Source organism: Streptomyces sp. NPDC059355, from assembly GCF_042752335.1.
Taxonomy (GTDB): domain Bacteria; phylum Actinomycetota; class Actinomycetes; order Streptomycetales; family Streptomycetaceae; genus Streptomyces.
The window spans coordinates 170,554-224,667 of sequence record NZ_JBHYXN010000004.1 but is presented as its reverse complement, the minus strand read 5'-3'; the positions used below and the strand labels follow the sequence as shown (position 1 = coordinate 224,667).

Annotated in this window: 58 protein-coding genes (1 of these 58 only partly in view); 27 read left to right on the top strand and 31 right to left on the bottom strand. The window is 72.7% G+C overall.

Going from position 1 to position 54,114, the window contains the following annotated elements; genetic code table 11:
- Window positions 1-767 carry the 5' portion of a hypothetical protein gene (locus ACFXGI_RS06155; protein WP_384703969.1) on the bottom strand. It extends 16 nt beyond the left edge of the window, so the window shows 767 of its 783 coding nt (coding positions 1-767); its start codon is at window positions 765-767; its stop codon lies beyond the left edge, outside the window.
- On the opposite strand from ACFXGI_RS06155, the gene ACFXGI_RS06150 reads away from it, so the two are divergent.
- Both ACFXGI_RS06150 and ACFXGI_RS06145 read left to right on the top strand, forming a co-directional pair.
- Window positions 766-906 carry a hypothetical protein gene (locus tag ACFXGI_RS06150; protein ID WP_384703967.1) on the top strand — a complete coding sequence of 47 codons (141 nt, stop codon included), beginning with the start codon at window positions 766-768 and terminating at the stop codon, window positions 904-906. The genes ACFXGI_RS06155 and ACFXGI_RS06150 overlap by 2 nt on opposite strands.
- A gap of 54 nt (window positions 907-960) precedes the next feature.
- Complete coding sequence (locus ACFXGI_RS06145; RefSeq protein ID WP_384703965.1) at window positions 961-1,314, top strand: hypothetical protein; 354 nt, start codon at window positions 961-963, stop codon at window positions 1,312-1,314.
- Between the two features lie 10 nt (window positions 1,315-1,324).
- Here ACFXGI_RS06145 and ACFXGI_RS06140 read toward each other — a convergent pair whose 3' ends face one another.
- Genes ACFXGI_RS06140 through ACFXGI_RS06130 form a run of 3 tightly spaced genes read right to left on the bottom strand, consistent with a single transcriptional unit; the run spans window position 1,325 to window position 2,963 of the window.
- A complete protein-coding gene (locus ACFXGI_RS06140) occupies window positions 1,325-2,296 on the bottom strand; it encodes an NAD(P)-dependent alcohol dehydrogenase (RefSeq protein WP_384703963.1) in 972 nt (323 codons plus the stop codon).
- On the bottom strand, window positions 2,296-2,664 hold the full coding sequence (locus ACFXGI_RS06135) for a helix-turn-helix transcriptional regulator (RefSeq protein ID WP_384704104.1): 369 nt from the start codon (window positions 2,662-2,664) through the stop codon (window positions 2,296-2,298). Before ACFXGI_RS06135 ends, ACFXGI_RS06140 begins: the two co-directional genes overlap by 1 nt.
- Window positions 2,565-2,963, bottom strand: coding sequence for a hypothetical protein (locus ACFXGI_RS06130; RefSeq protein ID WP_384703961.1), 399 nt, complete (start codon window positions 2,961-2,963; stop codon window positions 2,565-2,567). The genes ACFXGI_RS06135 and ACFXGI_RS06130 overlap by 100 nt, the downstream gene beginning before the upstream one ends.
- Before the next feature lie 208 nt (window positions 2,964-3,171).
- On the opposite strand from ACFXGI_RS06130, the gene ACFXGI_RS06125 reads away from it, so the two are divergent.
- A complete protein-coding gene (locus ACFXGI_RS06125) occupies window positions 3,172-3,618 on the top strand; it encodes a hypothetical protein (RefSeq protein ID WP_384703959.1) in 447 nt (148 codons plus the stop codon).
- Between the two features lie 24 nt (window positions 3,619-3,642).
- On the opposite strand, the gene ACFXGI_RS06120 is transcribed toward ACFXGI_RS06125, so the two are convergent.
- The 5 genes from ACFXGI_RS06120 to ACFXGI_RS06100 form a co-directional block, all read right to left on the bottom strand.
- A complete protein-coding gene (locus ACFXGI_RS06120) occupies window positions 3,643-5,067 on the bottom strand; it encodes an extracellular solute-binding protein (RefSeq protein ID WP_384703957.1) in 1,425 nt (474 codons plus the stop codon).
- On the bottom strand, window positions 5,064-7,721 hold the full coding sequence (locus ACFXGI_RS06115; protein WP_384703955.1) for a caspase family protein: 2,658 nt from the start codon (window positions 7,719-7,721) through the stop codon (window positions 5,064-5,066). The genes ACFXGI_RS06120 and ACFXGI_RS06115 overlap by 4 nt, the downstream gene beginning before the upstream one ends.
- A 4-nt stretch (window positions 7,722-7,725) precedes the next feature.
- Entirely contained in the window at window positions 7,726-8,070 is a 345-nt protein-coding gene (locus ACFXGI_RS06110; protein WP_384703953.1) for a hypothetical protein, read from the bottom strand.
- Between the two features lie 64 nt (window positions 8,071-8,134).
- Window positions 8,135-9,538 carry an amidohydrolase family protein gene (locus ACFXGI_RS06105; RefSeq protein ID WP_384703951.1) on the bottom strand — a complete coding sequence of 468 codons (1,404 nt, stop codon included), beginning with the start codon at window positions 9,536-9,538 and terminating at the stop codon, window positions 8,135-8,137.
- 108 nt (window positions 9,539-9,646) lie between these two features.
- Window positions 9,647-10,183 carry a hypothetical protein gene (locus ACFXGI_RS06100; protein WP_384703949.1) on the bottom strand — a complete coding sequence of 179 codons (537 nt, stop codon included), beginning with the start codon at window positions 10,181-10,183 and terminating at the stop codon, window positions 9,647-9,649.
- A gap of 235 nt (window positions 10,184-10,418) precedes the next feature.
- On the opposite strand from ACFXGI_RS06100, the gene ACFXGI_RS06095 reads away from it, so the two are divergent.
- Entirely contained in the window at window positions 10,419-11,357 is a 939-nt protein-coding gene (locus ACFXGI_RS06095) for a GDSL-type esterase/lipase family protein (protein WP_384703947.1), read from the top strand.
- Between the two features lie 46 nt (window positions 11,358-11,403).
- Complete coding sequence (locus ACFXGI_RS06090; RefSeq protein WP_384703945.1) at window positions 11,404-12,585, top strand: MAB_1171c family putative transporter; 1,182 nt, start codon at window positions 11,404-11,406, stop codon at window positions 12,583-12,585.
- 6 nt (window positions 12,586-12,591) lie between these two features.
- On the opposite strand, the gene ACFXGI_RS06085 is transcribed toward ACFXGI_RS06090, so the two are convergent.
- Window positions 12,592-13,686 (bottom strand): winged helix DNA-binding domain-containing protein, encoded by a 1,095-nt coding sequence (locus ACFXGI_RS06085; RefSeq protein ID WP_384703943.1) that lies wholly within the window; start codon window positions 13,684-13,686, stop codon window positions 12,592-12,594.
- An 88-nt stretch (window positions 13,687-13,774) separates the two neighbouring features.
- On the opposite strand from ACFXGI_RS06085, the gene ACFXGI_RS06080 reads away from it, so the two are divergent.
- On the top strand, window positions 13,775-14,818 hold the full coding sequence (locus tag ACFXGI_RS06080) for a helix-turn-helix transcriptional regulator (RefSeq protein WP_384703941.1): 1,044 nt from the start codon (window positions 13,775-13,777) through the stop codon (window positions 14,816-14,818).
- Here the strand turns inward: ACFXGI_RS06080 and ACFXGI_RS06075 are convergent.
- A complete protein-coding gene (locus ACFXGI_RS06075; RefSeq protein ID WP_384703939.1) occupies window positions 14,776-15,198 on the bottom strand; it encodes a Fur family transcriptional regulator in 423 nt (140 codons plus the stop codon). The genes ACFXGI_RS06080 and ACFXGI_RS06075 overlap by 43 nt on opposite strands.
- A gap of 217 nt (window positions 15,199-15,415) precedes the next feature.
- Between ACFXGI_RS06075 and katG the strand changes: the two genes are divergently transcribed.
- From katG to ACFXGI_RS06045, 6 genes are all read left to right on the top strand, one after another.
- Complete coding sequence (gene katG, locus ACFXGI_RS06070) at window positions 15,416-17,647, top strand: catalase/peroxidase HPI (RefSeq protein WP_384703937.1); 2,232 nt, start codon at window positions 15,416-15,418, stop codon at window positions 17,645-17,647.
- A gap of 212 nt (window positions 17,648-17,859) precedes the next feature.
- Window positions 17,860-18,801, top strand: a complete 942-nt coding sequence (locus ACFXGI_RS06065; protein ID WP_384703935.1) for a DUF5996 family protein — start codon at window positions 17,860-17,862, stop codon at window positions 18,799-18,801.
- A 130-nt stretch (window positions 18,802-18,931) separates the two neighbouring features.
- Window positions 18,932-19,633 (top strand): hypothetical protein, encoded by a 702-nt coding sequence (locus tag ACFXGI_RS06060; RefSeq protein ID WP_384703933.1) that lies wholly within the window; start codon window positions 18,932-18,934, stop codon window positions 19,631-19,633.
- Between the two features lie 267 nt (window positions 19,634-19,900).
- The gene (locus tag ACFXGI_RS06055; RefSeq protein WP_384703931.1) at window positions 19,901-21,547 is read left to right on the top strand and encodes a hypothetical protein; all 1,647 of its coding nucleotides are present in this window, start codon (window positions 19,901-19,903) and stop codon (window positions 21,545-21,547) included.
- 245 nt (window positions 21,548-21,792) lie between these two features.
- A complete protein-coding gene (locus ACFXGI_RS06050; protein ID WP_384703929.1) occupies window positions 21,793-23,301 on the top strand; it encodes an APC family permease in 1,509 nt (502 codons plus the stop codon).
- Window positions 23,302-23,385: 84 nt separating this feature from the next.
- Window positions 23,386-23,814 carry a universal stress protein gene (locus tag ACFXGI_RS06045; RefSeq protein WP_384704102.1) on the top strand — a complete coding sequence of 143 codons (429 nt, stop codon included), beginning with the start codon at window positions 23,386-23,388 and terminating at the stop codon, window positions 23,812-23,814.
- Window positions 23,815-23,911: 97 nt separating this feature from the next.
- Here ACFXGI_RS06045 and ACFXGI_RS06040 read toward each other — a convergent pair whose 3' ends face one another.
- The 4 genes from ACFXGI_RS06040 to ACFXGI_RS06025 all read right to left on the bottom strand — a co-directional run bounded on the left by ACFXGI_RS06040 (window position 23,912) and on the right by ACFXGI_RS06025 (window position 25,700).
- The gene (locus ACFXGI_RS06040) at window positions 23,912-24,205 is read right to left on the bottom strand and encodes a YciI family protein (protein ID WP_384703927.1); all 294 of its coding nucleotides are present in this window, start codon (window positions 24,203-24,205) and stop codon (window positions 23,912-23,914) included.
- Between the two features lie 62 nt (window positions 24,206-24,267).
- On the bottom strand, window positions 24,268-24,534 hold the full coding sequence (locus tag ACFXGI_RS06035) for a PqqD family protein (RefSeq protein ID WP_134068915.1): 267 nt from the start codon (window positions 24,532-24,534) through the stop codon (window positions 24,268-24,270).
- Between the two features lie 144 nt (window positions 24,535-24,678).
- Window positions 24,679-25,059 carry a VOC family protein gene (locus ACFXGI_RS06030; protein ID WP_384703925.1) on the bottom strand — a complete coding sequence of 127 codons (381 nt, stop codon included), beginning with the start codon at window positions 25,057-25,059 and terminating at the stop codon, window positions 24,679-24,681.
- 155 nt (window positions 25,060-25,214) lie between these two features.
- The gene (locus tag ACFXGI_RS06025; RefSeq protein WP_384703923.1) at window positions 25,215-25,700 is read right to left on the bottom strand and encodes a Rieske (2Fe-2S) protein; all 486 of its coding nucleotides are present in this window, start codon (window positions 25,698-25,700) and stop codon (window positions 25,215-25,217) included.
- A 150-nt stretch (window positions 25,701-25,850) separates the two neighbouring features.
- Between ACFXGI_RS06025 and ACFXGI_RS06020 the strand changes: the two genes are divergently transcribed.
- Complete coding sequence (locus ACFXGI_RS06020) at window positions 25,851-26,390, top strand: DoxX family protein (RefSeq protein WP_384703922.1); 540 nt, start codon at window positions 25,851-25,853, stop codon at window positions 26,388-26,390.
- A 7-nt stretch (window positions 26,391-26,397) separates the two neighbouring features.
- Here the strand turns inward: ACFXGI_RS06020 and ACFXGI_RS06015 are convergent, their stop codons facing one another.
- Both ACFXGI_RS06015 and ACFXGI_RS06010 read right to left on the bottom strand, forming a co-directional pair.
- Window positions 26,398-26,883, bottom strand: a complete 486-nt coding sequence (locus tag ACFXGI_RS06015; RefSeq protein ID WP_384703920.1) for a hypothetical protein — start codon at window positions 26,881-26,883, stop codon at window positions 26,398-26,400.
- A 265-nt stretch (window positions 26,884-27,148) separates the two neighbouring features.
- Window positions 27,149-27,409 (bottom strand): hypothetical protein, encoded by a 261-nt coding sequence (locus ACFXGI_RS06010; protein WP_384703918.1) that lies wholly within the window; start codon window positions 27,407-27,409, stop codon window positions 27,149-27,151.
- 25 nt (window positions 27,410-27,434) lie between these two features.
- Between ACFXGI_RS06010 and ACFXGI_RS06005 the strand changes: the two genes are divergently transcribed.
- On the top strand, window positions 27,435-27,737 hold the full coding sequence (locus ACFXGI_RS06005; RefSeq protein WP_384703916.1) for a hypothetical protein: 303 nt from the start codon (window positions 27,435-27,437) through the stop codon (window positions 27,735-27,737).
- A gap of 42 nt (window positions 27,738-27,779) precedes the next feature.
- Here ACFXGI_RS06005 and ACFXGI_RS06000 read toward each other — a convergent pair whose 3' ends face one another.
- Together ACFXGI_RS06000 and ACFXGI_RS05995 are read right to left on the bottom strand one after the other, a co-directional pair.
- Window positions 27,780-28,829 (bottom strand): glycosyl hydrolase family 18 protein, encoded by a 1,050-nt coding sequence (locus tag ACFXGI_RS06000; RefSeq protein WP_384703914.1) that lies wholly within the window; start codon window positions 28,827-28,829, stop codon window positions 27,780-27,782.
- Window positions 28,830-28,927: 98 nt separating this feature from the next.
- Window positions 28,928-29,500 carry a DM13 domain-containing protein gene (locus ACFXGI_RS05995; protein ID WP_384703912.1) on the bottom strand — a complete coding sequence of 191 codons (573 nt, stop codon included), beginning with the start codon at window positions 29,498-29,500 and terminating at the stop codon, window positions 28,928-28,930.
- 272 nt (window positions 29,501-29,772) lie between these two features.
- Here ACFXGI_RS05995 and ACFXGI_RS05990 point away from each other — a divergent pair, with 272 nt between their 5' ends.
- Entirely contained in the window at window positions 29,773-31,263 is a 1,491-nt protein-coding gene (locus ACFXGI_RS05990; protein ID WP_384703910.1) for a cellulose binding domain-containing protein, read from the top strand.
- Between the two features lie 7 nt (window positions 31,264-31,270).
- On the opposite strand, the gene ACFXGI_RS05985 is transcribed toward ACFXGI_RS05990, so the two are convergent.
- Window positions 31,271-32,017, bottom strand: a complete 747-nt coding sequence (locus ACFXGI_RS05985; protein ID WP_384703908.1) for a VOC family protein — start codon at window positions 32,015-32,017, stop codon at window positions 31,271-31,273.
- Between the two features lie 276 nt (window positions 32,018-32,293).
- Between ACFXGI_RS05985 and ACFXGI_RS05980 the strand changes: the two genes are divergently transcribed.
- On the top strand, window positions 32,294-33,505 hold the full coding sequence (locus ACFXGI_RS05980; RefSeq protein WP_384703906.1) for an aromatic acid exporter family protein: 1,212 nt from the start codon (window positions 32,294-32,296) through the stop codon (window positions 33,503-33,505).
- A gap of 36 nt (window positions 33,506-33,541) precedes the next feature.
- On the opposite strand, the gene ACFXGI_RS05975 is transcribed toward ACFXGI_RS05980, so the two are convergent.
- The 4 genes from ACFXGI_RS05975 to ACFXGI_RS05960 all read right to left on the bottom strand — a co-directional run bounded on the left by ACFXGI_RS05975 (window position 33,542) and on the right by ACFXGI_RS05960 (window position 36,298).
- A complete protein-coding gene (locus tag ACFXGI_RS05975; protein ID WP_384703904.1) occupies window positions 33,542-33,946 on the bottom strand; it encodes an SH3 domain-containing protein in 405 nt (134 codons plus the stop codon).
- Window positions 33,947-34,091: 145 nt separating this feature from the next.
- Window positions 34,092-34,472 (bottom strand): hypothetical protein, encoded by a 381-nt coding sequence (locus ACFXGI_RS05970; protein ID WP_384703902.1) that lies wholly within the window; start codon window positions 34,470-34,472, stop codon window positions 34,092-34,094.
- Between the two features lie 70 nt (window positions 34,473-34,542).
- Entirely contained in the window at window positions 34,543-35,388 is an 846-nt protein-coding gene (locus ACFXGI_RS05965) for a hypothetical protein (protein ID WP_384703900.1), read from the bottom strand.
- Window positions 35,389-35,761: 373 nt separating this feature from the next.
- A complete protein-coding gene (locus tag ACFXGI_RS05960) occupies window positions 35,762-36,298 on the bottom strand; it encodes an ATP-binding protein (RefSeq protein WP_384703899.1) in 537 nt (178 codons plus the stop codon).
- Between the two features lie 182 nt (window positions 36,299-36,480).
- Between ACFXGI_RS05960 and ACFXGI_RS05955 the strand changes: the two genes are divergently transcribed.
- Entirely contained in the window at window positions 36,481-37,062 is a 582-nt protein-coding gene (locus ACFXGI_RS05955) for a TetR/AcrR family transcriptional regulator (protein WP_384703897.1), read from the top strand.
- Window positions 37,063-37,128: 66 nt separating this feature from the next.
- On the opposite strand, the gene ACFXGI_RS05950 is transcribed toward ACFXGI_RS05955, so the two are convergent.
- A complete protein-coding gene (locus ACFXGI_RS05950) occupies window positions 37,129-38,550 on the bottom strand; it encodes an NADP-dependent succinic semialdehyde dehydrogenase (RefSeq protein WP_384703895.1) in 1,422 nt (473 codons plus the stop codon).
- Between the two features lie 179 nt (window positions 38,551-38,729).
- Here ACFXGI_RS05950 and ACFXGI_RS05945 point away from each other — a divergent pair, with 179 nt between their 5' ends.
- Both ACFXGI_RS05945 and ACFXGI_RS05940 read left to right on the top strand, forming a co-directional pair.
- Window positions 38,730-39,089, top strand: coding sequence for an ArsR/SmtB family transcription factor (locus tag ACFXGI_RS05945; protein WP_384703893.1), 360 nt, complete (start codon window positions 38,730-38,732; stop codon window positions 39,087-39,089).
- Complete coding sequence (locus ACFXGI_RS05940) at window positions 39,086-39,724, top strand: SRPBCC family protein (protein WP_384703892.1); 639 nt, start codon at window positions 39,086-39,088, stop codon at window positions 39,722-39,724. The genes ACFXGI_RS05945 and ACFXGI_RS05940 overlap by 4 nt, the downstream gene beginning before the upstream one ends.
- Window positions 39,725-39,773: 49 nt before the next feature.
- On the opposite strand, the gene ACFXGI_RS05935 is transcribed toward ACFXGI_RS05940, so the two are convergent.
- From ACFXGI_RS05935 to ACFXGI_RS05925, 3 genes are all read right to left on the bottom strand, one after another.
- On the bottom strand, window positions 39,774-40,301 hold the full coding sequence (locus ACFXGI_RS05935; protein ID WP_384703890.1) for a hypothetical protein: 528 nt from the start codon (window positions 40,299-40,301) through the stop codon (window positions 39,774-39,776).
- A gap of 132 nt (window positions 40,302-40,433) precedes the next feature.
- Window positions 40,434-40,808 carry an Ig domain-containing protein gene (locus ACFXGI_RS05930; RefSeq protein WP_384703888.1) on the bottom strand — a complete coding sequence of 125 codons (375 nt, stop codon included), beginning with the start codon at window positions 40,806-40,808 and terminating at the stop codon, window positions 40,434-40,436.
- A 120-nt stretch (window positions 40,809-40,928) separates the two neighbouring features.
- Window positions 40,929-42,086, bottom strand: coding sequence for an aminotransferase class V-fold PLP-dependent enzyme (locus ACFXGI_RS05925; protein WP_384703887.1), 1,158 nt, complete (start codon window positions 42,084-42,086; stop codon window positions 40,929-40,931).
- Between the two features lie 263 nt (window positions 42,087-42,349).
- Between ACFXGI_RS05925 and ACFXGI_RS05920 the strand changes: the two genes are divergently transcribed.
- From ACFXGI_RS05920 to ACFXGI_RS05910, 3 genes are all read left to right on the top strand, one after another.
- Complete coding sequence (locus ACFXGI_RS05920; RefSeq protein WP_384703885.1) at window positions 42,350-43,051, top strand: class I SAM-dependent methyltransferase; 702 nt, start codon at window positions 42,350-42,352, stop codon at window positions 43,049-43,051.
- Window positions 43,052-43,068: 17 nt separating this feature from the next.
- Complete coding sequence (locus tag ACFXGI_RS05915; protein WP_384703883.1) at window positions 43,069-45,849, top strand: exo-beta-D-glucosaminidase; 2,781 nt, start codon at window positions 43,069-43,071, stop codon at window positions 45,847-45,849.
- 191 nt (window positions 45,850-46,040) lie between these two features.
- Complete coding sequence (locus ACFXGI_RS05910) at window positions 46,041-47,144, top strand: mechanosensitive ion channel family protein (RefSeq protein WP_384703881.1); 1,104 nt, start codon at window positions 46,041-46,043, stop codon at window positions 47,142-47,144.
- A gap of 9 nt (window positions 47,145-47,153) precedes the next feature.
- Here ACFXGI_RS05910 and ACFXGI_RS05905 read toward each other — a convergent pair whose 3' ends face one another.
- Entirely contained in the window at window positions 47,154-47,729 is a 576-nt protein-coding gene (locus tag ACFXGI_RS05905) for a MepB family protein (protein WP_384703879.1), read from the bottom strand.
- 96 nt (window positions 47,730-47,825) lie between these two features.
- Here ACFXGI_RS05905 and ACFXGI_RS05900 point away from each other — a divergent pair, with 96 nt between their 5' ends.
- Window positions 47,826-48,818: an NAD-dependent epimerase/dehydratase family protein gene (locus tag ACFXGI_RS05900; protein ID WP_384703877.1), complete on the top strand. Its 993-nt coding sequence runs from the start codon at window positions 47,826-47,828 to the stop codon at window positions 48,816-48,818.
- Between the two features lie 91 nt (window positions 48,819-48,909).
- Entirely contained in the window at window positions 48,910-49,665 is a 756-nt protein-coding gene (locus ACFXGI_RS05895) for a hypothetical protein (RefSeq protein WP_384703876.1), read from the top strand.
- Window positions 49,666-49,879: 214 nt separating this feature from the next.
- On the opposite strand, the gene ACFXGI_RS05890 is transcribed toward ACFXGI_RS05895, so the two are convergent.
- Window positions 49,880-50,995, bottom strand: coding sequence for a sensor histidine kinase (locus tag ACFXGI_RS05890; RefSeq protein WP_384703874.1), 1,116 nt, complete (start codon window positions 50,993-50,995; stop codon window positions 49,880-49,882).
- Window positions 50,988-51,755, bottom strand: a complete 768-nt coding sequence (locus tag ACFXGI_RS05885) for a response regulator transcription factor (RefSeq protein ID WP_384704100.1) — start codon at window positions 51,753-51,755, stop codon at window positions 50,988-50,990. The genes ACFXGI_RS05890 and ACFXGI_RS05885 overlap by 8 nt, the downstream gene beginning before the upstream one ends.
- A 189-nt stretch (window positions 51,756-51,944) precedes the next feature.
- Here ACFXGI_RS05885 and ACFXGI_RS05880 point away from each other — a divergent pair, with 189 nt between their 5' ends.
- Genes ACFXGI_RS05880 through ACFXGI_RS05870 form a run of 3 tightly spaced genes read left to right on the top strand, consistent with a single transcriptional unit; the run spans window position 51,945 to window position 54,000 of the window.
- Window positions 51,945-52,661, top strand: a complete 717-nt coding sequence (locus tag ACFXGI_RS05880; RefSeq protein ID WP_384703872.1) for a glycosyltransferase family 2 protein — start codon at window positions 51,945-51,947, stop codon at window positions 52,659-52,661.
- A complete protein-coding gene (locus ACFXGI_RS05875; protein WP_384703870.1) occupies window positions 52,658-53,320 on the top strand; it encodes a DUF2064 domain-containing protein in 663 nt (220 codons plus the stop codon). The genes ACFXGI_RS05880 and ACFXGI_RS05875 overlap by 4 nt, the downstream gene beginning before the upstream one ends.
- Window positions 53,321-53,328: 8 nt before the next feature.
- Complete coding sequence (locus ACFXGI_RS05870; RefSeq protein ID WP_384703868.1) at window positions 53,329-54,000, top strand: class I SAM-dependent methyltransferase; 672 nt, start codon at window positions 53,329-53,331, stop codon at window positions 53,998-54,000.
- Window positions 54,001-54,114: the final 114 nt, after the last annotated feature.

The following is a 54,114-nucleotide window of genomic DNA, read 5'->3' as shown; positions in this document are numbered from 1 at the left end:
GCGCCGGTGCTGGAGTCACTCAGATAGAACGTCTGATCCGAGGAACGGTAGACACCGATCGTGTCCTTGCCGTCCCCGTTCCAGTCACCCGTCATCGGGGTGTCCCCCTCGACACCCATGGTCAGCGTGTAGGCGACGTTCCGGTTGTCGTCGGTCAGGTAGAACGTCTGATCCGAGGGCCGGTACACGCCGATGGTGTCCGTACCGTCACCGTTCCAGTCACCGGCCAACGGAACATCTCCCGGATTGCCGAACGTGCTCAGCATGGAGACGGAAGAGTTGTCATTGGTGGCGTAGAAGGTCTGGTCCGAGGGGCGGTAGACACCGAAGGTGTCCTTGCCATCGCCGTTCCAGTCACCCGTCAGCGGCAGGTCACCCGCCACACCGAACCCCGAGTACCCGGCAAGACCCCCGTCCGCGCCGGACACGTAGAACACCGACTCACCGGGACGGTACACACCCGCACGCGAAGGGCCCGCCGAGTCGGCGATCTTCTTGTACCGCAGCGCCGAATAACTGCTCATGGGGTGCGAGGACAGGGAGCCCGCGTTCAGGTCTCCGTCCGTGTTGTAGTTGGTCGGCTTCCTGCGGCTGCTCTCCTGGTAGTAGTTGAACGTCCCCGCCGACTTGTCGCGCCAGTCGGCGAACAGGACGACGTGCTCACTGCTGTTGAGGATGTCGCCCGGCTGCAGGTCCCACTTGCTCATCTCGTTCGAGTAGCTCGGGAGTCCGTACGTCGTGGGGCTCGAGCCGAGCTGCCAGGCCATGGAGACGAAGCCGGAGCAGTCCTGGCGGTACCGGCCGCCGGTCTGGCCGTCGGCCTACCAGCTGTACGGGGCCTCCAGGCCGTTCGAGCTGTACGGCACGGACTGGTTGACCCAGGCCTGCGCTCTGTTCAGCACCTGACCGCGGGTCACCGTGCCACCCGGTGCGGCGTTGCCGCCGAGCGATCCGGTGGAGGTGACCGATGCGGAGTTCGCCTGGATGCTGTCGGCGTGGGCGGTACCGGACGCCAGGGCCACGGCGATGGCGGCGGCGCGACGGCGCCCCGCCGAGGCCGCCCGCCGCGCCCGGCGAGGACCCCGCGCTCACCGAGGCCCGCTGGTTGCGCGCCGCCGTACGGGAGCGGGGGCGCGGCCTGCCGTCGCCCGGCCTGCCTCGGTGCTCGACGGCCTGGCCGGCGGCCGCACGCCTCGCGAGGAGGTCGCCTGGCTGCTGCGGATCGCCGCCCACTACCGCACGCTGACCGCCGATGCGTGCCCCGCGGACTCCGACTCCGGTGCGGGCGCCCCCGCGGCCGCGGGCCCGGCCTGACCGGCGGGACCTAGACCCGGATCGCGATCTTGCCGCGTACGAGGCCTTCCCGTAGGCGGCGTATCGCGTCGGGGACCTCCGCCAGCGGGTACGTGCGGTCCACCGCCGGGGTGAGCGCGCCGGACTCGATGAGCTCCCCGAGGGCGCGCAGGTCCTCGGCGCGCGGGGTGGCGGCGAGTCCCCGCAGGCGGTGACGGGTGAACGGCGACAGCAGCAGCGCGCGCAACTGCCGGTCGTGGCCGCCGATCCAGCGGCCGTCGGTCTCGCCTCCGACGATGATCAGGGTCCCGCGCGGGGTCAGGGCCCGGCGCAGCCCGCGCAGGGGGCGGTTGCCGCCGATGTCGAGGACGAGGTCGTACGGGTGGGCCGCTGCGGTGGGGTCCTCGCGCGTGTAGTCCACGATCTCGTCGGCGCCGAGGGAGCGCACCAGCTCCGCTTTGGGGGTGCTGCAGACTCCGGTGACGTGTCCTGCCCCGAGTGCCTTGGCCAGTTGGACGGCGTACGTCCCCACCCCGCCGCCGGCGCCGATCACCAGGACCCGCTGACCGGGCTTCAGCCGCCCCGCGCGCAGGGCTTGGAGGGCCGTGCTCGCCGAGATCGGGACGACGGCCGCCTCTTCGGGGGTGAGCCGGGCCGGCCGCGGAGCCAGCCTGCCCTCCTTGGCGCACGCGAACTCCGCGAAGGAGCCGGTGCAGGTGCCGTACACCTCGTCGCCGGGCCGAAGGCGGGTGACACCCGGTCCGACGGACTCGACGCGGCCCGCGACGTCCATGCCCCGGACCCGCTGCCTGGGTGCGCGCAGGCCGAAGCCCGCCGCGCGCAGGGCGTAGGGCGTGCCCGTCATGAGGTGCCAGACCCCCTGGTCCAGGCCGGCCGCGTGCACGCGCAGGAGCACCTCGCCGGGCCCGGGAACGGGCCGGTCGATCTCTTCGAGACGCAGGACGTCGGGCGGTCCGTACACGTCCTGGACGATGGCTCTCATCACTTGTCTCCTCCGTCGTCGTCCGTGCCACCTGGTGTGCACGTGCCGTTCCCGCCGCCACTCGCCGAATACTGGAAGACGCCGTCGAGAGGCACCCCGAACACCTGGGCGATCTGGAAGGCCATCTCCAGCGAGGGCGAGTAGCGGCCCTGTTCGATGGCGATGACCGTCTGGCGGCTCACGCCGATGCGGCGGGCGAGCTCGGCCTGGGTCATCTCGTCGTGCGCGAAGCGCTGGGCGCGGATGGTGTTGGTGACCCTCGTCGGCTTCACCACGGGTGGAAACCGAACCGGTACGAGATGACCTTGACCACGGAGCTGAGCACCGACGACAGGATGAAGGCCAGGTAGATCGCGTTGGCGATCCAGAACGGAGCGGCCTCGGCCATCGCGAGCAGCATGCCGGAGACGGCGCCGATGACGACGAACGACTGCCCCACGTAATCGCCGAAGCGGTGGATCTCGCGGTCGCGCTGGTCCCTGATGTTCGCGTCCTTCGGCGAGGACGCGGCGATCGCGATGTGGGCGGCGATCGACACGACGATCGACAGGCCGACCGTCCACAGCAGGGCTCCCGCGTAGGGCGCACGGGTCAGCGCCACTCCGGCGGGGCGCTCCAGTACGAACCACAGGTACGTCGCGTACGACCCGATCGCGATCACCAACATGCTCCAGGCACGTTTTTCCTCGACCGCCATTGCCCCTCCCGATGTAAAGAAAACCAGACACTCGGAGTGTCAAGCACCCGCGACACGATGTCAAGAATTCTTAACCTCGGAGTGCCGTCGGAGTGCCCCCGTGCCACGCTGAGATGGAGATCGCGACGCTCCGGCACGCTCGGCTGACCGGACGGCCGCGCCAAGCAAGGAGGCTGACATGGCCAGTGACTCCACCCGAACCGGAGCGGTCGGCGCCGATCCGAGCCCGTGGCACGGGCCCACTTCCGGAAGCACCGTCCTCGCGGCAGCACTGATGATCTTCGGCGGCGCCATGGCCCTCTTCGAGGGAATCGCGGCCGTGGCCAAGGACGACCTGTTCCTCTCGACGCGGCACTACGTGTTCGAGTTCAGCCTGGCGGGCTGGGGCTGGGTCCACCTCATCCTGGGGATCATCGTCATCCTGGCGGGCATCGCCGTCCTCACCGGGGCCCTGTGGGCACGCTTCCTCGGCGTGTTCGTCGCGGGTCTGGGCGCGATCGCCAACTTCCTGTGGATCCCGTACTACCCGATCTGGGCCACGGTGCTGGTCGCCGTCAACCTCTTCATCGTCTGGGCGCTGTGCCACGGCATGCACCAGGAGGCCGACCACGGCCGGGTGGCGTGACTCGCCGCGTGGCGTGACCCGGAGTCAGCGTGAGGGCAGGGCTCGTCTCAGCTCCGCGTCCAGGTCGTCGGCGAGTTCGGCGTCGGAGGGTGGCGTGTCGCTCTGGAGCCGGGCCAGTTGAGCGGTGAACGTCTGGCTGAAGGCTCCGTAGAGCGGGGTGCGCGGGCGCTGGACGGCGTTCTCCAGGGCGGGCAGCAGGGTGCCGCGCGCGTAGGCCGGGCGTCCGTAGGGGTCCCGGGGCATCCGGTCGGTGCGCTCGCCCGCCGGGGCGGGCGTGGCCTGGCCGGCCGGCTTCGCGGCGTTGCAGGTCAGGCCGTTGTCCTCGTACGCGGAGCGCCTGGTGGCCGCGAACCCCGCGTCGAGCAGGCAGCGTTCGCTCTCCTTGCCGGTGAGGAACTCGACGAGCTGCCGGGCCGTGGCGCTGCGCTGCGAGCCCCTGGCCACGGCGAGGTTCTGGCCGCCCAGCACCGCCTTGCCGGGCAGTGGGGCCACGCCGAGCTGCTGGTCGGACAGGGACTGGTGGAGCGTGCGGTACGCGTAAGGCCAGTGGCGGAGGAAGCCCGTGCGGCCGTTCGCGAAATCGGTGAGCGTGTCCGCCTCGTCCGAGTGGACGGCGTCCGGCAGGGTGTACGCGGCCTGGGTGCGGTTGCGCAGCTCGTCCAGCCCCGCCCGAAGATCGGCCGCGGAGCCGGCGTAGCGGCCGTCCTTGTCGGTGAGCGCGAAACCGTCGGCGGCGGAGGCGAAGGCTTCGATGCCGTTGACGGTGAGGCCCTCGTACGACGCGTCGAGCTGCGAGGTCCAGCCCTTGGCGTAGGGCCCGGGCAGCTTCTTGCCGGCCGTGTCGAGCGCGCCGATCAGCTGCCGGAGGACGGGCCAGCCGGTGTCCTTGCCCAGGTCGGTCTTGGTGACGCCCGCGCTCGCCAGGTAGTCACGGCGGTAGAACAGCAGCCCGACGTCGCTGTTGAACGGGACGGCGTACAGCCTGTCCTTCCAGCGGGCCGTGTCGGCGACCGACTTGATGACATCGGAGTCGACCAGCCGGTCGGGAAGCTGCTGGACGAGGCCCGCCGCCGCGAACTCCGGCACCCAGGTGACGTCGAGGTTCACGACGTCGTACTCGGCGCTGCCGGACTGCAGCGCACCGAGCAGCTGGCTGCGCTGCTGGTCGGCCGAGCCCGGCAGCTCGACCAGGCGGGCCCGGTAGGTGGAGCCCTTGGCCTCCTGCTGCCGGTTCCACTCCGCGATGAGCTGCTGGCGGATGCCGCCCTTGCCGGTCACGTCCCGGCCGCTGGCCAGCACGATCTCGCCCGGGACCTCGGCGGTGCCGGCGGCGGTCGGCCGGCCGTCGCCGGGGCCGTCGGAACCGCCCGCGTCGCATCCCGCGGCGAGGAGCAGGACGAGGAGCGCGGCCGACGCACGCCGCCCTGAGCGTCCGGGGCCGTGCCTCATCCCTCATCCCCCGTTCCGGTCCTGGCCACTTCGTCGCGCAGCCGCGCGACGAGATCGCCCTTGGTGTCCAGGCAGCGGCCGCCGCTCGCCTCGGAGACGGCCGCGTCCGGTCTGCCCTTGTCGCACCCGCCGCTGTCCAGGGAGGCCATGACCACCGCCGTCCTCCTCGCACGCGCGGCTGTGAGGAGGTCGTTCAGCCGACCGCCCTCGGTCAGCCGGTTGTTGTCCTCGTCGTCCGTGATGTAGACGATCAGCTGCGGACGGTGGTCGTCGGTGCCGCGCTGCGCCATGTACTCCAGGGCTGCGACCAGCGCCTGGTAGGGGTCGGCTTCCAGGTCCTTGACCTGCGCCGAAGCGGGGATCGCACGCTGGGCCTCCTCGCGCTTGTGCTTGCCGAAGGCCAGCACCTCGCCGTACGGGCGGGGGCTGCCCGGCTCGCCGGCCACGCCCCAGACGCCGTATTCGTCCTGGCCGCCGAGCCCGGCCAGGGACTGGGCGATGATGCCGGGCGCGCCGCCGGGGCCCTCCCACAGGCCGCCCATGGAGCCGGACGAGTCGAGCAGGAAGAGCACCCGGCCCGGCCCGTTGGCCTCCCGGTAGCGCTTGAGCGCCTCGGTCATCGATTGCGGGAGGGCGGGGCCGGGGAGCAGGCCGGGGTCGGTCAGGGCACCGAAGTCGCCGCCGCCGAGGGGGCGGTGGCCGCCCGAGCCGCTGCGGAAGCCGTCCTGCCCGAACACGGCGAGCCCGCCGGAGGGCGCGGACGCGGCCGCCGCCTTGCCTTCCTTGCCGGTCAGCCACGTACGGAAGCCCTCGACGGCGTGGTCCCGCGCGTCCTTGTCCCGGTCGGCGCCCCGCCAGCGCACCCGTACGAACGTCGGGCTCAGGCCCGGGACGTCAACGGGGTACTCGGCCATCCGCCCGGTCCGCGTCGCACTGTCGCAGCCCACACCGGTCTTGAGCAGGAACTCCGGGACCAGGGCGGTGGTGCGGTCGTCGACCGCACCGTCGTCGGGCAGGGTGCACAGCAGCTCCGCGCCGGTGCGCGAGGGCGGTCCCGTCTGGGCCACGCCGCGCTCGGCGGAGGCCGGGTCCTGGCCTCCCGTACCGCCGCCGTACAAGCCGATGGTCGCGAGGAGCCCGGCGTCGGTGTTCTCCGGGTCCGTGCGCCGCACTTCGGCCCGCGCCTCGCGCTTCCTGATCGCCTCCGTCAAGGCCGTGAGGCTGCCCACCCGGTCGGCGGCCGGCTCCGCCGCAAGCTCCTGGGGTACGGCGAGCACCACCGGCGAATACGCGAACGGCTCGGGATCGGCCTCCAGGGAGACGTAGGTCCGCTCGGGGGACGTGAGGCGGGCCCGGTCCGCGCTCGCGAACGAGGCCGGGATCCAGATGTCCGGCTGGGGTCCGATGTCGCGCTGCGGGTTGTTGTCGTCGCCCGTGGGCCGCTGCCACGGGTCGGACTGCCGGCTGAACGCGGCGACGGTGGCGGCGGCTCCGGCGCTGTAGACGGTGATGCCGCTGCGCCTGCAGCCGTCTCCCGTCCTGTTCGCGTTCGAGGTGAGGTACACCTCCGCCGCCTTGCGGAGGGTGGGTTCGAGATCGGGGTCGGTGAGCAGCCGGAGTTCGAGCGGCGGTGTGCAGGTCGCCCCGTCCCCGCTGTCGAAGACGGCCAGGCCGGTGGCGACGAGCCCGGCGATCACCACGGGCACGCCGATGGCGGCCGCGAGCCCGCGGCGGCCGGTGAGCGGGATGAGCCTGCGGCGGCCACCGGGTCTTCGGGCGAGGGCCCGTAAGCCGCCGCGCGCACGCGCCGACCGCGGCGGAGGCCGCCGGCCGCCGGCCCCGTACGGCTCGGAGAGGAGGACCGGCGGGAGCTGTGCCGGGCGCCTGCCCGGCGGTCGGACGGCAGGGGCGGCGAGCAGTACGTCGGCTCCGGAGGTGGCCGACCGGCTCTGCGGCTCCCAGGGCTCGGGGGGCTCGCGCAGCGTCGTGTGGTGCGCGGACATGTGGGCCCTGAGCCGGTCGGCGAGGTCGTCGAAGCCGGCTTCGCCGTCCCGCAGGAGGTGTACGAGCCGTGCGGTGAACGGGGTGGGGCCGTCGCCGTCTCCCGCGTCGATGCGGTTGTTGGCCTGGACGCTCATCAGCAGTGAGGTGCGCTGCCGCTGGGCGGTGCCGAGCGCGTCCCATGCCGCCGAGGCGTTGCCCGCGTAGCAGCAGTCGAGGATGACGACCACCCGCTCCGCCCTCGCGCGGGACAGCACGGTGAGGACGCTCTTCCAGGGCACGGCGCCGCGGAACACGGACTCGGTGCCGGGGACGATCGTCGCCCGCCGCATCAGCAGCCACAGCTCGTCGCCGGTGCTGGGCACGGCTCCGTGGCCGGAGAAGTACAGCAGGAGCAGCCCCTCGGCCGCGTCAACCGCGGCGTCCAGGTGCTGGTCGAACTCGTCCACGGTGCGCGGCCGGCTGACGGTGATCGCGTCCTCGGCGAAGACCCCGCCGGCGCGCAGGGCCCGTTCGAGTCCGGTGAGGTTGTGTTCGACCGCCCGGAGGTCACCCGACACGCCGAAGGGGTGCTCGGGCCGCGTGAAGTCGTAGTCGGGGACTCCGACGAGCAGCGCCCGGTTCGCCTTCCCGCGCGGGTCGAAGCGCGCCACGGGGCTATCTCCCGTCGCCGCCCGGTGCGACGTCGACCTCCGGTGGTTCGCCCCGTTCCACGGAACGGCGGTTCTCGCGCCACGCGCGGACCCCGCTCTTGACTTGTTCGAAAACTTCGTCGAACAGTCGGGGGGCGCCCGCACCGATCAGCACCAGCATGATGTCCATGCCTGCGCCCATCGGGCTGTGGGGTCCGTCCTCCGTCCCCGCCCGTTCCTGGATCTCCAGCCTGCCGCTGTCGCGGAGCGCTTCGAGCTTCTGCTCCCGCTCGAGCCACGCCTTCAGCGCCCCGACATCGCTCTCGCTCGCACCCTGTGTGAGGCGCACGCGGATCGCGGTATTCGCCATAGCTTCCCCCTCAGCCACAACTCGACATGATGGCATGCGGGTTGGAGTCGACGGCAGCACTTGGTCACAAACGGTGCCCCGGTGCGGGGGTGTTCAGTACGTGGTCGCGCGAGGCATGGACCTCACGGCGCAGCGCCGGCAGGTCGACGTCCAGGACCTGCCCGTTCCACTTGCGGGGTTCGCCGTTGATCAGGACGGTGCTGATGTTGCGCGCGTCGCAGCCGAGGACGACGGTGCCGATCGGGTCGTTGAGCGGCATGTTGTTGAGGTCCTCGGCCTGGATGACGAGCAGGTCGGCCTTCTTGCCCGGGGTGAGTGAGCCGGTGACGCCGGCGAGCCCGTTAGTGCGGGCCCCCTGGAGGGTGGCGAAGTCCAGGACGTCGTGCGTGGTGATGCGGGAGGGCTGCCGGTCGGTCCCGTAGGCGGCGTTGACGGCTCGCATCCGCTGGATGGCGTGCAGGGTTCGCATCTGCGTGAACATGTCTCCGGCCAGGGCGACTTCGACGTCGATGCTGAGGCCCGGGCGGATGCCGGCGGACAGGGCTTCGTCGACGGCGGGAATCGCGGTCTCCAGGCCGATCTGGGCGTCGGAGGTGGGGGCGAGCGCCACGGTGGTGCCGCTCTCCCCCATCGCCTTCCAGGCCTCGGGGGTCAGCCCGGTGGCGTGGATGAGGGTGACGTCGGGGCCGAGGATGCCTTGCTCTGCCCAGTGCAGCACCGCCTCGGAGGATGCCGTGCCGAAGACGGCGTCGACGCTCACCCCGATGCCCAGGTCCTGGGCGATGCGGGCGAGTTCGGGGCCGTACGCGAGCGCGGGACCGGCGATCTCGTCGGTGGCCAGGGCCGCCAGGCGCAGGGTCAGGAGCTGGTCGTCGCTGGCGAAGTACGTCTCCTTGAGGCGCGTCAGGTCTCCCGGCCACTGCCGGTCCCAGGTGCCGAAGTGCGGTCCCATGGAGGCGTGCACGCCGCGGATTCCGGTGTCGAGGAGGGCCTGGACCGCGGCGTCGGAGTGTTCGCGGGTACGGGAGTTGTGGGAGAAGTCGAGCATCGTGGTGATGCCGCTGTCGATCGCGGAGAGGGCGGCCAGCCGGGTGCCGGCGTACATGTCCTGCGGCCGGTAGGCGGTGGCGTGGCCGGCCAGGGTCGCCATGACGTAGCCGCCCAGGTCGTCGACGTCGGGCATGATCCGGCGCAGCGGGGCCTGCCAGGCGTGCCGGTGGGTGTCGACGAAGCCGGGGGTGAGAAGCGCTCCGGCGCAGTCGATGACGACGGCGTCGTCCACGCCGAGGCCGTGCCCGACGGCGGTGATCGTATCTCCCTCGACGAGGAGTTCGCCGCGGTCGACGACGCCGAGCGCCGGGTCCATGGTGACGAGGGTCGCGCCGGTGAACAGGATGCGCCGGCGGTCGGCGGGCAGACGGCTGATCTGCGCGAGGGCGGCCTGGCCGGTGCTGTCGTGGATGGTCACGGGGTGGACGGTCAAGGGAGGTCTTCTTTCCGTTCGCCGGAGAGGCGGGTCGTCGCTGTTGCGGAGCCACCAGCCTCGTCGCGGGAGGCGAACCGAACCAGGCCGCCGTCAACCTGGGTGCGGCGCACCCACCCACGGTCCGCCGGCCTCAGCCGCGGGAACGGAGTTCCGCGAGGGCGGCCGAGGTGGCGCTGCCCGGCTCGGCCTGGTGGACGACCAGCTGCTGGTGGGCCGTGACCACAGCTCGGCGAAGTCCCCGCTCTTCGCGCGGAGCGTCTCGACGACCTCGGTGAACCGCCGGGAGTCGGGGTCGTGTCCGTAGGCGGAGCGCATCTCGGGCACGCAGGAGTGCGCGGCCCGCGCCCGGTCCTGGTGGAACGCGCGCCCGGCCGGGTCGAGGAAGACCATGCGGGCCGGATTGTCGAAGCGCCGGAATCCGCCGTGCAGTGCCGCGGCGAGGGCGTTGTGCGCAAGGACGTCGAAAGCCGGCCCCAGCACGAAGGCGGGGGTTGCGCGCCAGCTGTCGAGCAGCCGCCGCAGCCCCGGCACCCGCCGTCGGCCGTGCGCGGGCAGCCCCGCGTCACACGGCTTGAGCCCTTCGCGCCGCGCCCTCAGACACTCTCCCAGCGGAGTCCTGCCGCTCATGCCCCCAACGTGGTGGAGCCCGAAGACGACCGGACGCATGCCGGTCCTCGCTCCGGGGGGTTCGGCGGACGTCGCCGTCATCACCCGTCCACCGGCGTCGAATTGGCCCGATCGCAGTGGTGAGAACCGGACAGGGCGGCCACCTCCCGAAAACGCCGGGGTCCCGTTCAGAGGGCCGTCGTCGGCCGTTAGGGTGAGTTGATCAATCGTTTCAAGAAAGGCCACGCGGCTCCCAGTGTCCGAATCACGCCCCCATACCCTGTTCTCCTTCGGCACGTTGAGGGACGAGCAGGTACAGACCGCTCTCTTCGGGCGAACCGTGCCCACGTCCGCGGCGTCGCTGGCCGGTTACACCACCCGGCCCCTCCCGATCACCGACCCGGCCGTGATCGCCGCCAGCGGCCTCGACGTGCACCTGATCCTGGAGCGCGAGCTGGGCTCCGCGGTCGGGGGAGCCGTCCTCCACCTCACCGACCAGGACCTCGCCGCGGCCGATGCGTACGAAGTCGACGACTACGCCCGCCGACGGGTGGTCCTCACCTCCGGGGAGAGCGCCTGGGCCTACCTGGACGCGGACCCGCTGCGCTCGGCCCAGCGGATCGTCATCGTGGGCGACAGCATCGCCTACGGACGCTGCGACCCGCGGGGCGGTTGGACGGGCCGGCTCGCGGCCGCCCACATCGCGCGGAACGAGACCGCACACCGCGTCTTCAACCTGGCCGTACCGGGCAGCTTCCTCACCGAAGTCAGCGCCCAGACGCCCGCACTGCTGGCCCCCCGCCTCCCCGACACGCTCATCGTCGCCGCGGGCATCAACGACTGCGCCGTGCGGCTCGCCTCCCCGGACGCCCCGTACGACGGGCCCGCGCACCTCGCGGACCACCTCGGCTCGCTGGCCGCCACGGCCCTGGACCACAACGCGCGACTCGTCGTCGTGGGACCGGCGTGGATCGACGAAGCACGCACCGGCGACTACGAGGGCCTGCGTTTCACGCACGCGCGCGTACGGGCGCTGCGCGACTCCATGCCGGCCTGGTGCGACGCGCACCACGTCGACTTCCTCGACCTGTGGGAGCCCCTGCGCGGGAGGACCGAACTGCTCGTCGACGGCGTGCACCCCAGCGTCGAAGGGCACGACGCGCTGTACCGGCATCTCGACACCCGCGGCCGCTGAGCCGGACCATGCACCAAGAACACCAGCACCAACAGCGGGGCACGGCGTGAACGACTCGAACGGACTGGGCTTCTACCTGCCCGGAGCCCTGCTGCTCGCGGCAGCTGGCCTCAAGCTGCCCGCCCTCTGGCGCAACCCCCGCGACGAACTCCTTCGGTCCGTCCTGGTCCTCCTCGTACTGGCCACCGCCGTGTTCGGCTTCACCGCGATTCCCACCCTCGTGGCGGTCAACAGGTTCACGGGAGTCCCGAACGCCGCGGCACCGCTCGTGTTCTCGCTGCTCACGGCCTTTTCGGGGGCCAACATCGTGCTCATCTTCCGCTGGAGCAGCGGCCCCCAGGACATGGAGCGGACACGCCGGTGGTCCCGCTGGTGCAACATCGCGACCCTCACGGTGATCGCCGCGATCAACGTGCTCTTCGCGCTCGGCGAGACTCCGGTCGAGCGCCTGCGCGATCTGGACACGTACTACGCGCGCACGCCGTACATCCGGGAGATGATCCTCCTCTACCTCGCGGCGCACACCACGGCGGCGGTCACCATGACGCTCCTGTGCCGGCGATGGGCTCGCGAGGTCCGCGGCGCGCTGCGCACCGGGCTGGGGCTGATCGCCTTCGGGTACGTACTGAACCTCCTCTACGACGTCGCGAAGTTCAGCGCCATCGGGGCCCGCTGGGCGGACGCCGACTGGGACGTCCTCAGCACGGAGGTCGCGCCGGCCCTCGCCTCCGTGTCGGCGCTGCTGATCGCGACCGGGTTCGTGCTGCCGCTCGTCTCCCAGCACGTCATGAGCCAGTGGGACATGTGGCACCGGTACGCACAGCTGCGCCCGTTGTCCCGGGAACTGCAAGGGGCGACGCGGCGCAGCATCGCGCTGGGCGGCGGTCCGTGGACGCCCATCGAGATCCGGTTGACGCAGCGCGAGTCGGACATCCACGACGGGATCCTCACGGTCAGCCCGTACCTGCGGGCAGGGGTGCGGGAGAGGGCGCTGCGGGAGGAACTGGAGGCGGGGCGTCCGGCCGAGGAGGCGGCGGCCGTGGCCGATGCGGTCGCCCTGGCGACGGCCGTCGCCCTGTGGGGCCGCGCGCAGAGCGCACCGCAAGACCCCGGGGCGGAGGCAGCGGACCCGGTCCTGGTCTCGCCGAACAGTCCGTCGGGGCTGGTACGGATGTCCCGGGCCCTGGCCAGGTCGGCCACCGTCCGCTCCTTCCGCCAGAACGCCTGACGGACGTCAGGTACGGACGATGCGTACGCGGCCGCTCTCGTCGCCGGAGAGGAACGAGGCCAGCACCCGCCCCTCTTCGGCGGCGGACGCGCGGTCCGCGGCGGAGAGGCTGCGCAGCGGGGTGACCGTCACGGTGTCTTCCCGGACGTTCCAGGTCGCGGCGACCCGGCCGTCGATCAGCACGACCCGCTCGCCGGCCACCGACAGGCCGCGGTGGGCGTCGTCGATGATCCGGGTGCGGTCGTCGTAGCCGAGGATCGCGTTGTCGAACGCGGGCAGGAACCGCACGGGGGCGGGTGTGCCGGGGTCTGGGCGCGGCGCGTCGGGGAGGTCGAGCAGTTCGCGGCCCCGCTCGTCCCGGAAGGAGACCAGCTCCTCGCGTACGGCGGCCACCGCGGCCGACAGTCCGGCGAGCCCGCACCAGGCGCGCAGGTCGGCCGAGGCGGCGGGGCCGTACGCCGCCAGGTAGCGCCGTACGAGCGCCTGGCCGACCGGGTCGGCGCCGTCGGGGGACGGCGGGTCGATCTCGCGGCCCAGCCACGAGGAGAGCAGGACGTTGCGCACGCCCGCCCTCGTCCGCCAGAGCCCGCGCGGCGGCGCCTGCGCCACCGGAACGAGTGCGGCGATCAGCATCTCCCCCAGTGCCCGCTGCCCCGGGGCCGGCCAGCGCTCGGCGAGCGCCCGCGCGAGCTCGGTCATCGAGCGGGGCTCGCCGTCGGCCATGACGGCCCGGCCCGCTGCGGCGAGCTCGTCGAGGTCCACTCCGTCGAGCTCGCGGCGGTAGGTGCCGAGGACCCGCTGGCGCAGCATGGCCCCGTGGCGGGCCCGCCAGGCCAGGGCGTCGTCGGCCGTGACGAGGTGGACGGTGCGGCGCATGAGGTGGGTCCGCACCACACGCCGCCGGAGCAGCAGGTCCGACAGGTCCGCCGGGTCGAAGTCGCGCAGCCGCGACCAGAGCCCGACGAACGGCTCCTGCGGTTCCTGCGCCTGCAGGCCGCCCAGGTGCGCGACGGCGCCCAGGACCGGTACGTCGGCGCGATCGAGCAGCAGCTGCCGGGCGAGCGTCGCGCGGCCCAGCGCCCGGGTGTCGAGAACCGTCATCGGCATTCCTTCTTGTCGTTCGGCACGGGACGACGGTCGCAGGAGATGCGGTCAGGATGTGTCCGCTTCAGGGGGCAGCATGGAGGACATGCCGAAGACCTCAGCGCGACTGCTCTCCCTGCTCTCCCTGCTCCAGACGCGCCGGGACTGGCCCGGGCGGCTGCTGGCCGAGCGGCTGGAGGTCAGTCCCCGTACCGTGCGCCGCGACGTGGACCGCCTGCGCGAGCTGGGGTACCCGATCGTTTCCGCGAAGGGCCCCGACGGGGGCTACCGGCTCGATGCCGGCACGGAGCTCCCGCCGCTGCTGTTCGACGACGAGCAGGCGGTGGCGCTCGCCGTCGCCCTCCAGGTCGCGGCCACCAGCGGCGTCGGCATCGAGGAGGCCGCGGCCCGGGCACTGGCCACCGTCCGGCAGGTGATGCCCGCACGGCTGCGTCACCGCATCGACATGCTCCGCTTCACGGCGGTCGAGCGGCCCGCCGTCCGGCCCCGGCCTCCGGTCGACGGAGAAGTGCTCATGGCGGTCAGCGCCGCCGCCCGCGCGTGCGAGGTACTGCGCTTCGACTACACCCCCGCGCCACGAACGGGGGCTCCCGACGGCGCTCCGCCCGCCGGGCTCCCTCCGCGCCGGGTGGAGCCCCACCATCTCGTCACCTGGTGCGGGCGGTGGTACCTCGTCGCGTGGGACCTCGACCGCGGGGACTGGCGTTCGTTCCGCGCCGACCGGATGACACCGCGCACGCCCACGGGGCCCCGGTTCACTCCGCGTGACGTCCCGGGGGGCGAGGTGGCCGCCTTCGTGACCCGCAGGTTCGAGGGCTACGACGACTCCGGCGGCCGGCCCTGCCGCGGCGAGGTGATCCTCGGCCTGCCCGCGGCCACGGTGTCCCGGTACACCCGCGACGGGCTGGTCGAGGAACTCGGCCCGGACCGCTGCCGGCTCGTCCTCGGCTCCTGGTCGTGGACCGGCCTGGCTTCGGCCATCGGCCGGTTCGACGCCGACATCGAGGTCGTCGGGCCGCCCGAGCTCGAGGAGGCCTTCGCCCACCTGGCCCGCCGCTACACCGCCGCCGCCGGGACGGACCGACGTCAGGCGGCCCGGCCGGCGCACGACGGGCACAGCCCCCGGTAGGTCACCTCGACCTTCGACACCGTGAAGCCGAACCGCTCCTCCTCCGGGAGGCCCGCCATCGGGTCGCCCGTCGGCGGCACGTCGCGGATGGTGCCGCAGCGGGAGCACACCAGGTGGTGGTGGGGGTGGCGGGCATTGGGGTCGTAGCGCTTGGCGCGGCCGTCCGTGGACAGCTCGACGACCTCACCGAGAGTGACCAGCTCCCCCAGGGCGTTGTAGACGGTCGCCCGCGAGATCTCGGGCAGCCGCTCCACCGCACGTGCGTGCACCTCGTCGGCCGTGAGGTGCACGTGCTCCCCGTCGAGCACCTCCGCGACGACGCGCCGCTGGGAGGTCATGCGCCAGCCGCGCTCTCGCAGTCGTCCCAGCAGGTCACTCATATCGGTTCACCCAATCAGGTAAGGCGGGATGCCCGGTGTTCAGGAAGGTGTCCGGATCCCTATCAGATATGCAACTGGTGCTCTTCTTGACTTGGATTGTGTCCATCGTAGGATCGGTTCGGTCGGCAGCCAAGCCTCACCGAGCCACGCCCGTACAACGCTTCCGTCGCTCCCCCTTTCCTCAGCAGCGCGATCCGCCCGGTTTGGAAGGATTCCCATGTCCGAGAAGCACGATGCAAGCTCCGTAGACGCGAAGACGGAGGCCGCAGGCGGGTGTCCCGTCGCGCACGGGCGCGCCGCGCACCCGACCCAGGGCGGCGGCAACCGCCAGTGGTGGCCCGAGCGGCTCAACCTCAAGATCCTCGCCAAGAACCCCGCCGTGGCCAACCCCATGGGCGAGGAGTTCGACTACGCCGAGGCGTTCAAGACCCTCGACCTCCCCGCGGTGAAGCGGGACATAGCCGAGGTGCTGACGACCTCGCAGGACTGGTGGCCCGCCGACTTCGGCCACTACGGTCCGTTCATGATCCGTATGGCCTGGCACAGCGCCGGCACGTACCGGATCAGCGACGGCCGCGGCGGCGCCGGCGCCGGTCAGCAGCGCTTCGCCCCCCTCAACAGCTGGCCGGACAACGGGAACCTGGACAAGGCCCGCCGCCTGCTGTGGCCCGTCAAGAAGAAGTACGGCCGGAGCATCTCGTGGGCCGACCTCATGATCCTCACCGGCAACGTGGCACTGGAGTCGATGGGCTTCGACACGTTCGGCTTCGCCGGCGGCCGTGCGGACGTCTGGGAGCCCGACGAGGACGTGTACTGGGGCCCCGAGACCACCTGGCTCGGCGACGAGCGCTACACGGGCGAGCGTGAGCTGGAGAGCCCCCTCGGCGCGGTCCAGATGGGCCTCATCTACGTCAACCCGGAGGGTCCGAACGGCAACCCCGACCCGCTCGCCGCGGCCCGCGACATCCGCGAGACGTTCCGCCGGATGGCGATGAACGACGAGGAGACGGTCGCCCTGATCGCGGGCGGCCACACCTTCGGCAAGACCCACGGCGCGGGCCCGGCGGACAACGTCGGCGCCGACCCCGAGGGCGCTCCGATCGAGCTGCAGGGTCTCGGCTGGAGCAACAGCTTCGGCACCGGCAAGGGCGCCGACGCGATCACCAGCGGCCTCGAGGGCATCTGGACCGACACCCCGACCGCCTGGGACAACAGCTTCTTCGGGATCCTGTTCGGGTACGAGTGGGAGCTGTTCAAGAGCCCCGCCGGCGCCCACCAGTGGCGGCCGAAGGAGGGCGCCGGAGCCGGCACCGTCCCCGACGCCCACGACGCGTCGAAGACGCACGCGCCGACGATGCTGACGACCGACCTCTCGCTCCGCGTGGACCCGGCCTACGAGCAGATCTCGCGGCGCTTCCTGGAGAACCCGGCCGATTTCGCGGACGCGTTCGCCCACGCGTGGTTCAAGCTGACCCACCGCGACATGGGCCCGATCGTGCGCTACCTCGGCCCGGAGGTCCCTTCCGAGACGCTCCTGTGGCAGGACCCGCTCCCCGCCGTGACGCACGCGCTCGTCGACGCCGACGACATCGCGGCGCTGAAGAGCCAGGTCCTCGCCTCGGACCTGTCGGTCTCCGAGCTCGTCTCCGTCGCCTGGGCCTCGGCCTCGTCCTTCCGCGGCAGCGACAAGCGCGGCGGCGCCAACGGCGCGCGCATCCGCCTCCAGCCGCAGGCCGGCTGGGAGGTCAACAACCCCGACCAGCTCGCGACGGTGCTCCGTACGCTGGAGGGCATCCGGCAGTCCTTCGACTCGGCGCAGAGCGACGGCAAGCAGGTCTCGATCGCCGACCTGATCGTCCTCGCCGGCGGCGCGGCCGTCGAACAGGCCGCCAAGAACGCCGGTTTCGAGGTCGAGGTCCCCTTCACCCCGGGCCGCGCGGACGCCACTCAGGAGCAGACGGACGTGGAGTCCTTCGCCGCGCTCGAGCCGGTCGCCGACGGCTTCCGCAACCACCTCGGGAAGGGCAACCGGCTGCCGGCCGAGTACCTGCTGGTCGACCGGGCGAACCTGCTGACGCTGAGCGCCCCCGAGATGACGGTCCTCGTCGGCGGACTCCGCGTCCTGGGCGCGAACCACCAGCAGTCCTCGTACGGTGTGTTCACCACGAACCCCGAGTCGCTGACGAACGACTTCTTCGCCAACCTGCTCGACCTGGGTACGACGTGGAAGGCGACGGCCGAGGACGCGAACACGTTCGAGGGCCGCGACGCCACCACGGGCGAGGTGAAGTGGACCGGAACCCGGGCCGACCTCGTCTTCGGGTCGAACTCCGAGCTGCGGGCGCTCGCGGAGGTCTACGCGAGCGATGACGCGAAGGAGAAGTTCGTGAAGGACTTCGTCTCCGCGTGGGGCAAGGTCATGGACCTGGACCGGTTCGACCTCGTCTGATCGATCCGATCGCGATGTCCGGGTCGGCCGGCGGCCGTCTCATCGGCTGACCGGACCGGCCCGGACGTCTTCGCGCCCCGGCTGCTCCGACCGGCGCGCATGGCTGACGTTCGGCCCGCGCCCGCAGGTCGCGCCCGGGGCGCAGGCCCGGTGGGGTGATGATGTCGGTGTCCGAGCCGTGAGGCGTGGCGCAACGAGCTGGGGGATGCCCGGTGGACCTGTTCCCGGCGATTCCGCTGTCGCAGTGGCGAGACTCCAAGGAGACGCTGCACCGGTTCACGCAGATCGTCGGCAAGATCCGGCTGGCGAGCAGCGTGCGGCGCAACCACTGGTGGAATGTTCCGTTCCATGTGACCGGGCGGGGCATCACGACCCGCCCGATGGGCGGGATCGACGGCAGCCCGGTCTTCACGATCGACTTCGACTTCGTCGACCACCGGCTGAACGTGTCCTGCCTCGACGGCTCGAACACCTCGTTCCCGCTCCCCGGGCAGTCGGTGGCTTCGTTCTACCGTGAGACGCTCTCCGCCCTGCGCCGGGTCGGCGTGACGGCGACCCTCGCGCACCCCCGTCCGTACACCCTGTCCGACGCGCACCGGCCCTTCGCCGAGGACACCGAGCACGCCTCCTACGACCCGTTCTGGGTGAACCGGCACTGGCAGGTGCTCAGCCAGGTCGGCCTGGTGCTGGAGGAGTTCACTTCCGGTTTCTGCGGGAAGGTCAGCCCGGTGCACCTGTTCTGGCATTCGTACGACATCGCGGTCACCCGGTTCTCCGACCGCTCGGTCGAACCGGTGCCCGGCATGGACCCGGTGAGCCGGGAAGCCTATTCGCGCGAGGTCATCAGCTGCGGCTTCTGGTTCGGCGACGACGCGTACCCCCGGCCGGCCTTCTACGCGTACGCCGCGCCGGAGCCGGCGGGCCTGGCCGGGCAACCCCTGCGGCCGGCGGCCGCACACCGGGTCGACCGGGGCACCGGCCGTTTGGCCACGCTGGACTACGACGACGTCCGCGCCGGCGTGAACCCCCGCGAGACCGTGCTCGGTTTCTACGGGTCCCTGTACGGGTCCGCGGCCGCCCTGGCCGGCTGGGACGTCGAACGCCTCGACTCTCCGGGCGGCATCACGGATCCGCTGGCCCGCAAAGACGCCTGAGCGGCTCGGCGTGCCGTTCCCCGAGGGCGGGGCTAGCCTGAAAACGGACCCTTGCTGCGCCGTGTGTCCGCTGCCGCGCCCCTCGTTCACGGTCCGCCCCATCAATGCTTTCCCGGCAAGGAGGGAACGCATGAACCTGCATGTTCGCTACGCACTCCTCACCCCGCTCCTGGCCTGCTCCGTTGCCCTGCCCTCGACGATGGCCGCGCAGGCCTCGCCGGTGGCCGGGGTGCCCGCAGCCCTCGGCGCGGCCCCCCAGGCGGGGACCTGCAAGCTGGAAGTGGCCGCAGGCACGGATCCGGTCGAGTTCGACCTCAAGCTCGCCGGGTTCAAACCGGGATCACAGGTGCAGGTCTCCGGGCCGGAGAGCTTCAAGGCCTCCATCAACCCGCAGGGGTCCTTCACCGAGCAGGACGTCAAGAAGGGCACGTACACGGTCAAGAGCGGCGGGAAGAACCACAGCCAGACGACCAACTGCACGAAGCCGGCCAGGGTACCCGCCACAGCGAAGGCCCGCATCACGGACGTGGACATCACGACTGCGTCGACCGCCACGCCGAAGGTCGACTGCAGCCAGCCCCAGAGCGTCAAGTTCGAGGGCAAGCTGACCGGAACGGGATCCGGCGAAGTCACGTACATCTGGTCGGGGCAGGGCAAGCGCTCCTCCCCCTCCGTGAACTTCACCGCCCCCAGCGCCACGGCCGCTCCGTTCATCGTGAAGTCGGCTGCACGTGCGGCGGCCAACGACCCGGCCCCCAAGGTGTCGGTCACCCTCTCGGACTCCACGGGCGGCGTGTCGGACCAGCTCACCTTCACCCTCGTCTGCCAGTGAGCACACGGCTCACAGATCGGCCCGCGCCCCTCGCGGTGCGCGGGCCGATCCGCGCCTCGGTGTTATTTCCTTGATTTTCCGGGTGATCGCGGCGAGCATCTCAACGCGCTCTTCCGGCGGCAGGCGGCGGGTGACGATCCAAGGGGGACCCCGCTCGTCAACGTCCTGCGGCTGTGTACTCTGAGCACGCTTTCGAACCTGTTCAAGCGTTTACCGACAATGGGGGGGCCGGTGCGCAATCGCCGACTCGTAATGTCCGCTGCCGTCGTGGCAGCCAGTGTGGGTCTCATACCGGCGGTGGCCCAGGCCGCTCCGGCCACGCCGGGAGCCGCGGGCCCGCACGGTGTCTCCGCACCCGACGTGGACCTGAACAAGGTCGCGGCGTCGAACTTCACCACCGTCAAGAGCCCCGCCGAGCGCACGGTGCACACCCCGTCCGCCGCCAAGGGCAACGGCAAGGCCGGCGCCACCGCGCAGGCCGAGGGCAGCGCCGCCGCGGAGCCGGCGGTCGGCCTGGCCGCCAAGGGCACCAGCGCCCGCGGCATCAGCCTGGACCTCTCGGTCGTCAGCGACCCGGGCACCGCGCTCTCGGTCAACGTCGCCTGGGGCGACGGCACCAGCGTCACCTACGGTGCCAACGGGCCGACCAACTCGACCGAGACGCACTCGTACGCGGAGATCGGCTCGTACACGATCAAGGTCACCCTCTCCGACGGTTCGGGCGTGCGGGGCACCAACGAGCTGGCCATCGTGACGCCGGGCTCCGACTTCACCCCGTACGCGCCCACCCGCCTCCTCGACACCCGGGACGGCACGGGTACGACGAAGGGCAAGGTCGCCCCGTACGCCACCACCAGGGTCAAGATCTCCGGCAACGGCTCGATCCCCGCCGGTGTCACGGCCGTGGTCCTCAACGTCACCGCCACCAACACCACCAGCGGCGGCCACGTCACGGTCTTCCCCGAGGGCAGCGAGCGTCCGACCACCTCGAACGTCAACTTCTCGGCCGGCCAGACCGTCCCGAACCTCGTGATCGTGCCGGTCAACAAGAACGGCTACGTCGACCTGTACAACGGCGGCTGGGAGCCGGTCGACCTCATCGCCGACATCACCGGCTACTTCACCCGCACCTCCTCCAGCGGCTACACCTCGCTGAACCCCTCGCGCTTCGTCGACACCCGTGAGGGCCTGGGCGCCCCCAAGAGCCAGCTCGCCGGCCAGGGCACCATCGGCGTCCAGATGACGGGCAAGGGCGGCGTCCCGTACGGCGCCACGGCCGTCGCGCTGAACGTGACCGTCACCAACCCGCGCGAGGACGGCCACCTGACCGTCTACCCGACCGGCGGCGCGGCCCCCACCACGTCCAACCTGAACTTCCGCGGTGGCCAGACCGTCGCCAACTCGGTCATCGTGCCGGTCGGCGCCGACGGCTCGATCAAGATCCGCAACGGCGCCTGGAAGGGCACCGACGTCATCGTCGACGTGGTCGGCTACTACAGCACGGACGGCCAGGGCGCCTACCTGCCGTTCCTGCCGGAGCGCATTCTCGACACCCGTGACCCCGCGGACTGGCCGTACGGCCAGCTGGAGGGCCAGGGCTACATCTACATGCCGCTGTCCAGCTCGCGTCCGCAGAACACGGCGTACGTGCTGAACACGACGGTCACCAACACCCGGGGCGACGGCTACCTCACGGTGTCCCCGGACCCGAACTCGCTGAGCGCCTACGACAACAACTGGGCGACCTGGCCGACGCCGCCCAACTCGTCCAACCTGAACTGGAAGCGGGGCGAGAGCGTCCCGAACCTGGTCCAGGCGGGCATGGGCTACAACGGCATCGTCGACTTCTGGAACCGCGGCTGGGACAACATCGACCTGGTCGTCGACATCTTCGGCGTCTACCAGACGAACTGACCCACCGCCGGCTCGCGGCCGCCTCCCGGCCGCACGGCAAGGCACATCCGGCCCGGATCCCCTCGTGGGGGGTCCGGGCCGCGCGTCGTACGGCGCGCCGGCAGGCGCCGCTCCCCCGGTCCGGCCCGGCGGCGCCGACGACCGAAGCGGGGCGGCCCCGGACGCGCCGGGTACCCCCACCTGCCCGGCCCCCCGGACAGACCACGCGCCTCGCGCGGCGCCGCCGGGTGCATGACGATGCGTACATGGCCCAGGACAGTGCCGACGGCGGGGCGGATGGCGAAATCCCGGACGCGGAGCTCAAACACAACGCGATCGGGTTCCTCGACGCGCTCGTCATCGGCCTGAACTCCACCTCGCCCGCCTATTCGCTGGCCGCCGTCATCGGGCCGATCGTGGCGCTGGCCGGGATCTACGCGCCGGGCGTGATGCTGGCGTCGTTCATCCCGATGCTGCTGATCGCCGCCGCCTTCTACTACCTCAACAAGGTCGACCAGGACTGCGGTACGACGTTCTCGTGGGTGACACGGGCCATGGGCCCCTGGGCGGGCTGGCTCGGCGGATGGGCGATCACGATGACCGGGGTCCTGGTCATCGGCTCGCTGGCCGACGTCGCCGTGAACTTCGGCCTCCTCGCCGCCGGCCTCGACAGCTGGGCCGCCAACCCGCTCATCCGGCAGACGCTCGCCGTCCTGGTGATCCTCGCCATGACGGCCATCTGCGTCATCGGCACCGAACTGTCGGCCCACCTCCAGGACATCCTCATCCTCGCCCAGGTGCTCTTCCTGCTGGTCTTCTCCGTGGTGGCCTTCTACCGCATCTATGCCGGGACCAGCACCCTCGACTCCATCGAGCCGTCCCTCAGCTGGCTCAACCCCTTCGGAGCCGGCGGCGCCGCCCTCACGGGCGGGCTGCTGCTCGGCGTGTTCATCTACTGGGGCTGGGAGTCCGCGGTCAACCTCACCGAGGAGGTGCAGGACTCCGCCACCGCGCCCGGCAAAGCGGGCATCTGGTCCACCGTGGTCCTGCTGGTGACCTACCTCGCCGTGGGCTTCGCCATCGTCGGCTACGCGGGGACCGCCTTCCTCGCCGAGAACGCGGGCGAGGAGGAGGCCATCTTCGCCGTCCTCGCGCACGAGGTGATGGGCGGCTGGGACTGGATGGTCCTCCTGGCCGTCTGCACGTCCGCGCTCGCCTCGACCCAGACCACGATCATCCCGGCCTCCCGGACCGCCCTGTCCATGGCCCGCCGCCACGCGCTGCCGCACCGGCTCGCGCACATCCAGCCGCGGTTCCGGACCCCTGACGTGAGCACGTGGTGGGTCGCCGGCATCGCCATCGCCTGGTACCTGGTCGTGAACCAGATCAGCGAGAACGCCCTCCTGGACTCGCTCACGGCGCTCTCCCTGCTCATCGCGTTCTACTACGCGCTCACCGGTGTGGCTTGCGCCGTGTACTACCGCCGCCACCTGCTGGAGAACCTGCACAACTTCCTGCTCATCGGCCTCGGGCCGCTGGTCGGGGCGGGGCTGCTGGTCTGGCTGCTGGTGGAGTCGGTCAACGACATGTCGAATCCGGAGAACTCGGCCAGCGGGGTCTCCTGGTTCGGTCTCGGGCCGCCGCTGGTGATCGGGATCGGGATCGCCGTGGTCGGCGTGCTGATCATGTGCTTCTGGCGGGTGCAGGACGGCAGGTTCTGGCGGGAGCGGCGGGGCGTGGTCGACCCGGAGCTCGTCCACCGCAAGAGGCCGTAGCCGCCCGCCGGTCCGTGCGGCGCGTACGGACCGGCGGGCGGCGCGTACGGTCCGTGCGGCCCGGTATTCGCGAAGGAGTCCATGATGTCTGTGGTGCTGGGGTACGACGAGTCGCCCGGCGCGGAGCGGGCCCTGCGCGTGGCGCTCGAGGTCGCCACCGCCTTCGGCGAGCCGCTCGTCCTCGTCTACGGCGCCGCCGCGCCCGGCGCCGCCGGGGAGGAGTACCGGGCCCACCGGGAGGCCGTCCGCCAGGCGGGGCGCAGCGCCCTGGCCCGCGCGGTCGAGGCAGCCGACGAGGCCGGCGTCCCGTCGACGGTCGAGGTGGTCGACGAGAAACCGGCCCAGGCCCTGCTTGACGCCGCGCAACGCCATCAGGCGCGGGTCATCATCGTCGGCACCTGGGGAGACAGCCCGATCCGCGGCGCCCTGCTGGGCTCCACCCCGCACAAGCTCCTGCACCTGTCGCCGGTGCCGGTGCTGTGCGTACCGACGGCGGGCGACGCCGAGCCGTGACGGTGACGGTCAGCTTCACGAGCTCACCTTCCGGCTCTAGGTCGAAGGTGACCGCGGAGCGGCGTTCGGCCGCATGTCGAACGGAACGGGCCCCGGCTCACTCGTAGGACGTGAGGGCCTCCAGGCCGGGCACGACGAGGTGCGGGGTGAACTCGAGCACGGTGTGCTCGGCGACGCCGCCCAGGACGTACGGGTCGGTGGCGAGGAGGCGGTCGAGATCCGCGGCGGGCATCCCGGGGGCCAGATACACCCCGCCGACCAGTGGCTTCCGCCGCCCGGCCATCAGGAGCGAACCGCTGGAGAGCTGCCGCTTCAGCCAGTCGCCGTGGGCCGGCCTCCACGGTTCGACGTCTTCGAGCGGTGCCGTGTACGTAACGGTGACGATGAACATCCCCGGACCGTACTGGATCAGTGCCGACCGTCAACGGCGGTACCGTCCCGGCCCGGCCGGGCTCACGCCGCGGCCTTGAGCAGTCCCGCGTCCATCAGGCGCTCGGCCCAGGCGTTCATCGCCGTACGGACCTTGCCCTCGTCGGTCTGCCAGGCGTCGGCGAGGGAGGAGGCCGCCAGGTCCAGGAACCCGTCGTTGACCCGCAGGGCCACCCACATCGCCGAGCCGACCGGGCTGCAGCGGAACTCGCCGCGCCCTGCCGTACGTACCTTCATCCGGCCGTCCGCCAGAGCCGTCCCGGTCACGCCGTCCGCTGCCACGATCCGCATGTCGTCCTCCTCGTTCAAGTCCGCCTCAAGTGCTTCAAGCATCGCGGCGCGACGAGGACTCGACCATGGGGCTAGCCACCCCCTCCGGGCTACCGCCACCCACCGCCGGGCGGTCGGGCAGCCCGGCCCCGGCCGGGGGGACGGCTACATCCCGTTCGGCTGGAGGACGGAAATGATGTTCCCGGCCGGGTCCTTGAACCAGGCGATCGCGGGGCCGGGCGCCTCCCGGGCGATTCCCTTCGCGTCCTGGTCGAACGCCTCGTACCGCTCGAACGCCACACCGCGCGCGGCCAGTTCGTCGACGGCCCGGTCGATGTCGTCCACCGGGAAGTTCAACACGGTGAAGGTGGCGGGCTCGTGGTTGTTCTTCGGGTACAGCATCACGTCGGTGTCCCCTGCGAGGTGCAGGGTCAGGAGACCGTTCTCCTCGGACACCCGCAGACCGAGCGTCCCGCCGTAGAAGCCCTTGGCTCCTTCGATGTCGTCCACCGAGTAGCCGCTGAATCCCCTGCTGTCTCCCAGCATGGTGGCTGCCCTCCGTTCGCCGCAGCTCGTCCGGCATCGGCCCCCTGGCTCCAGTGTCCCTCCGAACACCCGCCTCCGCCCGATGGCCGGGCCGCCTCCGCGGTGGCGTCCGGTGCGCTGCCGGGCCCGGTGAGCCCGGCAGCGCATCCGGCCGATCAGGCGAGGGAGATCTTGTCGCCCTCCACGGCTATCTTCGCCGCGGCCAGCGGACGCGTGGCGGGCCCGCCGGCGACCGTGCCGTCCGAGATCTTGAAGAGGCTCTGGTGGCACGGGCAGACGATGTTCCCGTCCTTCACCGACGCCACCGAGCAGCCCTGATGGGTACACGTCGCCGAGAAGGCCTTGAACTGCCCCGCCATCGGCTGGGTGACCACCACCTTCTTGTCCTTGAACACCTTGCCGCCGCCGACCGGGATGTCCGACGTCTGCGCGAGCGCCTGCCCGCCGCCGGTGCCACCTCCGGCCGCGGCGCCCGCCGAGGGTTCGCCCTGTCCGGTGCCGGGTGCGTTGCCGCCTGCGTCACCGGCTCCGTAGCCAGCCGCCTCGGATCCCCCGTCGCTGCCGCATCCGCTCAAGACGGTGCCTGCCAGCGTCGCGGCGCCCGCCGCGAGAACCGTGCGCCGACGCGTGGTGTCGCCCATGGCCGTATCTCCTTCTCGTACCGGAAGCGGACCGGAGCATCCCTTGCCACCCCAGCCTCAGCAGGAACACGGGGGGAGGCGGCTCTCGGTTCACCGCGTCCGCAACCGAATACGACCGAACCGCAAGGCGGGTTCCCGCGTGTGCAGGGTGTGACTACGCCATCCACCGACCTGCGCACGCGAGCGGCCGAGTACGCACTCCTGCCGCTGCGCCTCTTCCTCGGCATCACCTTCGTCTACGCCTGGCTGGACAAGCTGACGGACGCGGCGTTCCTGTCCGCCACCGGTGACGGCTCGATCGGCCAGCAGATGGAGGCCGTACGGGACTCCGCCGCCCTCCCGGCGCTGGTCGAGCTCTCCTCGCAGAGCCCGGTGGCACTCGGCATGGCCATGGCCCTGGGGGAACTGGCGGTCGGGCTGGGCGCGCTGGCCGGGCTGCTGACGCGGATCGCCGCTCTCGGCGGCGCCCTGATCTCACTGAGCCTGTGGCTGACCGTGAGCTGGCAGACCACGCCGTACTACTACGGCAACGACCTCGTGTACCTCGTGGCCTGGCTCCCGCTGATCCTCGCGGGCGCCCCCGCACTCTCCCTCGACGCGCTGCTGCACCGCCGCCGCGCGCGACGCCCGTCCGGATCGAGACGGGCGGGGTCCGTCCGCCCGAACCGGGCTGCGGCAAGCCCGTCCTGACCCCCTCTCAGGCGTCGGCGCCGCCGCCCGCCGCCGGTCCGGAGCGCCGTTCACGGGGCGCGCGCGGCGCGGCGTCGAGCAGGGCCCACAGCCGGCGCCCGTCGGGTGCGATGTCGCTGCCGCAGCCCACGACGGTGCGCAGGGCGGCGAGTTCGCCGAGTACGGCCTCCTCGCCGGGGGCGGCGCCGCAGACGTGGCTGAGCACGACGGCGAGGATGCGGTGGTCCTGGTCGGCGAGGTGGACGCTGATCCGCTTTCCGCCGTCGGCGACCGCCGCCTGGACGAGACGTCGTACGGCGGTGTCCAGATCCGGCTCGTCGAGGTGTGCGTACCCCCAGGCGCGAACGGTGGCCGTCGCCTGGGCACCGGCCTTCTTCGCGGCCCACTGGTCCGCGCGGAACGTCAGCCCCGCGGTCTGCCGGTTGCGGATCTGCATCCGCGGGCGGGCCCGGTCCACGGTCGGCCCGCCCGCTCCAGCCGGTGTCGTAGTCATGCGAACACGCTACGCGCACGGGACGGCTCTCGGAAAGCCCGCAGGTCCGCGGTGGACCGGACGGTCCGGGGCGCGGCCGCACGCCCAAGGTGCGCGGCCGCGCCCGGTGTTCAGCGCCGCGTCCAGAGCTGTCCGGGGCCGCTGCGGCAGGGCATCCGGCGCCGACGGCCGGCCGAGGCCGCCGTATGGCGCCGGGCGTCGGCCGCCGGTCTCGCCGGGCGGGGAGCGCCGGCTCAAAGCCCTTCGACATCCACCGTCCGCTTCCTCAGCCCAGCGCCACGGTCACGAGCGCGGCGGTGACGGTGATCGCCGCACAGGTCACCAGTAAGGGCCGGCCCGTCGTCATCACCCAGCCGATGCCCCCGCAGGCGCCGTCCGCCGCCGTGTCCTCCCGTAACTCCGGGGTCTCACCGCCCGCCGTACGCAAGAGGGTGCAGTGGGCGCACTCCTCCGTGCCGTGGAGGGAGGGGTCCGAGTCGATCCAGTACGCGCCGCTGAGCTCTGCGAAAGAAAAATCCGGGGACACGACTGGACGCGTAGAAGCTGCTTCCATGACCGCCAAACGGGCGGTCGGCGCCGGAAGCAACGGTGATCACCGCATCCGAGACCGGATCGTCACTTCTGCGCGGGCACGGGCGCACGCACAGGCGCCGGACCACCCGTCGGTCGTGCTCGGGCTGGATCACCTGCGCAAGGGAGAGGACGGGCCGGGCGCCCGGCTGTTCGTGGAGGAGGTCTCGATGGGGCCCGGCATGTGGGACGAGCTGCCGCAGGACATGCGGGAGGCGTTCGTGGCGCATGCCCAGACCTGGCTGGACGAGCAGTCGGACCCGGAGTGGGCCTCGTCGCCCTGACCCGCTTCACCCGGGAGGCCTGGCACCGGCGCGGGGAGTGGATCACCGCGCGGCCAGCGCGGGCCACAGGTCGGGGGCTTCGAAGCCCAGGGCCCAGAGGCCGGGGGCACGGACTCCGAAGCGGGTGAGCACGGCCAGGTGGGCGGCCGTGCCACGGGCGTCCTGGTACCAGACCTCGTGGCGTTCGCCGGCGTCGTCCGTGTACGTGAAGTGCGGGGTGCCGGAAGCGGTGTCGTACGTGTAGGGCGCGCCCACCGACCGGCGCAGGGCCTCGGCCTCCTGGGTCGTGACGTGCTTCGCGCGGGCGGTGGAGCCGACCGTCCAGTTCCAGCCGTAGGCGGGCAGGGCCACCTCCAGCTTGTCGCGCGGGGCGTTGGCGGTGGCGTAGGTGAGGAACTCCTCGTACCAGGCCAGGGAGGAGAGCGGGCCCGGTGCCTCCAGGGCGTTGTGGAGGTTGTAGCCCATGATGCGCAGCCGGTCGGCGACGGATCCCAGGTGGGCGTAGTCGAAGGCCGTTCCCGCGTCGCGGGTGCGGGGCATGACCGTGATCACGCACTGCTTGGCCAAGGCGTGCAGGCGGGCGCAGAGTTCGGTGGTCAGCGCGTTGTAGCCGGTGCGGACCCGCTCGCGCAGTGCCGCGTCCCCGGTCTCGGTCATCCGCTCGTAGTCGAGGTCGAGTCCTTCGTAGGCGCGGCTCGTGGCGACGGCCATCAGGGCGTCCACGTGCGCGGCGCGGCGGGCCGGATCGCCCAGCAGGGCCGCCATCGCGGGGGCGTCGAGGCTTTCGGTGACGGTGGGGACGACTTTGACGCCCTTGGCCCGCAGGCCGTCGATGATCCGGCGGTTCCCCGCCCCCGTCTCGCCGTCGACGGCGGTCGCGGAGGAGGCGGCGTACCAGAACGGGCTGACGGTGTGGAGTTGGTCGGCGTGCGCCCGGGCGTCCTGGTAGCCGGTCTCGACGTTCCACCAGGGCAGCCAGGCGGACACCGTACGGGAGGCAGGCGCTTGGGGTTCGGCGGGCGCGGGTGCGGGAGCGGCCCCCGTCAGGGTGAGCGTGGCGGCCGCGAGGAGGGCGGTGAGCGCGATCTTCATGCCCCGACCCTGACGCCCGTCGGTCGCGTGCCGGGTGACGGCACGTCGGGCGGACGGGTGGCGGCCCGGCGGGGGGCCGCCCGGATCGCCTGAGCCGGTCAGGCGGCCTGGAGTGCCGCCGCGCCGAAGGACACGTCGAAGCGGTCGCACCAGATGGTGACGCTGGAGTAGTCGGCGAGATTCACACCGGCCGGGATCTCGTAGTTCTGGTCGCCCTTGTTGCCCTTGAGCTTGCCCAGGCTCACGTACTTGCCGTCGTCGAAGACGAACCAGCCGTCCGCGCCCTCCTTCACCGGCGCGTCGGTGAGCCACACGCGCAGGTCGGGGCCGCTGCTGGTGTCGAGGTTCTCCAGGCGGAGCGTGCGCGAGCCGTCGGGCAGCTCGATGAGCTTCACCGTGCCGGTGGTGCTGTGCTCGTGACTGATCAGGGAGCCCTGGGAGACGGTCCGCGCAACCGGCGCCGGGGCGGCTCCCGGCCGCGAGGAGCCTGGAGCCGAGGCGGCGGCGGCGGTGGGCAGCGCCTCGTTGACGGTGGAGTTCTGCCAGAGCTTCCACGGCTGGGCCCAGTACAGCCCGGCTCCCAGCACCAGCGCCGCCGTGATCAGCACCCCGGCCAGCACTCGGCGGCGCCGGCGCCTCCCCGACACCGCGCCCGTCGTCGTCCCCGTCATGGCAGCCCCTCTTCGTCGTTCCGTTCCCTCACATTCAAATGCGGCCGGCCGGCCGGGGCCAGGATCCGCGGATGACGAAAGTCTTACGTCGACGGCCGGGGTGACGGACCGCGGGTACGCCCCACCGCGCCGTGGTCATTAACCCTCTCCGATCCGTTCCTTAAGGCGGCCTCAAGAACGCGGGAGTGGAGACCGAACCGCACATTCGTCCGTTTTGTGGTCGCTAGCGTGCTGCTCGAACCCCCATCCCCCGAGCACGGAGGCAGGTCCTCATGGCTGGCCATTCCCATCGCCGTACGACGAGTGCCAAGACCAGGGCGGCCGCGGCCCTGGCCGTCGCGGCGGCCGTCGCGGGCACCGCCGTGGTGCTGACCGGTACCGCACAGGCCGCATCGGTCGGCGCGACCTTCACCAAGGCGAGCAGCTGGACCACCGGCTACACCGGTCAGTACGTCGTCACCAACAACGGCGGCGGCACGCTCAAGGACTGGACCCTCGAGTTCGACCTGCCCGCCGGCACCTCCCTGGCCTCCCTCTGGAACGGCGAACACACCGTCAGCGGGCAGCACGTGACGGTCAAGCCGCCCCGCTGGGACACGGCCGGTCTCGCGGCCGGCGCCACTGTCACCGTCGGGTTCGTGACCAACGCGAGCGGGAACCCGGGCGCTCCCACCGGATGCCTCATCAACAAGGAGAAGTGCTCACCGGCCACCGGGCCGACGCCCAGCCCGAGCGGCCGGCCCACCACCGCACCGACGGCCGCACCCACCGCGACGGCCACCACCGCACCGACGGCGACGGCGACAGCGACGTCGAAGCCGACACCGACACCGACACCGACCGTGACCGTGCCCCCGGGCGGCGGCGGCACGCCGGCCGGGTTCGCACCGTACGTGGACACCTCGCTCTACCCGGCCTTCGACCTGCTGGACACGGCGGCCCGGACGGGGGTGAAGGAGTTCAACCTGGCCTTCATCACCTCCGGCGGCGGCTGCTCCCCCCTGTGGGGCGGGGTCACGGCCCTCGGGGACGACCGGGTCGCCTCCCAGATCTCCGCCCTGCGCGGCAAGGGCGGGGACGTCCGGGTGTCGTTCGGCGGCGCGGCAGGCTCCGAGCTGGGCCTGGCGTGCGGCTCCCCCGGCGACCTCGCCGCCGCGTACGGCAAGGTGGTGGACACGTACCGGCTGACCAAGGTCGACTTCGACATCGAGGGCGCGGCCCTGCCCGACACCGCGGCGAACACCCGGCGCGCGCAGGCCATCGCGCAGCTGCAGAAGTCGCATCCCGGGCTCGACGTCTCCTTCACCCTGCCCGTGATGCCGGAGGGCCTGACACAGCCGGGCGTCGACCTGATCGCCAACGCCAAGCGGAACGGGGTGGCGGTGTCCGCCGTCAACATCATGGCGATGGACTACGGCCCGGCCTACAGCGGGGACATGGGCGGCTACGCCATCCAGGCGGCCACCGCCACCCAGGCGCAGATCAAGGGCGTACTGGGCCTGAGCGACGCCGCGGCGTGGAAGACGGTGGCCGTGACCCCGATGATCGGCGTCAACGACGTCTCCACCGAGGTCTTCACCGTGGACGACGCCAAGCAGCTCGTGGACTTCGCCCGCTCCAAGGGCCTCGGCTGGCTCGCGATGTGGTCCGGCGCCCGTGACAAGCAGTGCCCGGGCGGTGCGAAGAACTCCGCCGACGCGACCTGCTCGTCCATAGTCCAGGAACCGCTGGCCTTCACGAAGGCCTTCGCCGCCCGCGGCTAGGACCCCGCTAACGGCCGGCCCGCGGCGCGCTCTCGATCGACACGATCGTGAAGAGCGCGCCGTCCGGGTCGGCCAGGGTGATCCGGCGGCTGGTGGGCGTGGTGTGGACGGGTGAGACGGTGCGGCCGCCGAGCCGGGTCGCGGTCTCCACCGCGGCTTCGAGGTCCGGCACGTCGAAGTGGACGTGCCAGCGCGGCCGGACCTGCGGGTCCGGGGCCTCTTCGACGGCTCCGCCGCTGATCACGGCGACGGTGTCGCGGCCGCGTCGGATCACGACGTGGTCGTGTTCGAACGAGACGTCGCAGCACCCGGTGCGCTCGCACGCCCAGTCGAGGACCTCGCCGTAGAACACGGCCGCCGCGAACGCGTCCCGGGTGCGCAGTTCGAGCCAGGCGGCGGCGCCGCCGGGATGCGCCGTCCAGTCCGGGCTCACCTCGCCCTGCCAGAACCCGAAGACCGCGCCGTCGGGGTCGGCCGCGAGCGCGGCCCGTCCGGTCCCGAAGGCCAGCGGGCCGACCCCCATCGTGGCACCCCGCTCGCGCACCCGGGCGGAGGTGACGTCCGCGTCGTCGACGGCGAAGTACGGGGTCCATGCCACCGGGACCCCCAGGCGCCGGGCCAGCCCGCCGATGCCGGCGACCGGCGCGCCGTCGCGCATCGCGACGGAGAACCCCTCACCGAGGCGGGTGGGGCGGAACCCCCAGCCGAGCACGGCCCCGTAGAACTGCTGCGCGGCCTCGAGGTCGCCGGTCATCAGGCTGACCCAGCACGGCGCCCCGAACACCTCATGGCTTGACGTCGACACCGGCTCCGACCTCCCTCGACCTCCCCCCGAACCACCCTAGCCCGGGGCCGCGCGACCGGCTCCGAGGCCGGGCCGCCGGGGTGGGAAGACGGCTTGGGCCGTACGGGGTAGGGGGCGCGGCCGGTGAGCAGCGGAGGGAAGCCGGGGTGAACCGCCTCGCGTACGGTGGTGCCGTCTTGATCCGTGTGACGCGTGGTGCAGCCGAGTCCGGGAAGGCTGGCACGTATGCCGGAAGTCATCGTCACCGTACGAACCCTCGTCAGCCGCCGCCGTGAGCCCGTCGTCGTACAGGCCGTCCGCTCGACGGCGGCGGCCGTGGTGTCCTATGTCGTCGCGCTCTGGCTGAGCAGCGAGCCGGCGCCGCTGACCGCGCCGCTCACGGCGCTGCTCGTCGTACAGGTCACCCTCTACACCACCCTCACCACCGGCATCCGCCGGGTGAACTCGGTCGTCGCGGGTGTCCTCGTCGCCATCGGGTTCAGCACCCTCGTGGGCCTCACCTGGTGGAGCCTGGGGCTGGTCATCCTGACCTCGCTCGTCGTGGGACACCTCGTACGGGTCGACGAGTTCGTCCCCGAGGTCGCGATCAGCGCGATGCTGGTGCTCGGCGTGACGCAGGTGGCGGCCACCGCCTGGGACCGGGTGCTGGAGACGCTGATCGGCGCGGTCGTGGGGCTCTTGTTCAACGTCTTCCTCGCGCCGCCCGTATGGGTGGCACCGGCGAGCGAGGCGATCACCTCGCTCGCCGGCCGCATGCGCGACCTGCTGGTGCACCTCGGCGACGAGCTGGCGGAGCACACCCCGGTGGAGAAGGCGGCCGCCCGGCTGCACGAGGCGCGGCGGCTGGACAACGACATCGCGGGCGTGGACGCGGCGCTGCGGCAGGCCGAGGACAGCCTGCGGCTCAACCCGCGGGTGAAGGAAGGGCTGCTCTTCCGCCTCGTGCTCCGTACGGGACTGGACACCCTGGAGATCTGCGCGGTGGTCCTGCGCGTCTGCTGCCGTACGCTGACCGACCTCGCCAAGACGCGTACGGACGGCCCGCTGTTCCACGACCACCTCGCGGAGGCGCTGCGGGAGCTGTTCGCGCACATGGCGAGCGCCGTCGAGAACTTCGCCGTACTGATCACCGCGCAGATCAGCGCGAGCGCCGAGGAGGCGGAGGCCCGGCTGACGCAGGAGCTCGCGGCGGCGCGGGTCAGCCGCGAGCGCGCCGCGCGGCTCCTGCGCGAGGAGGCGCGGGCGCGCTCCGGGACGTGGCAGTTGTACGGGGCCCTGCTCGCGGAAGCCGACCGGGTACTGGACGAACTCGGCGTGGAGAAGCGCTCCGAACGGCTCGTGGAGGAGCTCGACCGGCACTCGCGCGCACAGCGGGCGCTGCGTCCGCGGCTGCGGTTCAGCCGGCTGTGGCGCGACCGCTCGCCCGCGGAGGACTAGTGGGTGTCTTGCCGGTCCGAGCGGCGGCGCTTCCCGTCAGCACCACCGGACCGGCGTGTAGTTGTGCACGAAGCGGGCCGAGACCCAGCCGGGCTCGCCGTGCAGCCGGTACCAGATGTTGTTGCCCTCCACCGTGGAGCCCTTGGCCTGGCAGGACAGTTCCACCTTCTCGAACGGGTCCAGCGAGCCGAGGACCGTCGCCGAGGTCGTCGCCCTGGCCCGTACGTGCAGGGCCACGCGGCTGACCACGACGCCCTGGACGTGCGCGTTCCCGGCGGCCTCGACGGACGGGGCGGGGGCGGCCGACGGGGCTTCGCCCGGCACCGGTCGTGCCGTGGCCGGTTGCAGGGCCGCGGCCGCCGGCGCCCCTTGGAGCAGCAGCCCCGCCCCCAGGGCAGCCATCGCCATCACCGTCAGAGCCTGCTTGTTCCGCTGCCCCATGTGATTCTCCCGTCCCGTGGCACATGCCTCGGCCGGCCGGTCCCGGCCGGCCCGCGACCGACATTGCCCCGGGAGACGCCGCCCCGTCCGGCGGCTTGCCGCCCACTCGCCCGGATGGCGCAGCGGTTCAGTCGGCCTCCGTGTGTCAGTCGGCCTCCGAGTAGCTGAAGTCGCCCATCGTCCAGGCGCTGACGTCCTTGATCGCGATCCGGTACATCCCGCCGGTCTCGGGGATGCCCACGGTGCCCTGGAGGATCCGGGCGACGTGGAAGTGCAGGTAGGAGGGCGGCGGTGGCGCTTTGCGCGCGGTACCGCCGCCTTCGGCGTCCATGAACAGGCCGGCGAACGTACCGAGCCGGTCCGAGTCCGCCAGGACCTCGGCCACCCGCCGGCGCCACGCGCTCTCGGGAGCGAGGCGGCCGGTGATGACGGCGCCGTGTACCAGGACGGTCAACGACATCTGATTGGTCTGCTGGGACTCCACAGCGGCAGCGATGGCGACGAGCAGGTCGTCAGGCTTCGACATGGGCAGGAATGCTACAAGCATCCGGCCCGGAACCCGGGCGTGTTCACCCTTGTGCCGGGGCGCGGCGGCTTCAGGTGGCGAAACCGATGTGTACGTGGTCGTGGTGCGCCGGGTCGGAGAAGAACTGGTTCGGGCGGGTTCCGCCCGAAAGTCGCACGGGGCCGCCGACGTTGTACGAGCCCGCGGCAGCGGCGGCGCGCATGAACGCGGTGACGAGGCTCCGCGGTGTCGCGGGGTCGACGACGGGATGGCCGTCGACGGCCCAGACGTCGAAGGCCCGGCCGACCGGGTGATCGCTCGGCCGGCCTGTGCCGAACACGTTGACCGGGTGTCCCGACCGCACCACGCTGACCGACATCCGGTAGGTGTCCGCGAGGCGGAGCATCGCGCGCAGCACGCTCTCGTGCACCGCGCCGCTGCGGACGTCCGCGGCCGAGGCGGGAGGCAGCTCGATCCGGGGCCGGGCGAGCACGGCCCGCGCCGGGGCGCCGAGGGGGGCCGCGGGCCCCGGGCGCCCGGGGTGCAGTGCGGTGACGGCCCAGCCCGCGGAGGTGCGTTGGAGGCGGACGTCGACCGTGGTTCCGCCCTCGCGGACGGCGGAGCCGGTCCGGGTGGACTGGGCACAGGGGACCAGGACGCTCGCCGTTCCGGGCAGGAGCCCGCCGTACTGGGCGTCGATCACGCGGACGACCGCCTGGTCCGCCGCGGGGGTCAGCGGCCCCGCCTCGGCCGCCAGTTCGGCGGCCAGGGGCGCGGGGATGCCCAGCGCCGCCGCTCTTGCCGCGGCGCTGCGCGGGCCGCCCCGGCCAGCCGGCCAGGTCCCGAGCGCCTCGACGAGCCGTACGGCGGCGAGTTTGGCAGCGGGCTCGATCTCGCCCGGCCCCGGCCGCCAGGGAACCGCGGCGGGAAGTGTCACCGGGGGTGCGGACGCCGAGGCGGTGGCGCGCGCGGACCCGGGGGGCGTACGTACCCCGGCGGGCGTACGTACGCCTGCGGCGGGCGGACTCGCGGCCGACGGCCCCGCGTCCCGCGCGCACCCGGCCGCGGCCGCACACCAGGCGGCCGTCCCCAGCAGCAGTGAACGCCGCCCGGGACCGGCGGGCGCGGTCACGTGCGGCGGGGGACGCGGGACCATGGCCGGCTCCTCGGACATCCGGGGGCGGGAGGGGAGGTGACGGCCGTGTCGGCGACCGCCACGGGCAACTTCGCACCTCCGCGCCCTTCGTCCGGGGAACGGCGCGTTCACCCTGACCCATCCGGGTCAGACGCAGGTGCCGCGCGCTACCGCGTCAACAGGGACGTGTCCCCGGCGGGCGGGCCGGAACCGGGGCCGCCACCTCGAACCAGACGGTCTTCCCGCCCTCCCGCGGCATCACTCCCCAGCGCCTGGCCAGCAGCTCCATCACCATCAGGCCGTATCCGCCGGGCAACCCCGGCACCGTCTGGGCCCGGGCCCGGGCCCGGGCCCGGGTCCGCGGCAGCGCACGGCCGGCGTCGCTGACCTCGATCCGCAGGTCTCCCGCACGCCGGATCGCGGCATCGGGTTCGGCGGGGCCGAGCATCAGCGCGAGCTCCGTAGGGCCTCCGCCGTGCCTGACGGCGTTGGTCACGGCCTCGGAGACCAGCAGCAGCACGTCGACGACGACGGCGTCCCGCTGCCCGTCCGTCGGTCCGCCGGGGTGTTCCGGTTCGGGCCAGGCCCAGTCCTCGATCGCGCCGCGACAGAAGGCTCGGCACCGCCCGACCGCCGTGGCGGCGCCGGACAGGCCGAGCCGCCTCGTCCGGACACCAGGCCCCATCAGCTCCTTCATCTCCGGTTCCACCACGCCTCCGGTTCCGCGCCGACGTCCCTGGCCCCGTCCCGCACGGTTGGCCCTACCCCCGATGCCGGAGTGAAACCCGGGGCGTGCGGCGCCCGCGGCCGATGACCTGTCTGACCCTGCGCGCTTCAAAGGTGCAACGGATGTCCTTGACTAGCGGCTAGTCCTCACGCGATAGGATGGCCCGCATGAGCGAGACGACGGGGCGCCGCGAGCGCAAGAAGGCCCAGACGCGCAAGGCGCTGGCGGACGCCGCCCTGCGCCTCTTCACGGAGCGCGGCTTCGATGCCGTGGGCGTCAGGGACGTGGCCGAGGCGGCGGACGTGGCGGTGACGACCCTGTTCAAGCACTTCCCGAGCAAGGAGGCCCTCGTCTTCGACCAGGAGGAGGGCAGGGAGGCCGCGCTGGTCGCGGCCGTGCGGGACCGGGCCCCCGGCCGGTCCGTCCTGCACGCCCTGCGCGACCACCTGACGGACACAGCCATGGTGGTCGGCCAGGACACCCCGGAGTTCACCAGGTTCACGGCGCTGGTGGACTCGGCCCCCGCCCTGCAGGAGTACATGCACCGGATGTGGCTGCGGCACGAGAAGGCCCTGATCGCCGCCCTCGCCGAGGCCACCGGCGTCCCCGAGGGCGATGTCCGCACGGCCGCGCTGGCCCGCTTCGTCATGGAGAGCCCGAGCCTGGTCCGCGGCCGCGCGGAGCCCCGGAAGGCCCTGCACGAGGTGTTCGACCTGCTGGAACACGGCTGGGCGAACGCCCCGTCCTGACCCCCGGCCGGGCCAGGGTCGTGTCGTCAAAGTCCCGTCTGGCCGACGCCACTTTGACGACACTCCCTAGGCGCCGTTGCCGGGCTCGGCCGCGTGCCACACCGTCGTCGTGTTGCAGAACTCGCGGATGCCGTGGCCCGAGAGTTCACGCCCGTACCCCGAGCGCTTCACACCGCCGAAGGGAAGGGCCGGGTGGGAGGCGGTCATGCCGTTGAAGAAGACGCCGCCGGCCTCGATGTCCCGTACGAAGCGCTCCTGTTCCGCCTCGTCGCGGGTCCAGACGTTGGAACTCAGGCCGAAGGGCGTGTCGTTGGCGAGCTCGACCGCCTCGTCCAGGTCACGCACCCGGTACACGGTGGCCACCGGCCCGAACGCCTCCTCGCGGTGGATGCGCATCGCGGGAGTGATCCCGGTCAGGACGGTCGGCTCGAAGAACCAGCCGCGCGCCAGACCCTCCGGCAGGCCCTGCGGCCGCCGCCCGCCGCACAGGGCCGTCGCCCCGCGGCCCACGGCGTCCTCGACGAGCTCCTCCACGTCGGCGCGTCCCTGCTCGGTGGCGAGCGGCCCGACGTCCGTGGACTCGGACAGCGGGTCGCCGACGGTCAGCGCGGCCATGCGGGCGGTGAAGGCGCGCGTGAACTCCTCGTGCACGTCGGCGTGTACGAGGAACCGCTTGGCCGCGATGCAGGACTGGCCGTTGTTCTGCACCCGGGCGGTGACGGCGACCGCCGCGGCCCGCTCGACGTCGGCCGACGGCATCACCACGAACGGGTCGCTGCCGCCCAGCTCCAGGACGGTCTTCTTCACCTCGTCCCCGGCGACCGCCGCGACAGCCCGGCCGGCCGGCTCGCTCCCGGTGAGCGTCGCCGCCGCGACCCTGGGATCGCGCAGGATGCCCTCGACGGCCCGGGAGGATACCAGCAGCGTCTGGAACACCCCTTCGGGAAAGCCTGCGCGCCGGAAGAGGTCGCCCAGGTAGAGCGCGGTCTGCGGCACGTTCGACGCGTGCTTGAGCAGCCCCGCGTTGCCCGCCATCAGGGCGGGCGCGGCGAAGCGGACCACCTGCCAGAGGGGGAAGTTCCACGGCATCACGGCGAGGACCACGCCCAGTGGCCGGTAGTGGACCCGGGCGCGGGAGGCTCCGGCGTCCGCGACGTCGGCCTGCGAGGGGTGCTCGTCGGCCAGCAGCCGCTCGGCGTTGCGCGCGTACCAGCGCATGGCCTTCGCGCACTTCGCCGCTTCGGCCCGGGCGGCGGCGATCGGCTTGCCCATCTCGATCGTCATCGTGCGGGCGATGTCGTCACGGTCCTGGTCCAGCAGGTCGGCCGCGCGGTCGAGGAGGCGGGCCCGCTCCGCGAACCCCGTGGTGCGGTGGCTCCGGAAGGCCGCGTGGGCGGCCGCCAGGCGCTGCTCGATCTGCCCGGCGTCCAGCTCGTCGAAGGTCTTGAGCGTCTCGCCGTTCGCGGGGTTGACGGTTGCGATGGGCACGTCCGGCCCTCCTCGTCCTCGATGCGTCGAACCGAACCGGACCGTACCGGCCACGTCACCCGGCCGCCCGGCGGACCGCGGTGGCGCGTCCACCGGGGAAGCGGATTCACCCGATCGCCGGGGCGTCGGCCTCCGGGCCGATATATAAGTCCTTGCTTATATAAGTGGGAGGTGGCACAGTGGCGGGTGTGCACGCCTTTGACGTACTCGGAGACCCCGTACGGCGCCGGATATTGGAGCTGCTCGCAGCCGGCGAGCAGCCGTCCGGCGCCGTCAGCGAGGTGATCCGGGAAGAGTTCGGGATCTCTCAGCCCGCCGTGTCGCAGCACCTGCGGGTGCTGCGCGAGAGCGGCTTCGCCGTCGTGCGGGCGGAAGGGACCCGACGGTTGTACGCGGTCCAGGCCGATCCGCTGCGCGAGGTCGACGCCTGGCTGGACAGGTTCCGCGGCTTCTGGGAGCAGCGGTTGGACGCGCTGGGCACGGAGCTCGCGCGGGGCCGCCGCGAGCGGCGGGAACAAGAGCGAGGAGAGGCGCGATGAGCGACATCGTGGGACAGATCAACGACATCCACCGCGAGGTCGGCCGCCGCGAAGCGGGCGGTGAGGAGGCGCGGACCGTACTCCTGCGCCGTACGTACCCGGCGGGCGTCGAGGACGTGTGGGAGGCCTGTACGAGCCCGGACCGGCTCGGCCGGTGGTTCCTCCCGGTCAGCGGTGACCTGCGAGAGGGCGGGCATTACCAGACGGAGGGGAACGCGGGCGGGAAGATCCTGCGCTGCGAGCCGCCGAAGCTGCTCCGTGTGAGCTGGGTGATGGGGCAGGCGCCGGGGTTCAGCGAGGTGGAGCTGCGGCTGGCTTCCGAGGGAGCGGAGCGGACCGTCTTCGAGCTGGAACACGTGGCGGTGGTGCAGCCGGAGTTCTGGGACCAGTACGGGCCCGGGGCGGTCGGTGTCGGCTGGGACCTCACGGTGCTGGGTCTCGGGATGCACCTGGAGGGCAATTCCGTCCACCCTTCGGAGGCCGTCGCGTGGATGGCCTCGGACGAAGCCCGGGAGTTCATGACGGGCAGCAGCGAGGCCTGGGGCCGGGCCCACACCGCCTCCGGGGAGTCCGAGGCGGCCGTGGCCGCGGCGACGCGGGCGACGACCGGGTTCTACGTACCCCCGAAGCCGTAACAGCCGGCCTACTGGTCCCGGAAGGGGCCGGCGGCGGCGACCAGTGCGCTCAGGGCGAGCAGGACCACCGCGCCCAGGGCGAGCTCGCGCCCTCCGGCGCCGGTGACACCCGGTGCCGGGGGTCGTAGGCGACACGGATCTCCCCGCCAGCGGCCGCGAGGCGCCGGCCGTCCGTGAGCTCGGCGGGGTAGCCGCCGGGGCAGTTCAGTACGTGGCGGTAGACGATCCTCTCGCCCGGGAGGCCCTCCCCGGCCGAGCTCGTCTTCTGCTCCTGCACCTCGCGCACGACGCACGGGGCGACCTCCGCTCGCGACGCCGCCTGATCCGTGGCCGCCACGGTGAGCAGCAGCCCCAGGGCCAGGAAGAGCGCCCCGAAGAGGCTCCGGCTCCCGCCGACGCACACGAAGTAGAGCACCGCGGCGCCGACGATCAGGACCGCTCCGCCCGCCAGGGCGATCGTGCCGGACGGCGCCGAGGCACCGGCGTAGCACCAGTGCGCCCAGCCGTACAGCGCCGCGGCCGCCACGACGGGCACCAGCGCGGCAAGCCCCGACACCCTCGGCTCTGCCTCTGGCATGACCGCCACCCCCTCCCCCCGCAGGGACGCCGCGGGGCGCACGGATGGTTTCCGGGGGCGGCCGGTGTCGCAGGCGGGCGGCGGTGTGCGCCGGCGCCGCCCGCCCGCGACGCGGGGCTCAGCGACGGCGGGTCAGCAGCGGGGGCAGGCGTCGCGGATCACGCGCCAGGTGAACGTCGTGGAACCCGTGGCACCCGCCGCGTCCTTCGCGGTGACCGTCACGGTGCGGGTCCCACTGCCGCGCAGCAGCCCGGAGATCAGCCCGGTCGAGGCGTTGATCGTGAGGCCCGTCGGCAGGCTGGCCGCCGACCAGGAGTACGGGGTGGCGCCGCCGTTGGCGGACATCTGCAGCCGGACGCTGTCGTACTGATAGTTGACCTGATTGCCGGGGAAGGCCACCACCGGGGCAGCGGCCACCGTGGTGACCGCGGGCTGCGCGGCGGCCACGGCCGAGGAGCCGACGGGCGCGGCCAGCACGGCCGCCAGGCCCACGGCAAGAACCGCCAATCGATGGGCGACACGCTTGTGTGATCTCAACATGACCTCCGAACTCGCTTTGCGGACAGCTGCGTTCAAGGTGCGATGGGACGTGGGAATCCTACGCACAGACCCTCCCGCACGACACCCTCACCGGTTCAGTGCGGCGTCCAGCGCGGTCAGCAGCTGTTCGATGTCGGCGCCGGTGGTGTGGAGGTGGGGGCTGATGCGGATGGCCGAGCCGCGCGCCCCGACGAACACGTCCGCCTCCTCCAACGCCGCCACCACACGCTTCTGGAGCCCCTCGGGGACCGTGATGCCGAGCATGTGCGGGCCGCGCGGCGAGGGGACGGGAAGGCCCCGCTCGCGCGCCGCCGAGGCGATGCGGGCCGTGGTGGCCGCCAGGGTGACGGCGATCCGGGGGACGGTCCAGGCCGCCAGCTGCTCCAGGGCGGCGAGTGCCATGGGGGTGAGCTCGAAGGCGGTGCGCGCGCCCACGTCGAAGCGGCGGGCTCCGGGCTGGTACGCGGTGCGGTACTCGACGAGCCGCCCGAAGTCGTCGGAGTCCTTGCGCACGATCCAGTTCTCCTCCAGCGGCCGCCCCTCCTGATGGGCCGGGGCCACGTACAGGTAGCCGAGCCCGAAGGGGCCGAGCAGCCACTTGTAGCCGACGCTGACGAGGAAGTCGGGCCGCAGCGTGCGCATGTCGATGGGGATCGCGCCGACCGACTGGCTGGCGTCGATGACCAGGGCGGCGCCGGCGGCCCGGGTGGCTTCGGCGATCCGGTCCAGATCGAGCAGGGCGCCGTCGGTCCAGTGCACCCGGGGCACCGAGACCACGGCCACGCTGTCGTCGAGCGCACCGAGGACGGCCTCGGTCCAGGTCTGGCCCGGCTCGCGCCGGACGGTGAGCATCGAGGCCCCCGTACGCTCGGCGAACCGCCACCAGGTGTAGATCCCGGACGGGTACTCGCCGTCGAGGACCAGGACCCGGCTGCCGGGCCGCGCCGTAAGGTTGGCGGCGGCCACCGCGAACCCGTAGCTGGTCGCCGGTACGAGGGCGATGTCATCGGCGGTGGCCCCGATGAGGGCCCCGAACAGGGCTCGGCGCCGCTCCGCCCCGCTGAACCAGTCGGGGCCCAGGAGCCGCCAGGGCTGGGCGCGCTTGAGCAGGGCGGCCTCGCCCGCGACGAGGCCGGTGCGCAGCGTCGGTGCCACGCTGGCGGTGTTGAAGTAGGCGATGCCGTCCGGGATGTCGAACAGCTCGCGGGCGTTGGGAAGCGGCTCGCTGCCGACAGGCGAGGTCATGGCGTGCTGCCTTTCGCGTCGTTCGGGGGCCGGAGCCCACCACACTGCCCGGCTCGCGCGGCCGGAAACATCAGCCGCCCCGGGGGAGCACCGCACTCGCCCCACTTGGCCGACCGTCGCCGTCGGGGTGGCGCGCGGGCGCGCCGCAACCGCCGCCCGCCCCGCCGGGCCGATAGTGGGGAGCTGCGAACAACGGGTCAGCGGGACATGAGGAAGAGAGCGGCGCCTGGTCGGGGCCTGCCGGGGCAGAGGCGTTCGCGGCGGTGGAGGCGGCCACGGACTGGCTGCTCGGCTATCCGTTCGTCTTCGAGGCCCTGTCCCGCCGGATCGGCGCGGACGAGGTGCTCGTGGACTACGGGTGCGGGCCCGGCGCGGTGGCCGACCGGGCGGCGCGGGTGCTCGGCGCGCGGGTGCTGGGGGTGGACACGTCCGCCGAGATGCTGGCGCTGGCCCGGAGCACGGCGCCGGATGTGGCGGAGTTCCACCTGGTCAGGGACGGCCGGGTGACGGGCCTGCCCGACGGGTGCGCCGACGCGGTGATGTGCAATCACGTCCTGGCCTCGCTGCCGACCGAGGAGGCCCTGCTCGGGGTGTTCGCCGAGGTGCGCCGTCTGCTGCGGCCCGGAGCCCCGCTCGTCCTGCTGTCCACCGACCCCGCCTGCACGGACCTTGAGTACACCTCGCTGCGCGTGGGCGCCGAGGGCGCCTCGTACCAACCGGGCGAGGAGATGCCGCTGCGGCTGCTGCGCACGGACGGCACCTGGCAGGAGGTGCGCAACCACGCCTGGCCCGTCGACCGGCTGCCGCTCCTCCTCGGGAGCGCCCGCTTCCGCGACATCACCCAGCGCCGGCCGACCGTGGACGAGGCGCTGGCGCTGGCCGACCCGGGTCTCGTGGACCGCCATCCGTGGACCGCGGAGCGCGCCGAACCACCCCTCGTGATCACCTCCGCCCTCGCCGCCTGAGCCCTCCCGGAGACACCGTGTTCCCCTCCCCCGTCCGAACCGTCCGTTGGGAAGCCTCGGCCTTGGCCGTGCTCGGCCTCCTGGGCGCGCTCCTCGCCGGCGCTCCGGCCGCGGCTCCCTCCCCCCGCGCGGCGCGCGTTCCGGCGGTGACCGCCGTCCCCGCGACACCGGGGAGCACCACGCCCCTGTCCGGGTACGCCATCCGCTCCACGGCCGACGTCTCCGACGCGGCGGCCCTGGTCTCCGCCCCGGGCTACCGGACGGCGGGCTGGCACCCGGCCGGGCCCCGCTCCACCGTGCTGGCCGCCCTGGTCGCGGACGGCACCCATCCCGACCCCTTCCACTCCACCGACCAGAAGCGCATCCCGGCCGCCGATTTCGCCGTTCCCTGGTGGTTCCGGGCGGAGTTCACCGTGGCCGACACCTCCTCGCGCACGTACCTGGACTTCAGCGGGGTCGTCTCCGCGGCGGACGTGTTCGTGAACGGCAAGCAGGTCGCCACGGCGTCCGCGGTGGCCGGCGCGTACACGCACCACGAGCTCGACGTCACCGAGCTGGTGCGGGCGGGCGCCAACGCGGTGGCCTTCCGGATCAAGCCGAACGATCCCCGCAAGAACCTGACCATGGGCTGGCTCGACTGGCTGCAGCCGCCGCCCGACGAGAACATGGGCATCGTCCGCGACGTGCTGGTGCGGCGAGGCGGCCCCGTCGCCCTGCGCGACGCGCACGTGCTGACCGGCCTCGCCCTGCCGTCGCTCGCCTCCGCGGACCTGACCGTGAAGGCGAAGGTCCGCAACGAATCGGCCGAGCCCGTCACCGCCGAGGTGGCCGGCACGATCGGGTCGGGGATCGCCTTCCGGCGGGAGGTGCCGCTGAGCGCCCACGAGACGAAGACCGTGGCCTTCACCCCGGCCGACACGCCGCAGCTGCACCTGGACCGGCCGCGGGTGTGGTGGCCCGCCGGAATGGGTGCGCAAGAGCTCTACGAGCTCGATCTGGCGGTCACGGTCTCCGGTGGCGGCGCCAGGGCCGGGGCCGCTGCCGGTCCCGGTGGCGTCTCCGGGGCCGTGTCCGACCGGGCCCACCACGGCTTCGGCATCCGCAGCGTGCAGGCACCGCTCAACAAGGACGGCGCCCGCCAGTACTCCGTCAACGGCCGGCCGCTGCTGATCCGCGGCGCCGGCTGGTCCCCCGACGCACTGCTGCGCTGGGACACCACCTACTCGGAGGACCGGCTGGCGTACGCACGGGACCTGGGCCTCAACACCCTGCGCCTGGAAGGGCACCTCGAACAGGACGAGTTCTTCGACCTCGCCGACCGGTACGGGATCCTCACCCTGCCGGGCTGGCAGTGCTGCACCAAGTGGGAGGGCGAGGTCAACGGTACCGAGGCCGGAGAGAGCTGGACCGCGGCCGACCACCCCGTCGCCAAGGCCTCGATGGCGGCCGAGGCCGCGCGCCTGCGCGATCACCCCAGCGTCATCTCCTTCCTCATCGGCAGCGATTTCGCCCCGAACTCCGAAATCGAGCGGGGTTACGTCGAGGCGCTGAAGGCCGCCGACTGGCCCACCCCCGTGATCCCCGCAGCTTCCGCCAAGTCGGCGCCGCTCACCGGCGCCTCGGGGATGCGCATGCCGGGACCGTACGAGTGGGTGCCGCCGAACTACTGGTACGACAAGCGCGAGGGCGGGGCCACGGGCTTCAACTCCGAGACCAGCGCGGGCCCCGACATCCCCACCCTCGACACCCTGCGCCGCATGATGTCCCCGGCCGAGCTGACCTCCCTCTGGAAGGACCCGGCCGCGCCGCAGTACCACCGCTCGCCCTCGCGCACGTACGCCACGCTCAAGCTGTACGACGACGCTCTGAGCGCCCGGTACGGAGCCCCGCGCAGCCTTGAGGACTACGTCGCCAAGGCGCAGCTCGCCCAGTACGAGAACGTCCGCGCCCAGTACGAGGCGTACGCGCGCAACGCCACCGACGCCTCGAAACCGTCGACGGGGGTGATCTACTGGATGTTCAACAGCGGCTGGACCTCGCTGCACTGGCAGCTCGTGGACCGCTACCTGGACCAGAACGGCGCCTACTTCGGGGCGAAGAAGGCGAACGAGCCGCTGCACGTCCAGTATGCGTACGACGACCGGACGGTGGCCGTCGTCAACCGCCGTGCGGCGGCGGTGTCGGGGCTGACCGCGCGGGTTTCGCTGTTCAACACCGACGGGACGCAGAAGTACGACCGGACGGTGACCGGTCTGACCGTCGGCGGGAACGGCGCGAAGGCCACCGCGCTGACCCTCCCGGCGTCGGTGGACGGGCTGTCCGCCACCCATCTCGCGCGGCTGGTCCTGACCGACGCCTCCGGGCGCGAGGTGAGCCGCAACGTGTACTGGCTCTCGACGCGCCGGGACGTCCTCGACTACACGGAGAGCGACTGGTACCACACGCCGACCACGGCCTACGCCGATCTCACCGGGCTCCGGTCGATGGCGCAGGCGACCGTCTCCGCCACGGCGACGACGCGCGTGGGCGCGGACGCGCCGTCGACCTCCACCACGGTCGTCACCGTACGGAACACCGGCACCGGGAACACCCCGGCCCTGCTGACCGACCTCCACCTGGTCGACGGCAAGGACACCCCCGTCCTGCCCGTCCAGTGGTCCGACAACCAGATCAGCCTCTGGCCCGGCGAATCGGCCACCCTCACGGCGACCTACCGCACGGCGGACCTGCACGGGTCCGCGCCCGCGATCCGGGTCTCCGGCTGGAACACGCCGACGGCCACGGTTCCGGCCGGCTGAAACCGGCCCGCGTGCAGGGGGGCCTCGGGCCATGGGGCAGGATGGCAACCCGTTCCGGAATGCGTACACGCGCCCGAACGCGGCTCCACGCACGACAAACTGACAGGTGACAAGGTGACGACACACCTCATACGACGGCCCGCGTGGCCCGTCGCCACTCCCCCGGTCCGGCGCCGAGCGGAGGGTGTCCGTTGAACCGGGAACTCCTCCTGCACGACTGGCTGGTGGCCGGGATCGCGGTGGCCGCGGGCGCCCTGGCCGGGCTGGTGCTGCGCGCCCTGATGCGCTGGCTGGGCCGGCACGCCGAGCGGACCCGGTGGAACGGGGACGACCTGATCGTCGACGCGCTGCGCACCCTCGTCCCCTGGGCGGCGGTCATCGCCGGCGCCGCCGTGGCCGCTTCCACGCTGCCGCTCACGGCGCGGGTCCTGGGGTTCGTGAACCAGTCCCTCTCCGCCGTGCTGATCATCATCGCCACGTTCGGTGCCGCCCGGGTCGTCGCGGGCCTCGTCCAGTCGGTGGCGGGGTCGCGGTCCGGAGTGGCCGGATCGGCGTCCATCTTCGTCAACATCACGCGGGTCGTGGTGCTGGTGATGGGTGTGCTCGTCGCGCTCGAAACCATGGGCGTGTCCATCGCGCCGCTGGTCACCGCCCTCGGCGTGGGCGGTCTGGCGGTGGCCCTGGCCTTGCAGGACACCCTCGCCAATCTCTTCGCGGGCGTGCACATCCTCGCTTCGAAGACCGTGCAGCCCGGTGACTACATCCGCCTCAGCAGTGGTGAGGAGGGGTACGTCGTCGACATCAACTGGCGCAACACCGTGGTCCGCAACCTCTCGAACAACCTGGTGATCATCCCGAACAACCGTCTCGCACGGACGAACATGACCAACTTCACCCAGCCCGAGCAGCAGTTGTCGATCCTGGTCCAGGTGGGCGTGGGGTACGAGAGCGATCTGGAGCACGTGGAGCGGGTGACCCTCGACGTGGTCGACAGCGTCATGGCCGACATCAACGGTGCGGTCCCCGACCACGAAGGCGCGGTCCGCTTCCACACGTTCGCGGATTCCCGGATCAACTTCACGGTGATCCTGGGCGTCGGCGAGTTCAGCGACCAGTACCGGATCAAGCACGAGTTCATCAAGCGCCTGCACGAGCGGTTCCGGGCGGAGGGCATCTCGATCCCCGCGCCCACCAGGACGGTCTCGCTCCACCACGACGGCCTCCAGGCGTCGGCGCTCCCCCCGCTTCCGCACCAGCGTGAGGCGCCGCCGCGTTCGCCCTCCGCCACCGGCTGAGCCGGGCCCCTACGAGCGGTACAGCTCCACGGCGCGGGCCAGGTCGACGGGGCCGTCCTGCGGCAGGTGGAGGAAGTGCTCCACCTGCCAGGCCTGGGCACGGTCGGCCTGGCGGTTGGCGGTGGCCACCCAGGGCGGGTAGACGCGGAAGCCCCGCTTCCCGCCCGCACCGTCCACCGATACGACGCCGTGCCGGCGGAGCGCGTCCACCGGGAAGACGAACTGGCCGCAGCCGTGCTCGTCATGGCCGGCGATGACGAAGAGGTCCACGCGGTCCGCGGTGTCGAAGGGCCGGATGGGCCCCTGCGGGGACCGCATCCACACGGTGACGAACTGGCCGGCCTTGGTGGGAGTCGTCTTGGCCGCGCGGAACCGGACGGCACGTCCGTCCAGGGTGAACGCGTGCGCGGCGTACGCGCCGCCCTCGGCCTCGGCAACCGGCTGCGAACAGGTGAATCCGCACGGATCGTAAACACGTGTCTTCGCCGCGAGCAGATCTCCGGGGACCCGGGTCGCGTCCGGCCACGGTGCGGGGCCGGCAGGGGTCGGACGGGGATCGGCGGAGTGCTCGTGGTGGGTCGTCATCCGGCCACCCTGCCACGGATCCGAGACGTCTTACGGATCCGTGACGTGCGGCCGGGAGAGCGCCCGTCCGGGCAGGCCGGGGCATAGCGTCGGATCATGCGCGTACTTGTGACTGGAGGAGCGGGCTTCATCGGCTCGCACATCGTCTCCGAGCTGGCCGGCCGCGGCCACGACCCGGTGGTGTTCGATCTCGCGGAGGACGGAAGGGACGTACGCGACCCCGACCAGGTGCGGGACGCCCTGGCCGGGGTCGACGCGGTCTGCCACCAGGCGGCGAAGGTCGGCCTGGGCAAGGACTTCGGGGACGCACCGGCGTACGTATCGGCCAACGGGCTCGGTACGGCGGTCCTGCTGGCCGAGATGGCCGGGGCGGGGGTGCGCCGGCTGCTCCTCGCCGGGTCGATGGTCGTCTACGGCGAGGGGCGGTACGCATGCGCCGCGCACGGCGTGGTGCGGCCCGGCCCGCGCGCCGAGGCCGATCTGGCGGCCGGCCGGTTCGAGCCGCGCTGCCCGCGCTGCGGCGCCGAGCCGGCACCCGGCCTGGTCGGGGAGGACGCTCCGATGGACCCGCGGAACGTCTACGCCACCACCAAGCTGGAACAGGAGCACCTCGCCTCCTCGTGGGCGCGGGCCACCGGCGGCTCCGCGATCTCGCTGCGCTACCACAACGTGTACGGGCCGGGAATGCCCCGCGACACCCCGTACGCTGGGGTCGCCGCACTGTTCCGCTCCGCGCTGGCGCGGGGCGAGGCGCCGCGCGTCTTCGAGGACGGCGGCCAGCGGCGGGACTTCGTGCACGTACGGGACGTGGCCGCGGCCAACGCCGTAGCGCTGGAGTCCCTGGCGGGCGCACCGGGCGGGTTCACCGCGTACAACGTCGGCAGCGGCGACCCGCGGACCGTCAGCGACATGGCCAAGGCCCTGGCCGCCGCGTGCGGGGGCCCGGATCCGGTGGTCACGGGCGAGTACCGGCTGGGCGACGTCCGGCACATCACCGCCGACTCGGCGCGCCTGCGCCGGGACCTGGACTGGCGCCCGGTGGTGACGTTCGCCGCCGGTATGGCGGAGCTGGCGGCCGGGGCGGTCTAGCCGGCTTCCGGCCGCCGCGGCGCCCTCGGCCCTGCCCGATATCCTGGTGTGGTCCGACATCGGGGGCTTTCCTCTCAGGAAGGGCAGCACGATGAATCGGCAGACCAACCGGTACCGGGGTCTCATGCTTCTCGCGGCACCCCTGCTCGCCTCCTCCGTCGCCCTCACCCCCGCCTTCGCGGCCCAGGGCCGTGCGGCGGGGGCGGGAACCGTCCGGGCGCCCATGACTCCCTCCTGCGAGCTGACCGCGGGCGGGGGCGGCCAGTCGGGCGGGAAGGGGAACACGCGCTACGACCTGCACCTCAGCGGGTTCCCCGCGAACCAGTCGGTCCACGTCCAGGGCAAGTCGTCCTTCCGCGGCACCGTGGACGGATCGGGCTCACTGGATCGCCAGGGAGTCCGTTACGGCATGTACAGCGTCGGTTACCGGGACGGCGGGTCGAAGCAGGGCAAGCACGTCGACTGCAGCACGCCGCCCCGGGAGAAGCCGGGCGGCGGCAAGGGGAACGTGCAGGTCACCAAGGTCGAGGTGAAGGCCCTGACCAAGTCGGGGACGGTCGTCGACTGCACCACACCGCCCAAGTTCGAGTTCGACGGCAAGATCACCGGTACCGGGAACGGGAAGGTCCGCTACTACTGGACCTACAACTCCAGCGCCGACCCGATCTCCTCGGGCTCGGCAGAATTCACGCCGGGCACCGAGAGCGTGTCCCTCTTCAAGGCGGTCAACGGATCGGCAATGGCGAACAGCGACACGGTGACGGTGTACCTCACCCTGCACGTGCCGGATTCCAACTTGACCGGGCAGAGCGAGAACGTGACGTTGACCTGCGCGAAGCAACCGTGACCTGTTCTTAGGGGGCCGGCGGGACTCTGCGGGCACCTCCTAGGTCGTGTCGTCAAAGTCCCGTCTGGCTGGCGGGGCCTGGCACGCACGCTCGCCGCGTTGTCGTCGGTCACCGACGCTCCGCGTCGATTCCCTCCTCCGCCTTGCGATCGCACGCACCAGGCCCCGCCGGCCCCGCCCTCTCGGGCGGCCGACGCCACTTTGACGACACTCCCTAGGCGGGGGCCGGCAGGGTGAGCTCGAAGCAGCAGCCGCCGGTGACGTTGCGGACGTGCGCGCGCCCGTCGTGCGCCTCGACGATGCCCCGGACGATCGCCAGGCCCAGGCCCGCGCCCCCCGGAGGCGTACGGGCCTGGGTCCCGCGCCAGCCGGTGTCGAACACGCGCGTCAGGTCCTCCTCGGCGATGCCCCCGCAGGCGTCGGTGACGGACAGCACCACCGCGCCCTCGCGGGCCTCGGCGGCGATCGCGACCGTGCCGTCAGCCGGGGTGTGGCGGATGGCGTTGACCAGCAGGTTCGACAGGACGCGGGTCATCTCCTTGCCGTCCACCTCCACCGGGAGCGAGGCGATCCCGTCGCCGACCAGCCGTACGCCGTGCTCGCGGGCGAGGGCGTCGGTGCCGGCCAGCGCGTCGCCCACCAGGTCGTAGAGGTTCAGCCGGGTGGGGCTGAGGCTGAGGGCGCCCGCGTGGATGCGGGAGAGTTCGAAGAGATCGCCGACCATGGAGTTGAGGCGGTCGACCTCGGTGCGCATCTGCCGGTGGTAGCGCGCGGGGTCGGCGGCCATGCCGTCCTCCAGCGCCTCCGACATGGCGCGCAGCCCGGCGAGCGGGGTGCGCAGATCGTGGGAGATCCAGGCGACGAGCTCGCGCCGTGAGGTCTCCAGGGCCCGCTCGCGCTCCCGGGACGCGGTCAGGCGTTCGCTGGTCACGGCCAGTTCGCGGCTGAGCGCGGCGAGTTCGGCGGGGGCGGGCACGCCGGGCGTGGTGAAGGTGCCGTCCTCGCCGAAGACGCGCGCGGCCTCGACGAGTTCACGGCAGCGCCGTACGACCTGCCGCCCCAGCAGCAGCGCGGTGCCCAGCGAGACGACGGCGGCCACGGCGGCGACCACCGTCACCACGGTCAGGTCGTGGGAGGAGAGGAGCATCGCCCAGGCCACGGCGAGCGTTCCGGCGAGCATCGCGAGCACGGCGACGGCGGTCACGACGGCGAGCGAGACGGCGACGCTGCGCCTGCGCAGTATCCGCAGGGCGACGGCGCCGAGCGCTCCGGCGCCGCCCGCTCCGAGGAGGGCGTACAGGGCGATCAGCAGGAGGTCCTGGTCACGCATGTTCATGTCCGTCCGCCAGTCTCGGGTCCGTGGCGGGCGCCGCCGGGGTCGGGTGGGCATCGAAGCGGTAGCCGGCGCCCCAGACGGTCTGGATCAGCCGGGGGCTCGCCGCATCGTCCTCGATCTTGCCGCGCAGGCGGCGGACGTGGACGGTGACGGTGGACAGGTCGCCGAAGTCCCAGCCCCAGACCTCGCGCATGAGCCGCTCCCGGTCGCAGACCTGTCCGGGGTGGCGCAGGAAGAAGGCCAGGAGGTCGAACTCGCGCAGGGTGAGGGCGAGTTCCTGGCCATTCTTGCTCACACGGCGCGCCGCCGGGTCCAGGCTCAGGCCCGCCGCGGTGAGCCGGGGGCCCGCGGCCGGCGCCGCGGGGACGGCCCGGCGCAGGACCGACTGCACGCGCAGGACGAGCTCCCGCGGGCTGAACGGCTTGGTCACGTAGTCGTCCGCGCCGACTTCCAGACCCAGGATCCGGTCGTCCTCGTCACCGCGCGCGGTGAGCATGATGACCGGGACGGGCGCGGTGGCGCCCTGACCGCCGTGCTGGCCGGCGGCACGCTCGCGCGCCCGCAGCCGACGGCAGACCTCCAGCCCGTCCATGCCCGGGAGCATGAGGTCGAGGACCACCAGGTCCGGGCGCTGCTCCTCGGCGGCGCGCAGGGCGGCCGGTCCGTCGGCGGCCAGGCGCACGGTGAAACCGGCGCGGTCGAGGTATCCGGCCACGACCTCCGAGACGGTCGGGTCGTCGTCCACGACCAGGATGCTGCCGCCGCCGAAGAGGTCCGGCGTCCCCGCCTCGTCCGTTCTCTGCGTATTGCTCACTGCCATGGCCACAGCCTGACATCCGCCCCGGTCCGTGTGTACCGCACCCTCCCCGGATCGGGCACGGCGTCCGCGTTTCGTAAGGAGTGAAAGCCCCTTTCGTCCGCGCCCGCTTCCTACGGTGTGGAGGTGACTGATTCTGCTTGTGTGCCGCCCCGGGCGGACCTCGTACTGCCGTGTCTCGACGAGGCGGAGGCCCTGCCCTGGGTGCTGGCGCGGGTGCCGGCCGGCTGGCGGGCCATCGTCGTCGACAACGGCTCCACCGACGGCTCGGCCGACATCGCCCGCGACCTGGGCGCCACGGTGGTGAGCGAACCCGTACGCGGCTTCGGCGCGGCCTGCCACGCCGGGCTGCTCGCGGCCCGCGCCGACCTCGTCTGCTTCTGCGACTGCGACGCCTCCCTGGACCCCGGGCTGCTCGCCCCCATGGCGGCGCGGGTCGAGGCGGGTGAGGCCGACCTGCTGCTCGGCCGGCGCCGCCCGCAGGGACGCGGCGCCTGGCCGGCCCACGCCCGCGCCGGGAACCTGGCGCTGGCGCGGCTGCTGCACCGCCGGACGGGGCTGCGGCTGCACGACCTCGGCCCGATGCGGGTCGCGCGCCGCGAGGCACTGCTGGACCTGCACCTGACCGACCGGCGCAGCGGCTACCCGCTCCAGATGGTCGTACGGGCCGCGGACGCGGGCTGGCGGGTGGCCGAGACGGACGTCCCGTACCTGCCGCGCGCCGGTAAATCGAAGGTCACCGGGACGTGGCGGGGCACCTGGCACGCGGTGCGGGACATGCGGCGGGTGCTGGCCGAGACACCCGCCGCCCGGTCGGTCCCGGCCGGAGGGGTCAGCGCATGAGCATCCACGCGAGCGGGGAAACCGACGACGGCCCGGGCGAGGGCACGCTGATCGTCCTCGCCAAGGCCCCGGTCCCGGGCCGGGTCAAGACGCGGCTGACCCCGCACTTCACCCCGCAGCAGGCCGCCGCGCTGGCCCGCGCCGCGCTCCAGGACACCCTGGACGCCGTCCTCGCCACGCCGGCCCGGCGGCGCGTCCTCTGCCTCGACGGGGCGCCGATGCAGTGGCTGCCCGAAGGCATCGAGGTGGTCCCGCAGTGCGCGGGCGGGCTCGACGCCCGGCTGGCCGCGGCCTTCGCCCTGTACGAGGGTCCCGCGCTGCTGGTCGGCATGGACACCCCGCAGGTCACCCCGGAACTCCTCGCCCGGGGCCTCGACTTCGCCGGTACGGACGCCTGGTTCGGCCCGGCCCTGGACGGCGGCTTCTGGGCTCTCGGGCTCGCCGAGCCGGATCCCGGGCTGCTGCTGGGCGTACCCATGTCCGTCTCGCACACCGGGGCGGTGCAGCGCCGGCGGCTGACCGCGTCGGGGCGCGCCGTACGGGACCTCCCGGCGCTGCGCGACGTCGACACCCCGGACGATGCCGAGCGGGTCGCCGCCTCGACACCCGGGACGCGCTTCGCCGCCCTGCACGCCGAGCTGTGCGCGGCCGTACGGTGACCGCGCAGATGACGGCGCAGCCGACCAGGCGGCCTGCGGAGCCCACCGCCCGGGCCTGGCTGGCCGACCCGTACGCCGACGCCCTGCGCACCGGGCGGGGCCCCCTCTTCCTGCGCCGCAGCGACGGCTGGCTGCTGCCGCTGGAGGTGGAGCGCTGGTGCGCCGAGGCCGACGCGGCCGATGCCACCGTCCTGGCCCGCTGCGAGGGCCCCGTCCTGGACATAGGCTGCGGACCGGGCCGCCTGGTCGCCGCCCTCGCCCGCCTCGGGCACCCCGCGCTCGGCGTGGACGTGACCCCGGAGGCGGTGGCCCTGACCGTACGGACCGGCGGCAGCGCATTGTGCCGGTCCGTGTTCGACCCGCTGCCCAGCGAGGGCCGCTGGGGCACGGTCCTGCTCATCGACGGCAACATCGGCATCGGCGGGGACCCGGGCGCGCTGCTGCGCCGGGCCGCCCGGCTCGCGGCCCCCGGCGGCACCCTGCTCGTCGAGGTGGCCACCGTGGACGTGGACGAGCGCGTCGAGGTGCACGTCGAGGACGGCTGCGGCGGCCGCGGGGAGTCCTTCCTGTGGGCCCGGCTCGGGGCCCGCGCGCTCCGTGCGGAGGCGGCGGACGCGGGCTGGTCGCGAGCGGTCACCTGGAAGGCCGCGGGCCGCGCCTTCGTGCAGCTGCGGCGTTGAGGGTTCACCGGGGCAAGGGAGAAGCGGGGGGCGGGGGGTGTGGGGGCACCCGTTAGCGGGGTCCGCCCCGCCGCGACGCGGCCGGGCGCCGCCCCGGGCCCGGCCCGGCCCCCG

What these genes read in the sequence shown, in the direction of transcription:
- ACFXGI_RS05925 (WP_384703887.1), bottom strand. Translation starts at nt 42,086, where the DNA reads ATGACCTCGCCTGTCGGCAGCGAGCCGCTTCCCAACGCCCGCGAGCTG.
- ACFXGI_RS05895 (WP_384703876.1), top strand. Translation starts at nt 48,910, where the DNA reads ATGAATCGGCAGACCAACCGGTACCGGGGTCTCATGCTTCTCGCGGCA.
- ACFXGI_RS06015 (WP_384703920.1), bottom strand. Translation starts at nt 26,883, where the DNA reads ATGACTACGACACCGGCTGGAGCGGGCGGGCCGACCGTGGACCGGGCC.
- ACFXGI_RS06050 (WP_384703929.1), top strand. Translation starts at nt 21,793, where the DNA reads ATGGCCCAGGACAGTGCCGACGGCGGGGCGGATGGCGAAATCCCGGAC.
- ACFXGI_RS06100 (WP_384703949.1), bottom strand. Translation starts at nt 10,183, where the DNA reads ATGAGCGGCAGGACTCCGCTGGGAGAGTGTCTGAGGGCGCGGCGCGAA.
- ACFXGI_RS06125 (WP_384703959.1), top strand. Translation starts at nt 3,172, where the DNA reads ATGGCCAGTGACTCCACCCGAACCGGAGCGGTCGGCGCCGATCCGAGC.
- ACFXGI_RS06030 (WP_384703925.1), bottom strand. Translation starts at nt 25,059, where the DNA reads ATGCTGGGAGACAGCAGGGGATTCAGCGGCTACTCGGTGGACGACATC.
- ACFXGI_RS06150 (WP_384703967.1), top strand. Translation starts at nt 766, where the DNA reads ATGGAGACGAAGCCGGAGCAGTCCTGGCGGTACCGGCCGCCGGTCTGG.
- ACFXGI_RS05870 (WP_384703868.1), top strand. Translation starts at nt 53,329, where the DNA reads ATGACGGCGCAGCCGACCAGGCGGCCTGCGGAGCCCACCGCCCGGGCC.
- ACFXGI_RS05980 (WP_384703906.1), top strand. Translation starts at nt 32,294, where the DNA reads ATGCCGGAAGTCATCGTCACCGTACGAACCCTCGTCAGCCGCCGCCGT.
- ACFXGI_RS06110 (WP_384703953.1), bottom strand. Translation starts at nt 8,070, where the DNA reads ATGGCGAATACCGCGATCCGCGTGCGCCTCACACAGGGTGCGAGCGAG.
- ACFXGI_RS06060 (WP_384703933.1), top strand. Translation starts at nt 18,932, where the DNA reads ATGAACCTGCATGTTCGCTACGCACTCCTCACCCCGCTCCTGGCCTGC.
- ACFXGI_RS05900 (WP_384703877.1), top strand. Translation starts at nt 47,826, where the DNA reads ATGCGCGTACTTGTGACTGGAGGAGCGGGCTTCATCGGCTCGCACATC.
- ACFXGI_RS05955 (WP_384703897.1), top strand. Translation starts at nt 36,481, where the DNA reads ATGAGCGAGACGACGGGGCGCCGCGAGCGCAAGAAGGCCCAGACGCGC.
- ACFXGI_RS05905 (WP_384703879.1), bottom strand. Translation starts at nt 47,729, where the DNA reads ATGACGACCCACCACGAGCACTCCGCCGATCCCCGTCCGACCCCTGCC.
- ACFXGI_RS06045 (WP_384704102.1), top strand. Translation starts at nt 23,386, where the DNA reads ATGTCTGTGGTGCTGGGGTACGACGAGTCGCCCGGCGCGGAGCGGGCC.
- ACFXGI_RS05890 (WP_384703874.1), bottom strand. Translation starts at nt 50,995, where the DNA reads ATGCGTGACCAGGACCTCCTGCTGATCGCCCTGTACGCCCTCCTCGGA.
- ACFXGI_RS05975 (WP_384703904.1), bottom strand. Translation starts at nt 33,946, where the DNA reads ATGGGGCAGCGGAACAAGCAGGCTCTGACGGTGATGGCGATGGCTGCC.
- ACFXGI_RS06085 (WP_384703943.1), bottom strand. Translation starts at nt 13,686, where the DNA reads ATGACGGTTCTCGACACCCGGGCGCTGGGCCGCGCGACGCTCGCCCGG.
- ACFXGI_RS05970 (WP_384703902.1), bottom strand. Translation starts at nt 34,472, where the DNA reads ATGTCGAAGCCTGACGACCTGCTCGTCGCCATCGCTGCCGCTGTGGAG.
- ACFXGI_RS06000 (WP_384703914.1), bottom strand. Translation starts at nt 28,829, where the DNA reads ATGAAGATCGCGCTCACCGCCCTCCTCGCGGCCGCCACGCTCACCCTG.
- ACFXGI_RS05990 (WP_384703910.1), top strand. Translation starts at nt 29,773, where the DNA reads ATGGCTGGCCATTCCCATCGCCGTACGACGAGTGCCAAGACCAGGGCG.
- ACFXGI_RS06140 (WP_384703963.1), bottom strand. Translation starts at nt 2,296, where the DNA reads ATGAGAGCCATCGTCCAGGACGTGTACGGACCGCCCGACGTCCTGCGT.
- ACFXGI_RS06005 (WP_384703916.1), top strand. Translation starts at nt 27,435, where the DNA reads ATGACCGCCAAACGGGCGGTCGGCGCCGGAAGCAACGGTGATCACCGC.
- ACFXGI_RS06025 (WP_384703923.1), bottom strand. Translation starts at nt 25,700, where the DNA reads ATGGGCGACACCACGCGTCGGCGCACGGTTCTCGCGGCGGGCGCCGCG.
- ACFXGI_RS05985 (WP_384703908.1), bottom strand. Translation starts at nt 32,017, where the DNA reads ATGACCGGCGACCTCGAGGCCGCGCAGCAGTTCTACGGGGCCGTGCTC.
- ACFXGI_RS06035 (WP_134068915.1), bottom strand. Translation starts at nt 24,534, where the DNA reads ATGCGGATCGTGGCAGCGGACGGCGTGACCGGGACGGCTCTGGCGGAC.
- ACFXGI_RS05935 (WP_384703890.1), bottom strand. Translation starts at nt 40,301, where the DNA reads ATGCCAGAGGCAGAGCCGAGGGTGTCGGGGCTTGCCGCGCTGGTGCCC.
- ACFXGI_RS06120 (WP_384703957.1), bottom strand. Translation starts at nt 5,067, where the DNA reads ATGAGGCACGGCCCCGGACGCTCAGGGCGGCGTGCGTCGGCCGCGCTC.
- ACFXGI_RS06130 (WP_384703961.1), bottom strand. Translation starts at nt 2,963, where the DNA reads ATGTTGGTGATCGCGATCGGGTCGTACGCGACGTACCTGTGGTTCGTA.
- ACFXGI_RS05995 (WP_384703912.1), bottom strand. Translation starts at nt 29,500, where the DNA reads ATGACGGGGACGACGACGGGCGCGGTGTCGGGGAGGCGCCGGCGCCGC.
- ACFXGI_RS06075 (WP_384703939.1), bottom strand. Translation starts at nt 15,198, where the DNA reads ATGAGTGACCTGCTGGGACGACTGCGAGAGCGCGGCTGGCGCATGACC.
- ACFXGI_RS05940 (WP_384703892.1), top strand. Translation starts at nt 39,086, where the DNA reads ATGAGCGACATCGTGGGACAGATCAACGACATCCACCGCGAGGTCGGC.
- ACFXGI_RS05875 (WP_384703870.1), top strand. Translation starts at nt 52,658, where the DNA reads ATGAGCATCCACGCGAGCGGGGAAACCGACGACGGCCCGGGCGAGGGC.
- ACFXGI_RS06040 (WP_384703927.1), bottom strand. Translation starts at nt 24,205, where the DNA reads ATGTTCATCGTCACCGTTACGTACACGGCACCGCTCGAAGACGTCGAA.
- katG (WP_384703937.1), top strand. Translation starts at nt 15,416, where the DNA reads ATGTCCGAGAAGCACGATGCAAGCTCCGTAGACGCGAAGACGGAGGCC.
- ACFXGI_RS06080 (WP_384703941.1), top strand. Translation starts at nt 13,775, where the DNA reads ATGCCGAAGACCTCAGCGCGACTGCTCTCCCTGCTCTCCCTGCTCCAG.